Genomic DNA, 55656 nt, shown 5'->3' on the forward strand with positions numbered 1-55656 from the left:
GCCGGGACGCCCTCTACGACCGGTGGGAGCAGCGGCACGTGGACCTCACCGACATCCACCGCCCCTCCGCGGCCTGACCCCGCACCACCCGGGCGCGTCCTGACCCCGCGATTTCTCGCGAAATCGCCTTCCCACCCCCTCGGACCCGGCAATTTCTCGCGAAATCGCGCCCCAGACCGCTCGGCTGCGGGTGATTTCTCGCGAAATCGCGGTCGTGCCCGCTCGGCTGTGGCGATTTCTCGCGAAATCGCGGTCGTCGGGACCGATCCGCCCAGCGGTGCCGGTGGCTACGCTCGCGGCATGGGTGAGGACGGTGCGGCGGAGTGGAACTCGCCGGGTGAGGTGGCCGCGGCGCTGGACGGGGTGGGCTACCTGCCCGACGAGGGCATCGCGACCGCCGCGTTCCTCGCGCTGCGGATGGGGCGCCCGCTGCTGTGCGAGGGGGAGCCGGGGACCGGCAAGACCGCGCTGGCGCAGTCCCTCGCCGCCGCGATGGGCGTGGAGCTGATCCGCTTGCAGTGCCACGAGGGCATCGACGCCGCCCAGGCGCTCTACGACTGGGACTTCCCGCGCCAGCTGCTGCACCTGCGCACCCTGGAGGCGGCCGCGGACGGCGCGCTGGACGCCGAGGCCGCCGAGGCTTCGCTCTACACCGACCGGTTCCTGCTGGCCCGACCCCTGCTGCGGGCGCTGCGGGAGGCGCCGTGCGTGCTGCTGGTCGACGAGATCGACCGCGCCGACGACGAGTTCGAGGCCTTCCTGCTGGAGGTCCTGTCCGAGCACGCCGTGAGCATTCCCGAGCTCGGCGAGGTCCGGGCGCCCGCGCCGCCGGTGGTCGTGCTGACCTCCAACCGCACCCGCGAGCTGCACGACGCGCTCAAGCGCCGCTGCCTGTACCACTGGCTCGACCACCCCGGTCGGGAGCGCGAGGTGGCGATCCTGCGCCGCGGGCTGCCCGGTGTGGACGAGCGGCTCGCCGAGCAGGTGGCCACCACCGTGCGCCGGATGCGGGAACTGGAGCTGGTGAAGCCGCCGGGTGTGGCGGAGTCGCTGGACTGGGCGCGGGCGCTGCTGGAGCTGGGCGGCCAGCTCCAGCCAGGAACGGCGGCCGCCAGCCTGGGCGCGGTGCTGAAGTACCGGGAGGACCTGGACCGGGTGCGCGGCTCCGGGCTGCTCGACGAGCTCGGCGCCGCCCCGACGTGATCAACGGCTGGTGCGGCGCGCGGGCAGAATGAGGGCATGGACGCCGTCGCCGGCCTGGTCGACTTCGCCCGCGCGCTGCGGCATTCCGGGATGTCGTGCGGGCCGGACCGGGTGCGGGCCTTCCTCGCCGCCACCGGGCACACCGGCCTCGCTGAACGGTCGGCGGTGTACTGGGCGGGCCGGGTGACCCTCTGCTCGGGCCCCGAGGACCTGGACCGCTACGACGCCGCGTTCGCTGCTTGGTTCGGCGGGGATGCGCCTGCCGCGCTGGTGCTCCCGGCCGAGCCGCGCCGGGCGCGGATCGCGGCGCTGGACCCCGGGACCGAGAGTGCGGAGCACGAGCACGCTCCGCTGCGCGCGGCCGCGAGCGGCGCTGAGGTGCTGCGCCACCGGGACCTCGCCGAGCTCGGCGAGGCGGAGCGCCAGCACCTGCGCGAGCTGCTCTCGAGGCTGCGCCCCGAGCCGCCGACCCGGCCTGCCGCGCGCTGGCGGCGGTCCCGGCGCGGCCAGCTGGCCACGCGCCCGACGCTGCGCGCCGCGCTGCGCACCGGCGGCGAACCGCTGCGGCAGCTGCGGCACCGCAGGACTCGTCGACCGCGCCGGGTGGTGCTGCTGGTCGACGTCTCGGGCTCGATGAGCCGCTACGCCGACGCACTGCTGCGCTTCGCCCACGTGGTGACCCGCCGCGCGCCCGCGAGCACCGAGGTGTTCACGCTGGGGACCCGGCTCACGCGGGTGACCCGGCCGCTGCGGCTGCGCGATCCGGAGGAGGCGCTGCGCGCCGCGTCCCGGGCGGTGCCGGACTACTCCGGCGGTACCCGGCTCGGCGAGACGTTGCGGGCGTTCCTGGACCGGTGGGGTCAGCGCGGCACGGCGCGAGGCGCGGTGGTCGTGGTGTTCTCCGACGGCTGGGAGCGCGGCGACGCGAGCCTGCTCGGCGAGCAGTTGGCCAGGTTGCGGCGGTTCGCGCGGGCCGTGCTCTGGGCGAACCCGCACGTCGGCCGGGTCGGCTACCGGCCGGTGCAGGCCGGGATCGTCGCCGCGCTACCACACCTCGACTCGTTCGTCACGGGACACAGCCTGGACTCGTTGCGCCGAGTCTGGGCCGAGGTGGAGCGCTTCGGTGGGAATGCGACCGGGCGACCCGGTGCTGAGATGTCCATGAAGTGGGAAGCAGGCGCAACGGAGGTGGACCGTGCGTGACGTCCTCGACGAGGTGGCCGAGCGGTGGGAGGCCGGTGAGTCCGTGGGCCTCGGCACCGTGGTGGCGACCTTCCGGTCCGCACCGCGCCCGCCCGGCGCCGCGATGCTGGTGACGAGTGGCGGTGAAGCCGTCGGCAGCGTCTCCGGCGGTTGCGTCGAAGGCGCGGTGTACGAGCGGGCGACGGCGGCGCTGGACGGTGAGCCCGCGGCGCTGCAGCGCTACGGCGTGAGCGACGACGACGCCTTCGCCGTCGGGCTGACCTGCGGCGGCATCCTCGACGTCTTCGTGGAGCGGGTGGACCAGGAATCGTTCCCGGACTTCGACGCGCTGGTCAAGTCCGTGCGGAAGGAAGAGCCGGTGGCGGTGGCGACCGTGGTCGACCACCCCGATCCGGCGCGGGTCGGTGCTCACCTGCTGGTGTGGCCGGAGCGAACCCGGGGTGGCCTGGGCGAATCCCGGGTGGACGACGCCGTGGCCGACGACGCGCGCGGGATGCTCGCCGCCGGGCGCAGCGGGGTGCTGGAGTACGGCCCGCAGGGCCAGCGGCGCGGCGAGGGCATGAGGGTGTTCGTGAACGCCTTCGAGCCGCCGCCGAGGATGCTCGTGTTCGGCGCGATCGACTTCGCCGCCGCGATGGCCCGGATAGGTGGATTCCTCGGCTACCGGGTGACGGTGTGCGACGCGCGGCCGGTCTTCGCGACCCGCAGCCGGTTCCCCGGGGTGGACGACGTCGTCGTGGACTGGCCGCACCGGTACCTGGAGTCGGAGGCCGAGGCCGGGCGGCTGGACGCGCGGACCGCGGTGATGGTGCTGACGCACGACCCGAAGTTCGACGTGCCGGTGCTGGAGCTCGCGCTGCGCCAGCGGGTCGGCTACGTGGGCGCCATGGGGTCGCGGCGCACCCACGACGACCGGATTCGGCGGCTGCGCGAGAACGGGATGACCGAGGCGGAACTGGACCGGCTCTCCTCGCCGATCGGGTTGGACCTGGGGGCTCGCACCCCGGAGGAGACGGCGGTGTCCATCGCGGCCGAGCTCATCGCGCTGCGGTGGGGCGGCCGGGGAAACCGCCTCACCGAAACAGAGGGCCCCATCCACCGCTGAGGCCCGCCGCGGGCGGCGACCTCCCCACCCCGCGATTTCCCACGAAATCACCCCCCCGCCCCACCGCGATTTCTCGCGAAATCGGCCGCCCCGCGCGCTCGGTGGAGCGATTTCTCGAGAAGTTGCCGGTCCGGTGCCCTCGGGGAGGCGTGATCTCTCGAGAAATCGCGGGGCGCAGGGGCTCGTGGGTGGGGTGGCACCGCGGTGCGGGCCGGGTACGGCCGTCGGCTTCGGCGCCACCTCGGCCAGCATGACCGGCCGGATGACCGAGGACGGTGCCGATGAGCCCTACCCGCGTGGTCACGGCGCGGACCTCCAGGTCGGCACGTTCAGCGGACCGGCGAGGGCGTGCTCTTCCGCTCCGGCCCGCCCGCGCGGTGCGCCACCGGGGTCCGCACCGGGCGGGCGGTGGTGGCGGCCACCGGGGTGTAGGAAGGGTCGGTGCGCCGACGGGCGTACCGACCTCCCTGGTGCGTGGCCGCGTGCGCGGGGAGACTGGCGCGAAGCGGACGGTGTCGCTCGTCACGCGCCCGCCGGTGCCACGGTCGCCGATCTACCAGGAGGACTCGTCCCGTGCAGATGCAGCACCACTTCACCGTTCCGGTCCCGGTCGCCGTCGCGTGGCCGGCGCTCATCGATCCCGAGCGGGTCGCTCCGTGCATGCCAGGTGCCACGCTCGGCTCCGCCGAGGGCGCCGAGTTCACCGGTGCGGTGAAGGTGAAGCTGGGGCCGATCTCCCTGCTCTACAAGGGGACGGGTTCGTTCCAGGAGACCGATGAGGTGGCGCGGCGGATCGTGATCGACGCCGCGGGGAAGGACTCGCGGGGCAACGGCACGGCCTCGGCCACGGTCGTGGTCACGTTGCGCGCCGAGGGCTCCGGCACGGCGGCGCAGGTGGATACGGACCTGAAGGTGACGGGCAAGCCCGCGCAGCTCGGGCGCGGGTTGATGTCCGAAGTGGGCGGGAAGATCCTGAACCAGTTCGCGGAGAACCTGGCCCGGAGCCTCCGCGGCGAGGCGGCGTCCGAGGTCGCGAAGTCGGCCGGACCGGTGGAGTCCGCTCCGGAGCGGGAGTCCGGCCGGGCGGAGGAGCCTTCCGGTGGCGGTGAGCCCGATGCGAACGAGGAGCGCGCCCGTTCCGCCGCGCGGCACCCGTCCAACGTCGACCGCCCCTTCGACGAAACGGGGGCGGCCGCCGAGGACCTGGGCGCGCGCGTCGGCCGCTCTCCCGCCTGGCGGGTCACTTCCCCGGCCTCGGAGCGGACCGCGACGGTGGTTCCCGCCGAGGCGCCGGTCCCGCGACGGCCTCAGCCGGCTGCGACTCCGATGCCCGAGACCGAGGCCATCGACCTCCTCGGGACGGCCGGAGCTCCCGTCCTCAAGCGCGCGCTGCCCGCTCTCGCGGTGGTGGTGCTCGCCATCATGATCATCCGTCGGCTCCGCCGATGACTCCCTCGGTCGCGATCTCCTGACCAGCCGACCGCCGAGCCGACGGCGTTCCAGCGTTCCGCTCCGCCGCGAGCCCCGCGATTTCTCGCGAAATCGCGGGATGCCCCGCCGCGGGCCCGCGATTTCTCGCGAAGTTGCGGGGCGGGCGGTGCGAGGAACGCGATTTCGCGAGAAATCGCGACTGCGCGACGGGCCCCGGGGAGGTCGGTGGATCGGTGCCAGGCGGCCCGGTGAGCGGGTTCGGGGTGCGGCCGGTGGTGGTGCGCCCCTGGACGCGGCGCGGCGGGGCGTGCCCGCCGTTCGCGCGCCTCCGGCCGTGCGCCCCTGCGCAGCGACCGCCGGGAAACGCGCGTCGCGTCGGGCCGGCACCCTCCTGCGGTGGGTGAGATGCGGGCTGCCGGCCTCAGCGCCGGGGCCGGGTTCCGCCGCTGACCACTTCGGCGAGGGGTGTCCATCCGAGCGCGGTGTAGAGCTGCCGCCCCTGCCTGCTGGCGACGAGCAGCCCGGTGCGGGCGCCGCGGCGACGCGCCTCGCGCACGAGTTCGCCCATCACCGCTCCGCCAAGACCCCGCCTGCGGTGCGCCCGGTAGGTGGCGATGTTGTGCGCCACCGCGAACTCCTGGTGCACGACCGCCAGCCCGTGCGCGGCGGGCTCCCCGCGCTCGTCGGTGATCCGGACGTCGAGCAGCGGGCCGTCCCGCTCCAGCACCACCTGGTACGGGAGCTCGGCGGGCCGATCGGGGTGCTCGGCGAGGGAGATCGCCATGAAGTGCTCCTGCGCGGTGCAGAGCCGGACGCCCTCCTCGGACAGCGCGTCGGCGACCTGCCGGGGCGAGGTGGTCGGCACCGTCAGCCAGTCCGGGTCCGGGGAACCGGCGACCTGCGCGGCGAGCGCCCGGAGCGCCGCGGGGTCGCCGTCGGCGTCGAGCACGATGCTCTCCAGGTTCCGGCCCGGCTTGCCGGACAGCACGTGCAGCGCCCCGTCCGCTTCGTCCGCGGGCGCGAGTCCGCAGGCCACACCCCAGCCGTGCTGCCAGCGGCGGATCAGGTCGGGGAGCGGGGGCACCATCCCCCCAGCCAACCACCGCCTCCCCGCACCGCCCCGCCGAGGCCACCGGTGGCGACGCGATTTCCCGCGAAATCGCCCCACCACCCCCTGCGCGGAGGCGATTTCTCGCGAAATCGCGCCATCCGGGGGCCGGGGAGGGAGATTTCTCGCGAAATCGTGCGGGGGCGGGGCGAGGGCGGGCCGCGATTTCGTGAGAAATCGCGGTCGGGCGGTCGGGCGGTCGGACGGTGGGGCCGGGGGTCAGCGGGTGAGGAGGGTGTGGACCCGGACCAGGCGGTCGAGCCAGCGGCGCTGGTCCTCGGCGGAAGGGGTGGCGGCGGCGACGAGCGCCGGGTCCGGGTGCGGCGGCTGGAGCGGGACGGGGAGCCAGCCGCCCCGGGGGATCAGCGAGTCCTCCACGACGTCGCCGTCCAGCAGCGAGGTCGTGCCGAGCCCGCAGGCGAACGGCAGCTCCGGCAGCGCCCCGGCCAGCGCGAGCTGCGCGGCGAGGCCGACGCTGGTCTCCACCGCCGAGGAGACCACGCAGGGCAGCCCGCAGGCCTCCGCGACCCGCAGCGCCCGCCGCACCCCGCCGAGCGGGGTCGCCTTGAGCACCGCGACGTCGGCGGCCTCGGCCACCGCGACCCGCAGCGGGTCCTCGGCGCGGCGGATCGACTCGTCGGCGGCGATGCGCACCGACACCCTGCGGCGCACGGCGGCGAGCTCCTCGATGGACGGGCTGGGCTGCTCCACGTACTCCAGGCCGCCCGCCGCCCGGTCCAGCTCGCCGATCCGGGCCACGGCGGTGTCCACGTCCCAGGCGGCGTTCGCGTCGACCCGGATCGCTCCGGATCGCCCCAGCGCGTCGCGCACGGCTTCGACCCGTTCCAGGTCGGCGCGGGGGTCCTGGCCGGGCTCGGCGACCTTGACCTTCGCGGTGGTGCAGCCGGAGGCGGCGACGATCGCGCGCGCCCGTTCGGCGTCCACGGCGGGCACGGTGCAGTTCACCGGGACGCGGTCGCGCACGGGTTCGGGCCAGCTCCCGGCGCAGGCCTCCAGGGCCGCGGCCAGCCAGGGCACCGAGGCGTCGTCGTCGTAGTCCTCGAACGGGCAGAACTCCCCCCACCCGGCGGGCCCGCCCAGCAGCACTCCCTGCCTGCGGGTGATGCCGCGGAAGCGGGTGCGCATCGGCAGGCCGTAGACGCGCACCGCCTCCAGCTCGGCCAGGCTGATGGTCGACCCGTTCGCGGTCATTCGGCGTTCCTCCCGGCTCTCGTCCGCCACTCCTGGTCGCGACGCGCGGTGCGGCGGGGCCGCACCGCGCGCGGCGCGAAGCACCGGCCCTGCCCGGAGGCGGCCGGTGCGGTGGGTCCGCGCGCGTCAGGCGACGCTGGGGCGGCCGAGATCGAACACATCGACCTCGAACCGCGCCCACTGCTGGCGCAGCGCGGTGACTCCGTTGTCGAGGATGTAGTTCAGCTCGCCCAGGGTTACCGGCAGCAGGGTGTAGACCTGCAACTGCTCGACGCCCTCCGGGTCGGTGAAGCGGGTGAACTCCGGCGGGAACAGCGGGTGCCCGCTGGCCAGCACCCCGTAGAACTCGGTGCCCGGCAGCAGCGGGCTCTCGTTCGGCACGATCTGGTCCGGGACCAGGTGCGTGCCGCTCTGCACCAGCAGCTCGGAGGTCACGTCCACCAGGTGCCGGGCGGCCTCGGCCTGCTCCTTGTAGACCGTGCACGCCAGCTCCTGCGCCGGATCGGCCCCCAGCGGCTGAAACCGCAGTCCCGAGCTGATCACGGTGCTCAGGTGGTACTGCTCCAGGTGGAAGAACACCAGACCGTAGCCGCGGTTCTCACCGCGCACGTTGGGTGGTTCCGCGGCGGTCGGGGTGCCCGCGTGCCGCTCGAGGTTCTCCGCCAGCCCGATGAACCGGTGCGCACCACCCATCGCGGTGTTGTGCTTCTCGGTGGTCATCCGATCTCCAGTGCTGCGTGTGCTCTCGCAACGGTAACGGGTGCCGACATGGGTCCGGGCGGTTTCGCCGACTACCACGAAAATACGACCTCGCTCCGGAGGCGCGGCGGCGGGTACCGCAACCTATCGGTGGTCTCGCGGAACGAGATCAGGGGTCCCTCACTCACCGGGCGGCGCGGCGTCGGGCAGCGCCGGTCCGAGCAGGTCGTCGGCGTCGACGATGCGGTAGGCGTAGCCCTGCTCGGCCAGGAACCGCTGCCGGTGCGCGGCGTAGTCGGTGTCCAGGGTGTCGCGGGAGACCACCGAGTAGAAGTGCGCCTGCTTGCGCTCGGCCTTGGGCCGCAGCAACCGGCCGAGCCGCTGCGCTTCCTCCTGCCGGGAGCCGAAGGTGCCCGAGACCTGCACCGCGACCGAGGCCTCCGGCAGGTCGATGGAGAAGTTCGCGACCTTCGACACCACGAGCCGGGAGATCTCGCCGCGGCGGAACGCGTCGAACAGCTCCTCGCGTTCCTTGTTCTTCGTGGAGCCCTCGACGATCGGGGCGTCCAGCGCCTCGCCGAGCTCGTGCAGCTGCTCCAGGTAGGCGCCGATGACCAGCGCGGGTTCCCCCGGGTGCTGGTCGAGGACCGCGCGGACCACGGGGATCTTGGTGCGGGCGGTCGAGCAGAGCTTGTAGCGCTCCTCGGCCTCCGCGGTCGCGTACTGGATCCGCTCGTTCTCGGTGAGCGTCACCCGCACCTCGACGCAGTCGGCGGGCGCGATCCAGCCCTGCGATTCGATGTCCTTCCACGGCGCGTCGTAGCGCTTCGGCCCGATCAGCGAGAACACGTCGCCCTCCCGGCCGTCCTCGCGCACCAGCGTGGCGGTGAGCCCGAGTCGGCGGCGGGACTGCAGGTCGGCGGTCATCCGGAACACCGGCGCGGGCAGCAGGTGCACCTCGTCGTAGACGACCAGCCCCCAGTCCCGGGAGTCGAACAGCTCGAGGTGCTTGTACTCACCCTTCGACTTGCGGGTGATCACCTGGTAAGTGGCGATGGTGACGGGGCGGATCTCCTTCTTCTCCCCGGAGTACTCGCCGATCTCCTCCTCGGTCAGCGAGGTGCGCTCGATCAGCTCCCGCTTCCACTGCCTGCCCGCGACCGTGTTGGTGACGAGGATCAGCGTGGTGGCCCCCGCCTCGGCCATCGCGGCGGCGCCGACGAGGGTCTTGCCCGCGCCGCAGGGCAGCACCACGACGCCGGAGCCGCCCGCCCAGAACGACTGCACGGCTTGGCGCTGGTAGTCGCGCAGCGCCCAGCCGTCCTGCGCCAGCTCGATGGGGTGCGCCTCGCCGTCCACGTAGCCCGCGAGGTCCTCGGCGGGCCAGCCGATCTTGAGCAGCAGCTGCTTGAGCCTGCCGCGCTCGCTGGGGTGCACCGCGACGGTGTCGTCGTCGATGCGGGCGCCGAGCATCGGCTGCACCTTCTTGTTGCGCAGCACCTCCTCCAGCACCGCGCGGTCCAGGGAGATCAGCACCAGCCCGTGCGCCGGGTCCTGCGCGAGCTGGAGCCGCCCGAATCGGCCCATCGTCTCGACGATGTCCACCAGCAGCGCCTGCGGGACGGGGTACCGGGAGAACCGGACCAGCCCGTCGACGACCTGCTCTGCGTCGTGTCCCGCGGCGCGCGCGTTCCACAGCGCCAGGGGGGTGATCCGGTAGGTGTGCACGTGCTCGGGGGCGCGCTCCAGCTCGGCGAACGGGGCGATCCCGGAGCGGGCGTCGTCCGCCTGCGCGTGGTCGACCTCGAGCAGCAGGGTCTTGTCGGACTGGACGATGAGCGGTCCGTCGGTCACGGGGGCGGCTCCTCGGGTGGCTTGGGACACCGGGTGGCGGGGTCCTCGGACGGCGGGCCTCGCGCGGGCGTCGAGGCCTTTGCGCAGGTGATCGGGGTCGGGGGGACAACGGCGGGACCGGCCACCAGTATTCCACCGCCCACCCGGGCGTCGGGCCGAGCGGGCGGGCGGGCGCCTTTTCCGGGTTTCGCGCTCGCCCGGCACGGGCGTCGGCTAGGTTTCCCGCTCGGTCCTAGATCATTTGAGGAGAAGTCGTGAGCGGTCCCCTCCCCCCGGGATGTCCCCAGCAGCCGGTCTCCCCGCGACCGGTCGTGCCGCCGGGTCACCCGCAGGCCCCGCACGTGCACCCGTGGTTCACCCAGCAGGATTCCTCCTGGGAGGGGAACGCGCGGTACGCGCTCCCGGATGCCGGGACGCGGACGCCGTCCCTGCCGGGCCCGGCGCCGAAGCGGAGCGGGCGGATGCTCGCGGGTGTTTTCGGCTGCGGTGGCCTGCTGCTGCTCGGCATCGGGATCACCGCGGGCACCGCGCTGCTCCCGGCGGGCGTCGGCGCCGCGGAGGCGGGGCAGTGCGTGGCCGTCACCGACGACTCCCCGGAGAACTTCACGTTCGAGACGACCACCTGCGGGACCGCGGACTCCGACCACGAGGTGATCGAGGTGAAGCGGGACTTCGAGCCCTGCGACAGCGAGTCCTCCGAGATCACCAAGGGCAGCACCACGCTGTGCCTGATGCCCGACGTGGTCGCGGGCGACTGCCAGAAGGTCCCCGGCGGCGGGCTGAGTCCGCTGGGCATCGACACCAAGGTGCCCTGCGGCAGCCGGCAGGCGAACGTCGAGGTGCTCGCCGCGATCGACACCGAGGTGGGCGAGCCCGGCTGTCCCGAGGGAACGGAGAACTACGCGGTCCACCACGACCCGCCGAAGACGTTCTGCTTCCGCTCGAAGTGATCGGTGGACCGGAGCATCCCGGTGTGCTGGGGTGATGGCGGACGGGAACGTCGAGCGGGAGGTCGCCGATGGACGCGGGGACGGTCCGGGAGGTCACGCGGGCGCTGCTGCGGGAACTGGGCCTGACCACGGTGTTCGGCAACCCCGGCACCACCGAGGTCCCCTTCCTCACCGGCTGGCCGGACGACTTCCGCTACGTCCTGGGCCTGCAGGAGTCGGTGGTGGTGGCGATGGCCGACGGCTACGCGCAGGCGCGCCGCGAGCCGGTGCTGGTGAACCTGCACTCGGCGGGCGGGCTCGGGCACGCGCTGGGCTCGGTGTTCACCGCGCACCGCAACCGCACCCCGATGATCATCACGGCCGGGCAGCAGGTGCGGGCGCTGCTGCCGGACGAGCCGTTCCTGAGCGCCACCGACGCGGCCGCCTTCCCACGCCCGCACGTCAAGTCCTCGCTGGAGCCCGCGACGGCCGGCGACGTGCCCGCCGCGCTGGCTCGCGCGCACCGGATCGCGACGACCGCGCCGCAGGGCCCGGTGTTCGTCTCGGTGCCCGCCGACGACTGGGACCGGCCCGCCGAGCCCGTGCCCGCGCGCCCGGCGACCTCGGCGGCGGCGCCGGACCCAGCGGCGCTGTCCGAGCTGGTGACCGCGCTGGACGGTGCCGCGCGGCCCGCGTTCGTCGTCGGGCCCGCCGTCGATCACGACGGCGCGGTCCCCGGGCTGGTGGAACTCGCCGAGCGCACCCGGGCGGCGGTGTGGGTGAGCCCGCTGTCGGCTCGCTGCTCCTTCCCCGAGGACCACCCGTGCTTCGCCGGTTTCCTGCACCCCGAGCGGAAGCTGCTCGCCGCGGAGCTCGCCGCGCACGACCTGGTCGTGGTCTGGGGCGCGCCCGCGTTCACCTACCACGTCGACCGGGGCGAGGCCGAGCACGAGCTGCCCGAGCTGTTCCTGGTGCACGACGACCCGGAGGCGTTGGCCCGCGCCCGCCGCGGCCGGGGGGTGCTGGGCGGGGTGGGGGCCGCGGTCCGCCGCGTCGCCGAGCTCGCCCGGCCCGGCGCGGACCGCCCCGCGCCCGTCGCGCGCCCCGGACCGCCGCGCCCGGAGCCGGGCCCGCCGCTCACCGCGGCCCGCGCGCTGGCCGAGCTGCGCGCGGGCTGGGACCGGGACCGGGTCGTGGTGGAGGAGGCCCCGAGCCACCGCAACGACCTGCACGAGCACTTCCCGATCACCTCCCGCGACGGCGGCTTCCTCACCACGGCGTCGGGAACGCTGGGCTACGGCATCGGCGCGGCGGTGGGTGCGGCGATCGCGCGGCCGGAGCGGCCGGTGCTGGCGCTGCTCGGCGACGGCGCCAGCATGTACGGCTTCCAGGCGGTGTGGACGGCGGTGCGGGAGGAGGCGCCGGTGACCTTCGCGGTGCTGGACAACGCCCGATACGCGGCGGTGGCGGTGCTCGGCGATCGGGGCGGGGGCCGCGAGCTGCCCGGGGTGGAGCTCGGCGGCATCGACTTCGCCGCCCTCGCCCGCGCCCTCGGCTGCCCGGCGAGCACGATCCGAACCGCCGGGCAGCTCGCCACCGCGCTCGCCGAGCCCACCACCGGGCCCCGCCTGCTGCACGTGCACGTGGATCCCCGGCCGCGCGCCCTCTACTGATCGCCCGGCGTCGAACCGGCCCGCGCTGGGCGCCGGGACCTCAGCGAGCGGTGAAGAACCCGCCTTCGGCCGTGGCCAGGGCGGCGAAGCGCTCCCCGATGCGCTGGTGCGCGGCGGCGTCCGGGTGCAGCGCGTCGGGCAGCGGCAGCTCGGCGTGGTCCTCGGGCCCGTAGAGCTCTTCGCCGTCCAGGTAGCGCAGGTTCGGGTCGGTCTGGGCCCGCTCCCGCACCACGCGGGCGAGCTCCTCCCGGATCACCCGCAGCGTGAGCCGCCCCTGCGCCACCTCGGCCGGGTCCCCGGTGGCCCGGAACGACAGCCGTCCCGAGCTGAAGTCGGGGGCGCCCGGGCCCGGGGTGTCCTCGTGGATCGGGCAGTGGATCGGCGAGATGACCAGCAGCGGCGTCTCCGGATGTCCTTCGCGGACGGTGTCCAGGAAGCCGTGCACCGCCGGGACGAACGTGCGCACCCGCATCGAGTCCGAGTTCACCAGGTTGATCCCGATCTTGACGCTGATCAGGTCGGCCGGGGTGTCGCGCATCGCGCGGGCGGTGAACGGGTCGAGCAGCGCGCTGCCGCCGAAGCCCAGGTTGACCAGCTCCACCCCGCCGCCGAGCGCGGCGACCGCGGGCCAGATCCCGGTGGGCGCGGTGGCGTTGGAGCCGTGGCTGATGGAGCTGCCGTGGTGCAGCCACACCGGCCGCCCCCGGTCCGGGAGGGGTTCGACGGGCGCGTCGGCGCGCAGCGCGACGAGCTCGGTGACCTCGTTGTGCGGCAACCAGATCTCGACGTCCTTGAGTCGATCCGGCAGGCCGGTGAAGCGCGCGGTCCCCGGGTCGCCGGGCAGCAGTTCCGAGCCGCCGGTGGTCGCGTCGAGCACCAGCCGGTTGCCGCCGGGCACGGTGGTCCGCGCTGCGAGCTCGCCGTCGACGAGGAGGTCGTAACCGCCGTCCGGCAGCGGCGGGATGCCCGCGAAACCGCGCTTGGTGGGCAGCGCGTCGAGCTCGACGGTGGTGGCGCGGGTGCGCAGCGCCAGCCGCACGCCCGAGGACTGCGGCTCCACCATGGACAGCTGGAGATCGCTGAACTGGGCGCGGGCCCAGGCGGGCAGCCTTCGGGTCAGCAGCCCGTGCTCGGTGCGCTCCAGTTCCAGGGCGCCGCGGACCAGCTCGGCGGTGATCGGGATGGTGGTCAGCTCGGTGTTCATCGTCAGTGCCGTTCGTCGGTGTCGGGTCGGCCGGGGCCGGATGATCGGGGCAGCCCGCGCAGCAGGGCGTCCAGGGAGTCCAGCGCGAATTCCCAGCTCTGCTGCGAGTCCGGGGCGCTGTGGCTGAAGCCGCCGCTGAGTTCCAGGCTCACGTAGCCGTGGAAGACGCTGCCCATCAGCCGGACCGCGTGGGTCTGCTCCGGTTCGGCCAGGTCGTAGCCGCGCAGGATCGCTCGCATCAGTTGCGCGTGCCTGCCGCCCGCGCTGGCCGCGGCGGCCTCCGGGGAGAGCTCGACGCGGGTGGCGGCGTAGCGGCCTGGGTGTTCGCGGGCGTAGTCGCGGAAGACGTCGCCGAAGGCGATCAGGGCGTCCTTGCCCGAGCGCCCCGCCAGGGCCTCGGCGGCCCGGTCGGCGAGCTCGGCCAGGGCGAGCAGCGCGATATCGGTCTTCAGCTGGTGGGAGCTCTTCAGGTGCGAGTACAGGCTGGCGACCTTCACGTCGAACCGCCGGGCCAGCGCCGAGACCGTGACCTGGTCGAACCCGGCCTCGTCGGCCAGCTCCGCACCGGCCAGGACGAGCCGTTCCGCGGTCAGCCCCGCACGCGCCACCATCGCCTCCTCATCGTTCAAGCCCATTGCCTAAAGTCTATAGGCAAAATGAGGATAGCACTACTGAGGTGGCGAGCATCGGTTCGGAAGCGCGGCGTCCGGCCGCCGCCGCGCGCGGCGCTCAGGCGCGGGAACGAGAACAGGAGCGTCCGGGTGCCCCGGCGATGCGCGCCACCGGCCGCACCGGCGGCGCGGAGGGGAGGCGAAGACGTCGGCCCGAGATCGGCGGGCGCGCGGGACGCCGCGGCGGAGCGGGTCGTGCGCACGGCCCGAGGCCGGGGGTGATGCGCGGCTCGGCCGGGTCGCGTTCAGCGGCGGGGCGGCGGGCGACCGCTGAGGCCGGCGGATCGCGGTGGGGGCGGGGTCGTGCACCGGTCGCGCGAGCGATCGGCGGGCGCGGCCGGGCCCCGCGTCGAAGCGGAGGCCGGGCCGGAGCGGAGTTCGCCGGCGACCCGCCCCCGGTCGCCGGCGAACCCGCTGGATCTGGCTGGTGCCGCGCTCTCAGGCGCCGCCGGTCGAATCCTGCTCCAGAGGCGGCGGTTCGACGAGCATCGTGGAGACGTCGATCGGCTCGCTGATCTGGTTGAACCGCAGCATCAGGTCGGCGACCCGCTGCAACCGGGCGGCGTCCATCGAGGTCGGGATCTTGCCCAGCTCCACGATCGGCGCCAGCTCCGGGCTGATCTTCGCGAAGTTCGGCAGCAGCGGCGTGACCTCGGCCCGGTTCTGCCCGGTCACCTGCGCCTTCTGCACCGCGCGCTGGAAGGCGCGCAGCGTCTTCGGGTTGTCCTCGGCGAACTTCGCGGTCGTCATCGCGCCCGCCACCGGGAAGTCCGCGGTCCCGCCGGAGAAGGCGTCCATGATGGACACCGCGCCCGCCTTCTTGGCGGCCTGGGTGATGAACGGCTCGGTCATCACCGCGGCGTCGATCTGCCCGTTCTGCAGCGCGGGCAGCATGTCCGGGAAGCCGAAGCGCACGAACTGGTCGTCGTTGACGTTGATGCCCCGGTCCTGCAGGGCCGCCTTGGTCCCGATGTCGGTGATCGCGCCCGGTGCGCTGTAGGCGATCTTGGCGTCGGCCAGGTCCTCCGGCTTCTTGATCCTGGAGCCGGGCAGCACCATGATGTTCATGGTGTTCGGAACCGAGATCATCATCTCGCTGATGATCTTGAGGTCCGCCGCGCCCGTCGCCTGCGCCTTGATCGGCGCGGTGTAGCTGCCGAGGCTCATGTCGTTCTGCCCGGAGATCAGCGCCGTCAGCGCCGCCGGGCCGTCGGAGACCGGCTGCACCTTGACGGTCAGCCCCTCCTCGGCGAAGTAGCCCTTCGCCTGGGCCACGGCCACCGGCGCCTGGGACAGCGCGGGCAGCGAGCCCACGACGATCGTGTCCTTCTCCAGCCCGCCGCTGGAGCCCTCGCTCGCCCCGTCCGAACCGCTGAGCAGACCGCAGCCGCTCAGGGCGAACGTCGTGATGCCGATCGTGGCAAGGGAGAGCAGCGCGCGGGTGGCGCGCCGCCGGGTTCCGCGCGGGGCGGTTCCGGTCGGTCTGCTCGGCATACGGGGGTGCCTCCTCGGGGGCGAGCGGGGTGGAACGGTGGCGAACGAAGCTAGCCGAGCGGGGTGGCGCCGGAAGCCCACGTCTGGCCTGCTTAACAGGCTGCAATAGGATTGGAATCGCAGTTGCCCGAGCGTGTCAAGGTGATCTAGTCCCCGGTGACCAAACGTAATTGCATTGGGTCCCGGCGTAGTCCTGTGCGCGTTCGGTGGCACTTTTTCTCCCATTGAGGGAAATGTGGGAAAGCGACCCCGGCTGAGGAGAATGCTGATGAACGCTCCGGATGCGCCCACCGTGCGCGATATCACTCGCGGCCTCATGCGCGATCTCGGTCTCACGACCGTCTTCGGCAACCCGGGCACCACGGAGGTCCCGTTCCTGGATCAGTGGCCGGACGACTTCCGGTACGTGCTCGGCCTCCAGGAGTCCGTGGTGACCTCGATGGCCGACGGCTACGCGCAGCAGACCGGCAACGCCGTGCTGGTCAACCTGCACTCCGCGGGCGGGCTCGGGCACGCGCTCGGCGCCGTGTTCGGCGCCTACCGCAACCGGACCCCGATGATCGTGCTCGCCGGTCAGCAGGTCCGCAGGCTGCTGCCGGACGACCCGTTCCTGGGCTCCACCGAGGCCGCCCAGTTCCCCAAGCCCTACGTGAAGTGGTCGCTGGAGCCCGCCCGCGCGGCCGACGTGCCGCTGGCGCTGATCAGGGCGTACCAGATGGCCATGCAGACCCCGCGCGGTCCGGTGTTCCTGTCCGTGCCCGCCGACGACTGGGACGAGCCCGGCGAGCCGGTGAGCGCCCCGGCCTCGATCGCCCCGCCCGCCGCCGATCCGGCGGTGGTAGACGAGCTGGCCGCGGCGCTGCGCGACTGCGAGCGCCCCGCCCTCGTGGCCGGGCCCGCCGTGGTCGAGGCGGGCGCGGTGGCCGAGCTGGTGGAGCTGGCCGAGCGCACCGGCGCGGCGGTGTGGATCCCGCCGATGGTCTCGCGCTCCTCGTTCCCGGAGACCCACCCGCAGTTCGCCGGGTTCCTGCAGCCCTCCGAGCCGGCGGTCGCCGCCGCGCTGGCCGAGCACGACCTGGTCGTGGTGCTCGGCGCGCCCGCGTTCACCTACCACGTCCACCGGGGCGGAGCGGAGGAGCACCCGCGCCCGCGCGGCTTCCTGATCAGCGACGATCCGGACGTCCTGGCCCGCTCCCGGCACCTGCGCGGGGTGCACGCGGGGCTGGCCACCGCGCTGCACCAGCTGCTGCCGCTGGTGGAGCGCTCCGGCCGGGCGGCGGCCGCGGGATGGGTGCGGCCGGGCCTCCCCGAGCTGACCTCCCCACCCGCCGCGGAGCACGTGATCAGCCTGGTGCACGACCTGCTCCCCGCGGACGCCGTGGTGGTCACCGAGGCGCCCACGCACAAGCAGGCCATCCAGCGCCACCTGCCGTTCCGCTCTCCGGACCAGGACTTCCACGCCGGGGCGAGCGGTTCGCTGGGCTACGGCATCTCCGCGCTGGTCGGTACCGCGCTCGCGGCCCCGTCCCGGCCGGTGCTGGGGATCATCGGCGACGGCGCCAGCATGTACGGCATCCAGGCGCTGTGGACCGCGGCCCAGGAGCACGCCTCGCTGACGATGCTGGTGCTGGACAACGAGGAGTACGCGGCCGTGCGGGTCCTGGGCGAGGTCGGCTCCGACGGCAAGATGCCCGGCACCGCGCTCGGCGGCATCGACTTCGTCGCGGTCGCCCGGGGGCTGGGTTGCGCGGCGCACCGGGTGGAGGACCTGGCGGAGCTGGAGCAGCGGCTGCGGGAGTCGCTGGCGGAGCCCGGGCCGACCGTGCTGCACGTCCCGGTGGCGGCCAGCTCCCGGAAGCTCTACTGATCGTTCGGCGAATTCCAGGGATATCCCTTACGAGGATTGTTCGTCCGCCGGGAAGCATCGGGAAAAGCGGGGTTTCCCCAGAGTTGCCAAGATTCTTCCGGAGCGCCGAATTCGGAGAGTGATCATTACTCCCGGGTAAGGCGCGAATCCGCTCGCGATCAATCGCCGAATGCGCGCGGGGTGAATCAAAGGCGCGATCACTGAGCGCGATCGCGAACAGGAGTGCGATCGGGGAAAGCGGTGCGGGCGGGGAGCGGCTGCCTCCGCCGCTCCCCGCGCGATCAGCTCCCGGCCGCGACCGGGGCGTCGGGGGAGTGCAGCAGCCGGGCCACGTGGCTGCGCAGCCGCACGAACTCCGCGGAGGCCCGGGTGCCGATCTGATCCCGCTGATCGCCCAGCGGCACGTCCAGTTCGGACACCACGGTCGCGGGGGACTTCGAGAGCACCAGCACCCGGTCGCCGAGGTAGATGCTCTCGTCGATGTCGTGCGTGACCAGGAGGATCGTGCTGCCGTACTCCCGGCGCACCGACAGCAGCAGGTCCTCCAGCTCGAACCGCGTCTGGGCGTCCACCGAGGCGAACGGCTCGTCCATCAGCAGCAGCGCGGGCCGGGTGGCCAGCGCGCGGGCGATCGCCACCCGCTGCTGCATCCCGCCGGAGAGCTGCCACGGGTACTTCTTCGCCGCATCGGAGAGCCCCACCCAGGCCAGCGCCTCCTCGGCGCGCTCCCGGCGGTTCACCGAGCGCGTGCGCAACGGGAACTCCACGTTGCCGCGCACCGTCATCCACGGGAACAGCGAGCGGCTGTAGTCCTGGAACACCACGGCCAGGTCCTCGGGGACCCCGTCGATCTCGGTGCCGTGCAGCTCCACCCGGCCCGCGGTGGGCTTCTGCAGACCGGCGACCAGTCGCAGCAGCGTGGACTTGCCGCAGCCCGAGGGGCCGACGATGCAGGTCAGCTCACCGGAGCGGACGGTGAAGCCCAGCTCGTCGATGGCGACGTGCCGCTGCTTGCCGGGGTAGGTGTGCCCGAGCCCGGTGACTTCCAGCATGGTGCTCACGGGTCATCCTTTCGCTTGAGCGGGCTGGTCGGAGCGTTGTTGCCAGCTCAGCGCGCGCCGCTGCACCGCGAGCAGGCCGGTGTTGAGCAGGTAGCCCAGCAGGGCCAGCAGCACGATCCCGGCCCACAGGTCGGGGAACTCGAACTGCTGCTGCGCGTAGACGAGCTGGAAGCCGAGGCCGCTGCTGGCGCCCACCATCTCGGAGACCACCATCAGGATCAGCGCCTGCGAGAGGCTGACCCGGAGCCCGGCGAAGATCTTCGGCGCGGCCGCGGGCAGCACGATCCGCGTCCACCAGTCCAGCCGCCCGATCCCGAACGCCCGCGCGGTCTGCTCCTTGACCGCGTCCACCGAGGCCGCGCCGTCGGCGGTGTTGAGCACGACGGTGAACACCGTGCCGAAGACGATCGTGGCCAGCTGCATCGGCGTGCCCAGGCTGAACAGCACCAGGAACAGCGGCACCAGCGCCGGGGTGGGCAGCGAGCGGAAGAAGTCCAGCAGCGGCCCCACGTACTCGGTGGCCTTGCGGGAGCGCCCGAGCGCGAGACCGAGGGCCACCCCGATCACGCCCGAGATCAGCCAGCCGCCGAACAGCCGCCCGAGGCTGGGCAGCACGTCGGCGAACACCGCGTCGGTCAACCACAACCGCGCGGGCGGACCGGTCAGCCAGATCTCCCAGGCGTGCGCGGCGATCCGCGTCGGCGGGAGGAAGTACACGCTGCCCGCCAGCCGGGTGGCCAGCTCCCAGAGCGCCACCACGACGAGCAGCAGGCCCCAGCGGCCCAGGAAGTTGCGGAGCAGCGTCACAGTTCCTCCCGGCTCTCGGTCCAGCCGAACAGCCTGCGCTGAAGCTGCTGCAGCCCGGAGTTGATCAGGTAGCCGATGACGCCGACGACGACCGTGCCCGCGAGCACCAGGTCCATCTGCCCGCCGCCGCTGCTGGCCTCCAGGATGAAGGTGCCGACGCCGCGGGCACCGCCCGCGATCAGCTCCACCACCACGACGACGACCAGCGCGATCGAGGCGGAGATCCGGATGCCGGTGGCGATGAACGGCGCTGCGTGCGGCAGCGCGACGGTGAACATGGTGCGCACCTTGCTGAAGCCGAAGGACCGCGCGATGTCGGTGTAGAGCGGGTCCATCTCGTCCAGCGCGTACATCGTGTTGAACAGGATCGGCCACAGCGCGGCGTAGGTGGCCAGCGTGATCTTGGTTTCCGGGCCGGACCCGAGCAGCAGCATCAGCAGCGGGAGCAGCGCCACCGCCGGCAGCGGGCGCAGGAACTCCACCACGGTCAGGCCCGCGACCCTGGCCGGCCGGACGCTGCCCAGCAGCAGTCCCAGCGGGATCGCGATCAGCGCGGCGAGGGCCAGGGCGATGAGGAAGGTCAGGACGGTCGCGGTGGTGTCGAGCGCGAACTCCGAGTCGGTGCCGAGCAGCTCGACGACGCGCGGTCCGACCGCCGAGGGCGGCGGGACGAAGCGGGCGTCGAGCAGCCCGATCGCGCAGCAGAGCTCCCAGATCACCAGCAGGCCGGCCAGCCCGGCCAGTCCTCGAGCGAGGCGGGCCACCGTCAGCTCCCTTCCGCTGGCGCGCCGGGTGCGCGCGGCGAGTCGGGGTCGCGGCCGGAGGTGTTGCGCATCCTGACTGTCTCCTCCTCTGGCGGAGCGGTTTCCCGGGCTTTCGGAGGCCGGTCGGCAGGTGGTCGCACCGAGTGCTGCGAACGGCCCACACCGCTGCCGACGTCGCAGTTCAGCGGGATGATGATCACCCAGGCGACGGGGGCGGCGAGCTCGGCTCTAAGGTGCTTCCAGTACTTGTCGGACGGTTGCTCGAAGTGGTCGTCATCGACCCGGGGCTCGCGAAGCCGCGAAGCCGGTCGTGAGCCTAGGCGATAGCCCGAACGGGTAGCAGGTCGGGCGTTTCGGCTAGCGGAACGCAAGACGACCACGGGGAGTGATGGGCTAAGCCAGTGCTGTCGATCCTCCTCTTTGGAGTGACAGCGGCGGTCGATACGTTACCTTCCGTGGCCTTACCCACTTCCCCGTCGACGGTCGTCGCAAGTACCCTGTGCTGCGCTGGAACGCGCAGCGTCCCGGTACCGTCGCGATAGGTGCCGGTGCATCGTCCGCGTCGAGCTTCGGTCCGCTGAGCTGCGGGTTCGGACCCGGACGCGGTGCAAGTGTAGATTTTTCGTGAGCGGTGCGAGCCTCCGCTGCTGTCGAAAGAGGAAGCCTGGAGTGGCCCGAGGAGACACAGGTCGCGAGCGCCTGAGCAGCACGGAACAGGCGGACGCCGGTATCCACCACATGGGCGAGGCGCTCGGCACCGAAGGTCAGACGCTCGGCACCGATGGTCGCGGCGCCTCGCTGGGTTCAGCGCAGGCGCGGAACACCGAGGACCGCGGTCCCGGCGACTGGCGGCTGAGCAACTGGCGACTGCGCACCAAGCTGCTGGCGGTCCTGCTGATCCCGCTCGTGAGCGCCATCGTGTTCGGTGGCCTGCACGTCTACGACGGGTTCCGCGACGCCAGCCTGCTCGACCAGACCCATCAGCAGGTCCACCTGGAGAAGTCGGCCGACGACCTGACCCACGCGCTGCAGCGCGAGCGCGACCTGGCGGTCTCGTACGTCGCGTCCGGCCGTTCCGGCAACCGGGACCAGCTGGACGACGCCCGCGGGATCGTCGACACCGAGCTGAACGACTTCGGCAGGCTGATCCGCGAGAACGACCCGGAGATCGCCTCCCAGTACCGCATCGAAGCGGACAACCTGCGCAACCGGCTGGTCAGCCTCCGCGACTCGGTGGACAACACCCAGTACCCGCCGGAAGGCGTGCTGCGGACCTACAGCCAGAGCATCGACGCGCTGCTCGACCTCGGGCAGCAGGGGGTCAGCAACATCGGGGACTCGACCCTGCTGCGCCTGACGCTGGCGACCAACGCCGTCGCCGACGCGCAGGAGGCCGCCTCGCTGCGCGCCGCGCTGCTCAACGACGCGATCCGCGCCGGGTCGTTCCGCACCGACCAGAACCGCGAGCTGCTCGCGGCCGAGGCGCGGATCCAGACCGCGGTGAGCGACTTCAACGCCGTCGCCACCGAGCGGCAGCAGCAGCTCTACCGGGACACCGTCACCGGCCCCGACGTCGACCGCGCGAACAGCATGTCGCAGAGCGCGCTGGCCTTCGACAGCGCCGAGCAGTCGCTGTCCGGGCTGAACCCGCAGGAGTGGGACGAGGTCTCGAACAAGAGCGTCGACCTGATCGACCAGGTCGGCGGCCAGCTGCACGCCGGGCTGGAGACGGCGGCCAGCGACGCGGCTTCGAGCGCGCAGCAGCGCACCATCGCGATCAGCGTCGCCACCCTGCTGGCCCTGGTCGTCGCGCTGGCGGTCGCGCTGATCGTCGCCCGCTCGCTGCTGGGCTCGCTGCGCACCCTGCGCCGCTCCGCCCTGGAGGTCGCCGACCGCGGCCTGCCGGACGCGGTCCGCGCGATCCTGAACGACTCCGGTCCGGGCGCGGGTTCGCTCGCCCACGTCGAGCCGATCCCGGTCCACAGCCGGGAGGAGATCGGCAAGGTCGCCCGCTCGTTCGACGCGGTGCACTCCCAGGCGTTGCGCTTGGCCTCCGAGCAGGCGCTGCTGCGGAACAACGTCAACGACCTCTTCGTCAACCTGGCCCGCCGCAGTCAGACCCTGGTGCAGCGGCAGCTGTCGCTGATCGACCGGCTGGAGCAGGACGAGCAGGACCCGGACCAGCTCTCCAGCCTGTTCGAGCTGGACCACCTGGCGACCCGCATGCGCCGGAACAACGAGAACCTGCTGATCCTCGGCGGCACCGACCTCACCCGCCGGATGATGCAGCCCGTGGCGCTGACCGAGGTCGTCGGCGCCGCCGTGTCCGAGGTGGAGCAGTACACCCGGGTCTCGGTCGCCGACTCCCCGGAGCTGGGCATCCAGGGCCGCGTGGTCAACGACTTCGTGCACCTGGTCGCCGAGCTGCTGGAGAACGCGACCGTGTTCTCCAACCCGGACACCGAGGTCACGGTCCGCACCGCCTACCGCAGGCAGGAACTGGTGCTGGAGATCCGGGACCGCGGCGTGGGCATCGACGCGGCCGAGCTCGGCGAGATCAACGAGCGGCTCACCCGGCCGCCGGAGATCGACGTCGCGGTCTCCCGCCGGATGGGCCTCTACGTGGTCGGGCAGCTGGCCCGCCGCCACGACATCCGGGTCGACCTGCGCAACAACGGTGACCTGGAAGGCGGGGTGACCGCCAGCGTCCGGCTCTCCGGCGAACTCGTCGTGCAGCTGACGCCGGACGGCCCGCGCCCGATGCCCGACGTGCAGCGGGTCTCCGCGGACGACCGCGAATCCTCCGACACCGGCACCCACCTCGGCCTGGCCGCGGCCTTCGGCGGTTCCGCCGCGAGCGGCCGCCCGACGGACTCGTCCACCCAGCTCACCCCGATCGAACCGGCGCCGGAACCCAGCGCGACGGGATCTCAGGTGCCGGTGAGCACCAACGGGCACGGCGGCATCGAGAAGACCCACGTCTCGCCGCTGTGGATCACCGAGGACGACGAGCCGGCCTTCGAGATCCCCGCACCGGCAGCGGCCGAGCAGCCGGAGCCGGAACCGGCTCCCGCCGCCGCCCAGCACCCGGAGGTCGAGCAGCAGCACGTCGAGTGGCAGGACACCGCCTCCGACGAGCTGGACGACGACCTCCCCGCGGACTACTCGTTCCGCGTGGCCGAGGGCAATTCCTTCGGCGTGACCGACGTGCCGCGCTGGCACACCGCGGAGCAGGCCGCCATCCGGGCGGACGCCGAACCACCGACCGCGCGTCCCGCCGCCCCCGAGCAGCCCGCCGAGGTGTGGCCGGAGGAACCCGAGCAGGACTCGGGCTTCGAGGGCCAGTGCGCCACCCCGCCCGGCTGGGATGAGCCGCAGCTCGGCGAGGACGTGACCACCAGCTTCGGCCGGGTCGGCGGCGCGCCGCAGGACCTGTTCCACAGCCCGTACGAGGCGGAGAAGACCCAGCAGTTCACCCCGCCGTCCGCCGGCTTCGACTGGGAGGCCGGCAACGGGGAGGCCGGGAACGACGGCGGGAGCGACAGCGGCGGGTCCGACCTGGACACCACCGCGGTGCAGCCCGCCAGCACCCCGCCGCCGCTGGGCTACGCCCACCAGAACCGCCGCGAGGGCGACGACGCCCCGACCGAGCGGCTGCCGATCTACGAGGCGGTGCTCTCGCAGTGGTTCCGGGAGGGCAGCGACCAGCCCACGCCGGAGGCCACCGCGCCCAGCGCAGGCTCGCTCAAGCTGGATTCCCCCGAGGCCGAGCCGGAGGCCCCCTCCGGACGCCGGGCCCTGCGGGAACCGGACGCGGGTTCCGGTTCCGGCGAACCGACCAGCGCGCTGCCAGCCGTCCCGGCCGAGGAACCGGACCGCCCGAACGACGGGGGGCACATCCTGGCCGGTCCGCCGCCGGATCCGGGCTGGGGTTCCGCGGACGTGGGTTGGCAGGCCGCCGAAGCACTCGTGGCACAAACCCGCCAAACCCAGGAGACCACCGCGGCGGGGCTGCCCAAGCGGGTTCCGAAGTCGAACCTGGTCCCGGGCTCCGCCGCCCCGCGGGCGCAGACCCCGATGCCGGTGAAACCCGCCACGCCGCGGTCGGCCGATGCCGTCCGCGGGCGGATGTCGAACTTCCAGAGCGGCGTCCGGCGTGGTAGGCACGCAAAGGCAGAACCAGTCTCGACCGAACCGCCCCGCTCGATCCAGAGCCGTCCCGAGGAGCAGGAGTGACCGGGTCCGTCCAGCAACCCATGAGCCAGAACAGCTTCAGTTGGCTGATCACCGATTTCGTGCGCCGGGTCCCCGGCGTCGCGCACTCCGTCGTGGTCTCCGCGGACGGCCTGCTGCTGGCCGGTTCGCAGGGGCTGCCGCGGGACCGCGCCGAACAGCTGTCCGCGGTCGCGTCCGGCCTCGTCAGCCTCACGCAGGGCGCAGCGCGCTGCTTCGAGGCCGGCGACGTCACGCAGACCGTGGTCGAGATGGAGCAGGGCTACCTGTTCCTGATGTCCATCAGCGACGGGTCCTGCCTGGCGGTGTTGGCGGCTCCGAACGCCGACATCGGCCTGGTGGCCTACGAGATGACCCTGCTCGTGGAGCGGGTCGGCAAGCAGCTCACGCCGGAACTGCGCGCGCAGCTGCAGGGCATGGTCCGGCGATGACGTTCGCCGTGCCGTTCGAGTCGGCGACGTGTGAGGGGGATTCGTCATGAACTCCGGTCCCGATCCGAACTGGGACGGTGACCTGTTCCGGACGTACAACCGCCGCGGCGGTGCCGACTCGTGGCAGGACGACTTCGTGGACGAGCCGCGCGGAGGGCAGCCGGACCCGTGGTCCGGTTCGGGCTCCTCCGACTACAGCCGCGCGCTCTTCGGCGGGCCGGGGGCCGACCTGTTCGGCTCCGGGATGTCGTCGTCCTCGATGCCCTCGGTGTCGTCCGGCTCCGTGCCGGGCACGCCCGACCAGGGCTCGCCGCTCGACCTGCCCTACGGCCACAGCTCGCCCGGTGCGAGCGGTCAGGGCAGGCAGTCCTCCGGCTGGGATTCCCAGAGCGGCGGTTCCCGCGGGCAGGGGCGCTCGGACGGCGGACCGCCGTCCGGCTCGATGCCGTCCCTGTCCCAGTCGATGCCGCCCGTGTCGCAGTCGCTGCCGTCGATCTCCGGATCGATGCCCGCGATCCCCGGTGGTGCACGTGATCACGGGGAGATGCAGGACACGGGCTCGTTGGTGCGACCCTATGCCCGAACGAGGGGCCGCACGCGGACCGATTATGATCTTGCTATCGAGACGCTGGTCTCCACCAGCGAGCGTGGCCGGGGGCAACGCAACCCGGCGACGCCGGAGCACCGCTCGATTTGCGGGCTCTGCGTGGAGGCCCGGTCGGTCGCCGAGGTCGCGGCCCACCTGCGGCTGCCCCTGGGTGTGGTGCGGGTGTTGATCGGTGACATGGCCGGACTCGGCTTGGTCCTCATCCACGAGAACGGAATGGTCGTGGGAGACGGACCGTCGATGGAATTCTTGGAGAGGGTGCTCAGTGGCCTCCGGAAGCTCTGATCCCCGGACGATCATGAACAATCAAAGCAGCGGCAAGACCTCGACCAAGATCGTCGTCGCCGGCGGTTTCGGGGTCGGCAAGACGACCTTCGTCGGCTCGGTCTCCGAGATCATGCCGCTCACGACCGAAGCCGTGATGACCGAGGCGAGCGTGGGGGTCGACGACCTCTCCGCGACGCCGGGGAAGGTCACCACCACGGTCGCGATGGACTTCGGCCGGGTGTCGCTGGATTCGGACCTGATCCTGTACCTGTTCGGCACGCCCGGGCAGCACCGGTTCTGGTTCATGTGGGACGACCTCGTGCGCGGCGCCATCGGCGCCATCGTGCTGGTCGACACCCGGCGGCTGGCGGACGCCTTCGCGTCCATCGACTTCTTCGACGACCGGCAGCTGCCGTACGTGGTCGCGGTCAACACCTTCGACGGCATGCTCCACCACAACATGGAGGACGTGCGCGAGGCGCTGACCATCGACAAGTCGGTGCCGATGATCTCCTGCGACGCCCGCAACCGGCAGTCGACCAAGCAGGCGCTCATCACGCTCGTCGAGCACGCGATGCGCCAGCGGCTCGCCATGCCGGCCCCGAAGACCCAGGCCAAGGGCTGACCGGAGCGCGGAACGCGGTCCCCACCGGGTGACCGCGTTCTCCGCGCACCGACCCCGCGATCTCGCGCGAAATCGCCACGCCCCGCGCCCGTCCCGGAGCCTGGCGCTCCCGTCCGAAGCCCGGGGCTCCCGCTCCGGCGCTCCCGGTCCGGCGCTCCCGGTCCGGGGCCCGGACATCCGGCGCTCCTGCTCCCAGGCGGCCGGTGCGCCCGCACCTCCGCCCGCACCCGGCGCCCCGGCCCGCGATTTCGCGCGAAATCTCCCCGCCCGCACCGGCGCCCCCGCGCGCCGTGATTTCGCGCGAAATCTCCCCTCGCACCCGTGCCGCGGTCCTCGCGCGTCGCGATTTCTCGCGAAATCGCGGTCCGTCCGCGCCGCGGGCCTCGCCCGTCGCCTGCCCGCCCACCGCGCACGGCTCCCGACGCCTCCCACGGTCACGCGCCCCGGGCGCGAGCCCGGGAGATTTCTCGCGAAATCGCGTCCAGGGGGGCCGGGGCGGGGAGATTTCTCGCGAAATCGCGGGGTGTGGTGGGGAGCGGGTGGAGATTTCGCGGGAAATCGGGCGTCAGTCCTCGACGACGGCGACCGAGGTGATGCGGTGGAGGGGGTAGCGGCCTGGTTCACCGCTGCCGTGGTCGATGCCCTGCAGGACGCCGCCGCCGACGCTGATCGGCTGCACGACGACCTGGCTGGCGATGCCGTTGGAGTTGACGAACCCGAGCCACACGCGGCGCTCCTCGTTCGCGGCGTTGCGCAGCAGCTGGAGCGTCGCCTCCGCGCTGGGACGGCCCCGCTCGGGCCGCATCGCGCTGCCCCGCCGCGCCGAGCCCGCCCGGTCGCCGGAGCGCAGCTGCGACACGAGCTCCGCGAGCTGCTGGTCCCCGGGCGGAGCGGGCAGCGCCACCTGCTGCGCGGACCGGGCCCGGCCGCGCACCCGGTGCCCCTGGGAGCGCAGGTCGAGCACCTGCCCGTCGGGTCCCTCGGCCGCGGGCGCGAATCCCGCCCCGCGCAGCGCGTCGAGCACGTCGACCAGCGGCAGCGGGCTGACGAGCACGGTCGGCGCGATCCGCCGCAGTTGCAGCTCGGCGGCCCCGGGACTGGCCAGCACCTCCGCCAGCAGCACCGGATCGTCGCAGCGGAGGAAGGCCGAGGCGGTTCCGGCGCGGAGCCGGCCGTGCCGCCGGGCCACGTCGTCGATCAGGTACGTGAGGCCCTGGGGCACCGGAGTGCGGGAGCGGTCCCGGAACAGGGCGTGCAGCTCGTCGGCGTCTCGCCCCGCGTCGAGCGCGCGGCGCACGCTGCCCTCGCTGATCCGGTAGACGGTGGCGCTGCCCGCGGATTCGACGTCGGCGACGAGGTTCATGTCGGCGGCGAGGTCCGGTTCCAGCCTGCCGGGGGCGATCACGGTGAGGTCGGCCTGCACGAGCACGTGATCCAGCGGTTCCGGCAGCGCCGACGCGAGCACCTGCGCGGCCGCGGCAGCCTCGTCGAACAGCACCGCCCGGCCCGCGCCGGAGAGCGCGCCGAGCGCGACGATGCCGAGGGCCGTGGCCTCGCGCAGCGTCCAGCGCACCAGGTCGTCGCGCAGCCGTCCGCCGCGCCGGGGCGCTCGCCAGGCCAGCACCGCGGCCACGTCCTCGGCGCCGCGCACCCCGTGCCCGGCGGGGAGCTCGTCGAGCAGGCCGAGGACGCGCAGCCGGTCGCGCGGCGCCAGCGGACGGCGCAGTTCCTCGGAGAGCGGTCCGAGCAGCCGCTCCTTCTCGTCCCGCGCCCCGATGAGCCCGATCAGCCGGGGCAGCTCCAGCCAGCCCTTCGCCAGCGGGGCCCAGCGCTGCTCGGGCCCGGTGGCCAGCCAGGTGTCGGCGGCGTAGGTGAGGCTCCAGCGCGGTTCCTCGCCCTCGGTCGCCGCGATGAGGTTCGCGGCCACGGCGAGCTCCACGAGCAGCCCGATCCGGGTCTCGTCGACCTCCAGCTCCTTGGCGGCGCGGCGCACGTCGCGCACCCCGATGCCGCCGGAGCGCAGCACGTCCGGCGGGTCCTCGCTCCACAGGTGCAGCAGGGATTCCAGGTGGCGCAGCAGTTCGAGCACCTCGCCCGCCGCGGTCGAGTCCACGGTGGACTGGTCGTGCTCGACGAGGTCGAGCAGCGGTTCCTCCGGACGGACCGGGCCCATCGGGTGCTCGCCGCGCAGGGCGAGCGCGAGCTGCCGCGGCAGCTCGACGGTTTCGGCGTCGCGGCGCAGCAGCAGGCCCCTCGCGAGCAGCCGCTGCACCGGGGTGGCGGCCTCCTCGGCGGTGATCCCGCGCCCGGCGTCCTTGGTGCGGCCGATGGGTTTGCCCCCGGCGAGCTTGCCGACGAGCTCGCGCTCCTGCTCGTCGAGCCCGGCGAGCGCGGTGCGCGCCGCGTCGTCGGTGAGGTCCTCGGCGGGGCGGCCGAGCCCGGCGGGGAATGCGGGCAGCGCGTCCCGCGCGGTGGGCACGACGGCCAGTTCCTCGTCCTCGCCCCAGACCAGCGCCCGGCGGCGCAGTTCCTCGACGGTGCGCCGGACGCGCTGCGGGGTGACCTCGGTGCCGAGCATCGCGGCCACGTCGGCGAGTCCCACGGGCGCGGCGTCGGCGTCGAGCAGCACCAGCGCCTCCAACGTGGACAGGGCGAAGGCGTCGAGGTCCTCGCAGGCCCTGGCCACCGAGGAGCGGACTCCCGCCCTGGTCGCCAGCACGGAGGTGTCCGCGGGCGGGGGAGTGGCCAGATCGGGTCGCGCGCGCAGCAGGGACACCAGGTCCTCGTCGCCGCGTGCGCGCAGGGAGTCCGCGAGTGAAGCCATCCCGGCCACGATACCGAGTGCGGCCCGCGCACCTGCGCGGATCGTGCGCGATCCGGTACCGGGCGCGGTCGGCGCGGCCGCTGCCGGGGATTTCGGCAGGGCGGGGTTCGATCGGGTGCTCCGATCGGGCAAACTGGTGGTCGTACGCCCACGACGACTTTCCGGAGGATGACCGTGGCCGCTGGCAAGGCGAACAAGGACCGCATCGACCCGACGTGGCCGCACGTGGGCGACGGCGAGCACCCGGTCAGCGAGCTCGTCGCGGACAAGCAGGGCGCGCTCTCGCCGTTCGGCAACGTCACCTTCCCCTTCGACGAGGGCACCTTCCCGTACGAGCACCCCGTCACCAAGATCAACAAGTGAGCGCGGGCGAGTCCGCTCGCCACGCCGCCCGGCCCCGGAGTCCGCTCGGACCCGGGGCCGTTCTCGTTCCGGCCCGGGGCGCGTTGTCAAGGCCGACTCGTCGGTAGCGGTGCCGGATATCGATCACATCGGCGAAAGTTCTACGCTTTTTCCACACCGGGTGAAGTTCAACTGGCTTTGGCGGGCGCTGGATCTTGCTCAGCGCCGAGTCCTGTGATCAAGACCCGGCGCTCAAGTGGAAACTTCGCGTGTGACAGGGGTGCGACCAATGCCGGTTCCAGGTCCGGGTTACTCGATCACGGTCCGAGTGGAGGCGCCGCCGTCGGCCAGCGCCGCGGGCGATCTCGCCAGCGCGATCGGCAGCGCGGGGGGCGTGACCACGGCTTTCGACGTCGTGGAGTCCCACTCCGACCGGATCGTCGTGGACATCACCTGCAACGCCCGCTCGGCCGATCACGCCTCCGACATCACCGATCGCCTCGGTGAGCTGCCCGGGGTGAAGGTCCGCAAGATCTCGGACCGAACCTTCCTGGTCCACCTCGGCGGCAAGATCGAGGTCAGCTCCCGGGTGGCGCTGGCCAACCGCGACGACCTCTCCCGCGCCTACACCCCGGGCGTGGCCCGGGTGTGCACCGCGATCGCGGAGAACCCCGAGGACGCGCGGCGGCTGACCATCAAGCGCAACTCGGTCGCCGTGGTCACCGACGGTTCCGCGGTCCTCGGCCTCGGCAACATCGGTCCGGCCGGGGCGCTGCCGGTGATGGAGGGCAAGGCGGCGCTGTTCAAGAAGTTCGCGGGCGTCAACGCCTGGCCGGTCTGCCTGGACACCCAGGACACCGAGGAGATCATCCGGACGGTCGAGCTGATCGCCCCCGTGTACGGCGGCATCAACCTGGAGGACATCGCCGCGCCGCGCTGCTTCGAGATCGAGGCCCGGTTGCGGGAGAAGCTGGACATCCCGGTGTTCCACGACGATCAGCACGGCACCGCCATCGTGGTGCTCGGCGCGCTGCGCAACGCGCTGCGGGTGGTCGGCAAGGACATCGAGAACTGCCGCATCGTGGTCTGCGGCGTGGGCGCGGCCGGCTCGGCGATCATCCGGCTGCTGCAGCACAAGTCCCCCGCGGACATCATCGCCGTGGACATCGACGGCATCGTGCACAGCGGGCGCGGGGACGAGGACCCGAACCTGCGCTCCATCGCCGCGGGCACCAACGCGGACGGCCGCACCGGCAGCCTCTCCGACGCGGTCGCGGGCGCCGACGTGTTCATCGGCGTCTCGGCGCCGAACCTGCTCAGCGCCGACGACGTGGCCACCATGAACGAGGACGCGATCGTGTTCGCGCTGGCCAACCCGGACCCGGAGATCGACCCGCTGGAGGCCCAGCAGCACGCGAAGGTCGTCGCCACCGGGCGCAGCGACTACCCGAACCAGATCAACAACGTGCTCGCGTTCCCCGGCTTCTTCCGCGGTCTGCTCGACGCGCACGCGCACGAGATCACCGACGAGATGATGATCGCGGCTTCCAACGCGATCGCCGACGTGGTCGACGGCGAGGAGCGGGTGAACCCGTCGTTCATCGTGCCCAGCGTCTTCGACACCAGCGTGGCTCCGGCCGTCGCGGAGGCCGTCCGCAAGGCGGTCGTCGCCAGCCGCACCGAGGAGCCCGCGGCGGGCGGCTCCTCGATGCCGTGGTCCATGGCCGAAGACTTCGACTGCTGAGCCCCGCCCGGGACCTGCCCCGTCCCGGCGGGGTGGTCCCGGGCTCTAAGGTCTGCGGGTATGGCGCAGGACGAGCTCACGCACGTGGACGAGTCGGGGGCGGCTCGCATGGTCGACGTCTCCGAGAAGCAGGTCAGCGCGCGCACCGCGGTGGCCACCGGTGTCGTGCGCACGACACCGGAGGTCCTCGCGCTGGTGCGCCGGGACGGGCTTCCCAAGGGCGACGCGCTGGCCACCGCGCGGATCGCGGGGATCATGGCGGCGAAGCGGACCCCGGACCTCGTCCCGCTGTGCCACCCGATCGCGCTGTCCGGGGTGAAGGTGCAGCTGGACCTCGGCGAGTCCGAGGTGCGGATCACCGCGACCGTGCGCACCACCGACCGCACCGGCGTCGAGATGGAGGCGCTCACCGCCGTCACCGGCGCCGGGCTCGCGCTGCACGACATGATCAAGGCCGTGGATCCGGCGGCGGTGCTCGACGCGGTGCGCGTGGAGCGCAAGGAGGGCGGCAAGACCGGCACCTGGGTCCGCGAGGACTGATCGGCGGGGCGGGCGCGTCGGCTCGTACGCTGGAGCCCAGCGCGGTGGCGCGCCCAGCCGCGGCCCCCGCTGGATGGCCGGTTCCGGCCGCGTCCCGTCCCGATCGCAAGGAGCTCCGCCCATGTCCCGCACCGCTCGCGTCGTGGCCGCGTCGAACCGCGCCGCCGCAGGCGTGTACGCCGACCGCACCGGACCGGCCATCGTCGAGTGGCTGCGCGAACGCGGGTTCGAGGTGGGCGACCCGCTGGTGGTGCCGGACGGTGAGCCCGTCGCCCGCGCGCTGCGGGACGCGGTGGCCGCCGAGGTCGCGGTGGTGATCACCACCGGCGGCACCGGGATCAACCCCACCGACCGCACCCCCGAGGCGACCGCCGAGGTGCTGGACCACGAGATCCCCGGGCTGGCCGACGCGGTGCGCGCGGCGGGGCTGCCGGAGGTGCCCACGGCGGTGCTCTCCCGGGGGCGCGCCGGGGTGAGCGGCCAGACCTTGATCGTCAATCTGCCGGGCTCGCGCGGCGGGGTCGCCGACGGGCTCGGCGTCCTGGACGGGGTGCTCGACCACGCCCTCGACCAGTTGCGCGGCGGGGACCACGCGCCGGGCGGCGGGGTGGCCCCGGCAGCCGGGAGCGCCTCGGCCGCCGCGCCGGTGCTGCTGGCCGAGGTCGTGGACCGGCCGCTGGTGGTCGAGGAGCTGGCCTCCCTCGTGGAGCACCGGGCCGCCGGCGCGGTGGTCACCTTCGGCGGCGTGGTCCGCGATCACGACGGCGGGCGCGGCGTGGTGGAGCTGGAGTACGTCGGCCATCCCAGCGCCGACGCGGTGATCCGCGAGGTCGCGGACGAGCTGGCCGGGCGTTTCGAGGGCGTGCGGGCGCTCGCGGTGGTGCACCGGGTGGGCCTGCTCGGCATCGGCGACGTGGCGCTGGCCTGCGCGGTCGCCGCCGAGCACCGCAAGGAGGCGTTCGCGGTGTGCTCGGAGCTCGTCGACGAGGTGAAGCGCCGGTTGCCGATCTGGAAGCGCCAGGTGTTCTCGGACGCCACCGAGGAATGGGTCAACTGCCCCTGAGATGGTCTCTGCGGGCGTGGCTCCCCCTGATCGCCCTCCACCGCCCGGACGCCCTTCGATCTTGCTGCTGACCCGACGCGGCCCGGAACGCACGAGACCCCTGCCGCTGGGGGAGGCGGCAGGGGTCCGGAGTGGGGAGTCGCACCGGCCCGCACGGGGGAACGGGCCGGGCGTCGACTCCGCGCCAGGTCCGGGGACCTGGCCAGGTGATCACTTGATGTCGAGCTGCTGACCCGGGAAGATCATGTTCGGGTCGCTGAGCACGTCGGTGTTGCGCTCGAAGATGTCCTGGTAGTTCACGCCGTACTGGTCGGCGATCTTGCCCAGGGTGTCCCCGGCCTGCACGGTGTAGTCCGCGCCGTTCGACTTCACGGTGGACTTCTTCGTGGTGGTCTTCGAGGTCGAGGACTTCTTCGAGGAGGACGAGCTCTCGTCGGAGGAGCTGCTCGAGCCGCCGCTGGTGCTGCCGCTGGTCCAGCCGGTCTTCGCGCTGCACGCGGGCCAGGCGCCGGGGCCCTGCGAGGCGAGGACCTTCTCGGCGACCGCGATCTGCTCCTCGCGGCTGGCGTCCTTGGCGTTCGACGCGTACTGCGTGCCGCCGTAGGCCGCCCAGGTGGACGGGGTGAACTGGAGACCGCCGGAGAAGCCGTTGCCGGTGTTGGCGCTCCAGTTGCCGCTGCTCTCGCACTGCGCGAGCTCGTCCCAGTCGGCCGCGTTGGCGGGCGCTGCGATCGCGATCGGGGCGGCGACCACGGCGCCGGCGATGGCCAGCCGGGCGGCGTTGCGAGCGATGCCTGCGGTGGAAGGTTTGCGGTGCTTGCCTTCGTAGCGAGTCATGTCCCTCTCTCCTGCCGCGCTTGCGAGGTGAGCTGTCGGGTTCGGGCTGAGAGGCAGCCCGGCCGGCTCGGGAGCCGGCTTCACCCCTAGGGCGTTCGGGGCGCCCAGTGGTGGTTCCCCCGCCCCTGTCCGGTGTGTTCGTTCGGGGGTGGGAAGCCCGCCGGACAGGGTTCGGCGCTGCGGGCTTCCGTGGTCCTTGCTGATCGGTTCGGGGCCGACCGGAGAGCGACACTACGTAACCGATCGCCGAAGCGGAAATCTGAGCACATGTGACGCTAGTCACAGTAACGAGCGCCGAGGGGTGTTCGATCTCGATCGTTTTCGCTGATCAGAGCGTCGTTATCAAGTCGTTTCCGGGCTGAGATCGATCACCGTGGGTGAGGCGTGGCTCACCCCTTCAGGGGCCCGAAAACCGGGATCTCGGCTTCTCGCAACTCGCCGGAAACCCTGAATCGAGTCCGCTCCGAGCGTGGATCGGCGGGATTCGGCGATCACTCGCCGAGCAAAGGGTATGACGCCGAGTAGTTGTTGTTCTCGGTCAGGTGAGGCTGTCGGGGAGGCCGCGTCAATGCCGCCGGACGGGTCGAGATCGTCCCGCCGGGCGGCCCCGGAGGACGAAGCGGAGTCACTCGATCTCACGCCGGAACGTCACCCGGGGGAGCGTGTCAGACACGCCGGGGAGTGTTGTATTCGCGCACGCGCGCCTGCGCGGGCGGAGTAATGCGGACAGGACTCGATCGCCGGAGCGGTTCAGCCGCCCGCGAACGGCGGCAGCACGTCCAGCTCGTCGCCGTCGCCGACCGCGGCGGACCGGTCGCGCACCGCGAGCCCGTTCAGCAAGAAGCTGCAGGCGGGAACCACCTCGGCGAGCCGCTCGCCGTGCGCCGCCAGCACCGCGTCGATCACATCGGAGGCCCGCACCGGGCCCGGCGCGGCCGGGGCGACGGAGAGGACCTCCTCGCTCACGCCGGCCGCGGCCCGCGCCCCGGCGAAGTACCGCACCCGCACCGCCAGCGCGGCGGGAGCGCCCTCGGATCGCGCGGTCATGGCGTCAGCCCCCGATCGCGCTCATCGGCCGGGACGGCTGGGCGAAGCCCGCGTCGTCCACCCCGTGACCCGCCTTCTTGGCCCACATCGTCTCCTGCCACAGCCGCGCCAGTTCGGCGTCCCCGGCGCCGTCGCGCAGCGGTCCGCGCAGATCCGTCTCGGTCGTGGAGAACAGGCAGGAGCGCAGCTGGCCGTCCGCCGTGAGCCTGGTCCGGTCGCAGGCCGCGCAGAACGGTCGCGTCACCGAGCCGATCACGCCGACCGTGCCCGGGCCGCCGTCCACCAGCCACCGCTCGGCGGGTGCCGAACCACGCTCGGCGTCGTGCGGGGTGAGGGTGAACTCGGCGCTGAGCCGATCGAGGATCTCATCCGCGGTGATCATCTTCTCGCGGTCCCACCCGTGCTGCGGGTCGAGCGGCATCTGCTCGATGAACCGCAGCTGGTAGCCGTGCTCCAGGCAGTACCGCAGCAGGTCGCCCGCCTCGTCGTCGTTCACGCCGCGCAGCAGGACCGCGTTCACCTTCACCGGCTCCAGCCCGGTCTCCTTGGCCGCTTCGAGCCCGTCCAGGACGTCGGCGAAGCGGTCCCGGCGGGTCAGCTCGTGGAAAGTCTCGGCGCGCAGGGTGTCCAGCGAGACGTTGACCCGGTCCAGTCCGGCTTCGACCAGCGGCCCCGCGTAGCGGCGCAGGTTGATCCCGTTGGTGGTCAACGAGGTCTTCGGGTGGCCGGGCAGCGCGGAGGTGGCGGCGATGATGTCCACCAGGTCCTGCCGCAGCAGCGGTTCACCGCCGGTGAACCGCACCGCGGTCACCCCGAGCTCCTCCACCGCGATCCGGATGAGCCGGTTCATCTCGCCGGTGTCGAGCATCTCCTGCCGCTTCAGCCACGGCAGGCCCTCGGCGGGCATGCAGTAGGTGCAGCGCAGGTTGCACTTGTCGATCAAGGAGACGCGAAGGTCGGTCGCCACCCGGCCGAACCGGTCGATCAGGGCCGGAGTGTCCGGACGCGTCGAGGTGTCGGCCGTGGGGCGCACGGCCGGGATGCCCAGGTCCACTGCGGTCACCGTTCGAGCCTAACCCCGTCCGGAGGGGGATTTCGATCGCCCCGGGAGGCTTTCTCGCGCCCGCCGAGGTCCGCAGTGGACGTTGAACGAGTCGCGGATGCGCCCGCTTCGGGACTGTCTCAACCGCGCCTGCGGCAGTAATCTCGTCAACTGTGCCGCACTACCGGATTTCTGAAGCAGCCGGGCTGCTGGGTGTCAGCGACGACACCGTGCGCCGCTGGGCAGACGGCGGTCAGCTCCCCACCGGCCGGGACGGCTCCGGTCGGCTCGTGGTGGACGGGGCCGACCTCGCCGCGTTCGCCCGCGAGCAGGCGCGCGCGGTGCCCGACCCCTCGGGCGTCGGGCGCTCCGCCCGCAACCGGCTGGTCGGACTGGTCACCGAGGTCGTCTCCGACCAGGTGATGTCGCAGGTCGAGTTGCAGTGCGGTCCGCACCGGGTGGTCTCGCTGATGAGCACCGAGGCGGTGCGGGAGCTGGGCCTGGAGCCGGGAGTGCTGGCGGTGGCGGTGGTCAAGTCGACCAACGTCGTGGTGGAGACGCCGGGAGGCTGACGTGCGCAAGACCGGAGTGGTCGCGGCCCTGATCGGGTCCGCGCTGGTGCTGGCGGGGTGCTCGGGAGGGGGCGCGGAGGAGCCGCGGCGGACCGTCACGGTCCTGGCGGCGGCCTCGCTGACCGAATCCTTCGACGAGCTCGCCGGCCGCTTCGAGGCCGAGAACCCGGGGGTGGACGTGCGCCTGGACTACGCGGGCTCGTCCACGCTCGTCGAACAGCTGATCCAGGGCCGCGGCGCCGACGTGTTCGCCTCGGCGAACACCGCGAACATGGACAAGGCCGCGGAGGCGGGGGTCACCGCCGGCGAGCCGCGGGTCTTCGCCACCAACGAGCTCACCATCGCCGTGCCGAAGGGCAACCCGGACCGCATCGGCTCCCTCGCCGACCTCGCAGCCCCCGGCAGGCTGGTCGTGCGGTGCGCCCCGGAGGTGCCGTGCGGCGCGGCCGCCCGGACCGTGGAGCAGGCCGCCGGGGTGCACCCGCGGGTCGTCAGCGAGGAGAACGACGTCAAGTCGGTGCTGCGCAAGGTGGCCGCCGGTGAGGCCGATGCGGGCCTGGTCTACGTGACCGACGTGCGCTCCGCGAAGGACCAGGTGCAGGCGGTGGACTTCCCGGAGGCGCGGCGGGCGGTCAACGACTACCCGATCGTTCAGCTGAAGGACGCGCCCGAGCCCGAGCTGGCGACGCGCTTCCTGGACTACGTGCACGGCCCGGCCGGAGCGGACGTGCTGGCCGCGCACGGCTTCGGCGCGGGATGAGGCCGGCCGGACCGGTCGGCGTGCCCCGTGCGCTGTGGGTTCCGGCCCTGGTGGCGCTCGCGCTGATCGTGCTGCCGGTGCTGGGGCTGCTCACCAGGGTGCAGCCCGGGCGGTTGCCCGCCCTGCTGAGCAGTCCGGCCGCGCTGGACGCGCTGGACCTCTCGGTGCGCACCTCGCTGCTGGCGACGGTGCTCTCCCTCGGGTTCGGGGGGCCGCTGGCCGTGGTGCTGGCGCGTGCGCGCCTGCGCGGGCTGCGAGTGCTGCGCGCGGTGGTGCTGCTGCCCCTGGTGCTGCCTCCGGTGGTCGGCGGGCTCGCGCTGCTGTACCTGCTGGGCCGCACCGGGCCGCTGGGCGGTCCGCTCGCCGACGCCGGGCTCCGGCTGCCCTACACGACGGCGGCGGTGGTGCTGGCGCAGACCTTCGTGGCGATGCCGTTCCTGGTGGTCGGGCTGGAGGGCGCGCTGCGCTCGGCCGACGAGCGCTACGAGCGGGTCGCCGCGACGCTCGGCGCGGGGCCGTGGCTGACGTTCCGCCGGGTGACGGTGCCGATGCTGCTGCCCGCGCTCGGTTCCAGCGTGGTGCTCACCTTCGCCCGCGCGCTGGGTGAGTTCGGCGCGACCATCACCTTCGCGGGCAGCCTGCAGGGGACCACCCGGACCCTGCCGCTGGCCATCTACACCACCGCGCAGTCCGACGTGGACGCCGCGGTGGCGATGTCGCTGCTGCTGGTGGTGCTGGCGCTGCTGGTGATCGGGTTGGCCGGGACGAGGGCCGTGGAGGGACACGCGTGACCGGTCTGCACGCCCGCATCGAGTTCGACCGCCCCAAGTTCGCGCTGAGCGCCGAGCTGGACGTGGCCCCGGGGGAGGTGCTGGCGGTGCTCGGGCCGAACGGCGCGGGCAAGTCGACGCTGCTGTCGGTGCTGTCCGGCCTGCTCGTCCCGCACCGCGGCCGGGTCGTCCTCGGCGAGGAGGTCTGGTGCGACGCGGCCACCGGTCGGTCGGTGCCGACGCACCGGCGGGGTGTCGGCCTGCTGGCGCAGAACGCGCTGCTGTTCCCCCGGATGTCGGTGCTGGAGAACGTCGCCTTCGGCCCTCGCGCGGCCGGGAGGCGCCGGGCCGAGGCGCGCGAGACCGCCCGCCGCTGGCTGGCCGAGGTGGACGCCGCCGAGTTCGCCGACCGCCGTCCGGCCCAGCTCTCCGGCGGGCAGGCGCAGCGGGTCGCGCTGGCCCGCGCGCTGGCGGCCGCCCCGGACCTGCTGCTGCTGGACGAGCCGCTGGCCGCCCTGGACGTGGACTCCGCGCCCGCGATCCGCAGCCTGCTGCACCGGGTGCTGCGCGAGCAGCGGCAGCCCGCGGTGCTGGTCACCCACGACGTGCTCGACGCCGTGGTGCTGGCCGACCGGGTCGCGGTGCTGGTGGACGGCCGGATCATCGAGCAGGGCCCGACGCGCCGGGTGCTGACCCGCCCGGAGGCCGCCTTCACCGCGCGCCTGGCCGGGTTGAACCTGCTGGTCGGCACCGCCGTCGAGGACGGCGTGGACTTCGGTGGCGGCGTGGTCGCCGGGCGGGCGGCCGAGGAGCTGCGAGCCGGTCAGCGCGCCGCGGCGGTGTTCTCGCCCGCGGCGGTCGCCGTGCACCGGGACCGGCCGCGCGGCAGCCCGCGCACCGCGGTGCCGGTGCGGATCGGCTCGCTGGAGCCGCGCGGCGACGTGGTGCGGTTGCGGGCCGAGACGCGGACCGCCGAGCCGGTGCCGCTGGCCGCGGACGTCACCCCCGCCGCGGTCGCTGACCTGGGGTTGAGCGGTGACGACGAGGTGTTCTTCGTGGTGAAGGCGACCGAAGTGGCCATGCACCCGGTCTCGGGAGGATCATTCGGGTCGTGACTGAGCAAGCGCCCTGGACGTATCTGATGGACATGGACGGCGTGCTGGTGCACGAGGAGCACATGGTGCCCGGAGCCGATCGGTTCCTGGCCGAGCTCCGCGAGCACGGCCTGCCGTTCATGGTGTTCACCAACAACTCGATCTACACCCCGCGGGACCTGCGGGCCCGCCTGCACCGGACCGGGCTCGACATCCCGGAATCGGCGATCTGGACCTCCGCGCTGGCCACGGCCCAGTTCCTCGAGAAGCAGCGGCCGGGGGGCAGCGCGCACGTCGTCGGCGAGTCCGGCCTGACCACCGCGCTGCACAACATCGGCTACGTGCTCACCGACCGGGACCCCGACTACGTGATCCTGGGCGAGACCCGCACCTACAGCTTCGAGGCGATCACCAAGGCGATCCGCCTGGTGGAGAACGGGGCCCGGTTCATCGCGACCAACCCCGACGAGAAGGGGCCGAGCCGGGAGGGCACCCTGCCCGCTACCGGCGCGGTGGCCGCGCTGATCGAGCGGGTGACCGGCCGGGCGCCGTACTACGTCGGCAAGCCGAACCCGCTGATGATGCGCTCGGCGCTGCGGGCGCTGGGCTCGCACTCGGAGAACACGCTGATGATCGGCGACCGGATGGACACCGACGTGCGCTCCGGCCTGGAGTCGGGGATGCAGACGATCCTGGTGCTCACCGGGATCTCGGACGTGAACACGGCGGAGCTGTTCCCGTACCGCCCGACCCAGGTGATCAACTCGGTGGCGGACCTGGTCGGCCACACCCACGACCCCTTCGGGATCTGATCGGCGGTCGAGGTGAACGGCCCGTTCGCCCGACCGGACCGGGCGAACGGGCCGTCCGCTCAACCCCGGGTGGGCAGCCTGTCGTCGGAGTCGACGATCCGCTTGCCCAGCGGGAACAGCGAGACGGGGATCAGCTTGAAGTTCGCGATCCCCAGCGGGATCCCGATGATCGTGACGCACTGCGCGATGCCGGTGAGGATGTGCCCCAGCGCCAGCCACCACCCGGCCAGCAGCAGCCACAGCACGTTCCCGATCGCGGAGAACGCGCCGGAGCCGGGCTCGTCGACGAGTCGGCGGCCGAACGGCCACAGCGCGTAGTTGGCCATCCGGAACGAGGCGATGGCGAACGGGATCCCGATGACGGTGATGGCGAGCACCACGCCGGCCACCGCGTAACCCAGGGCCAGCCACAGCCCACCGAAGATCAACCAGATCACGTTCAGCAGCAATTGCATGGGCTCAGCCTGCCATGATCACCCACGCCGTCACCCGGGTGGTGACCCCGAGATCTCCCCGAGGGCGGCCCCGGGATCAGACGCGGAGCTCCCCGGCGAGCACCGTCACCGCCCGCCCGCGCAGCGCGACGCGCTCACCGCGCGGTTCGGCCCGGACGAACCCGCCGCGCGCCGAGACCTGCTCGCCGACGAGCTCCCCGCCCCGGCCCAGCTCAGCGGCCCAGTAGGGCGCGAGCTGGCAGTGCGCCGAGCCGGTGACCGGGTCCTCCGGGATGCCGGCGGCGGGCGCGAAGAACCTGCTCACGAAGTCCACCCCCTCCCGGTCGCCGCGCGCCGTGACGACCGCGCCCCGGTAGGGCCAGGCGGCGATCCGCGCCAGGTCGGGGACGAGGGCCCGCACCTGCTCGGGTCCGGCGGCCCGGACGAGCAGCCGCTGCGGGCTCGCGAGCACCTCCCGCACCTCGATCCCGGGCAGCGCCGCCGCCAGGTCGGCGGGGGCGTCGACCGGGCTCGGGGGGCTGGCCGGGAAGTCCATCCCGATCCAGCCGTCCCCGGCGTCGGTGCAGACGAGCTCGCCGCTGCGGGTGCCGAACCGCTGCTCACCGCCGAGCACGTGGGCGGTGGCGAGGGTGGCGTGCCCGCACAGGTCGACCTCGGTGGTGGGGGTGAACCAGCGCAGCGGCTTGGGCTCGGTGCCGTCGAGCACGACGAAGGCCGTCTCGGCGTGCTTGAGCTCGGCGGCCACCGACCGCATCCACTCCTCGGGAGCGGGCGAGTCGAGCAGCACCACCCCGGCCGGGTTGCCGCTGAAGGGGGTCTCGGTGAAGGAGTCCACGACGTAGAGGCGCACGCCCTGGAGCTTATGAGGACGGGCGCGCTCCGACCGGCCACGCGCGGCGGGGGAGGGGAGGGCCGAGCCGAACCCGGACGTCACCCAGCGGGTCGGGGCCGCCCGTCGCCCCGAGCCGGGCGCCGCATCCGGGTGATCTCGGTGCCGGACTCCGAGCGGGCCGGGAATCAGCGCCCCGGCGAGCGAGCCGTTCCTCCTATCCTGGGCAGCGGAGCGATCACGCCTCAGGTGTGAACGACCGCGGGGTTCAGCCGAACGTCCGCGCATCCGCGCGGCCGACGAGGGGGATCAGATGTCCGATCCGGCAGCGGCCCTGCGAGCGGTCGCCCACAACGTCCGCGCGGCCCGGCTCCGAGCCGGCCTCTCCCCGGACGAGCTGGGACGACGTGCCCAGGTCGGCAAGGGTGCGCTGGTGGCGCTGGAGAAGGCGCAGGGCAATCCCGACCTGGCCACCCTGCTGCGGCTCGCCGAAGCCCTCGGCATCTCCGCCTCGGCCCTGATGCAGGGCTCGCCCGCGGGCCGGGTGCGCGTGGTGGCCTCCGACGAGGTCGTGCCGCTGTGGACCGGGGAGCGCGGCAGCGAGGCCAGGCTGGTGCTCACCACCTCCGCCGCGACCCCGGTGGAGATCTGGCGCTGGCGGCTCGCCCCCGGCGTGGAGTACCCGAGCCACCCGCACCAGGCGGGCGTCGTGGAGACGGTGAGCGTCACCTCGGGCCGGATGGTCCTGATCATCGACGGCGTCGAGCACGAGGTCGGCGAGGGGCAGACCGCCACCTTCGACGGCGACACCCCGCACGCCTACCGGGGCGCGGGCGGAGCCACCTGCGACCTGGTCATGACCGTTCAGCTGCCCCCGGGGCCCGCGCCCGGGGCGTGAGCCGCGTCCCGGGTGACGGTGGACGCATGGCGATCACTCGAACTCGCGTTCTACGCTCCTGGGGCGCTCGGGGAGGGGAGTCCTCGCACGCGCACGAACGCCCCGCGCCCGGTTCCGGGCCCGGGGCGTTCGTCTCTCCCGAGTTCGCCCTCGACTTCGACCGGCACCGGGGGCAATCATGAGTGCGCCTCGTCACACCGGCGTCGGGAGGGCACTGTGGACACCGTCTGCTCGCGCGAACCCAGCTACGACTCCGGGACCTCCGCGGTCCCGCTGCTCGGCGACACCATCGGCGCCAACCTGGACCGCACCGCCACCCGCGTTCCTGACCGCGACGCGCTCGTCGAGCACAGCGGCGGCCGGCGCTGGACCTACCGGGAATTCGTGGCCGACGTGGACGCCCTCGCGCTCGGGCTGCTCGACGCCGGCATCACCCGGGGTGACCGGGTCGGGGTGTGGGCGCCGAACCGGGCGGAGTGGACGCTCACCCAGTACGCCACCGCCAAGATCGGCGCGGTGCTGGTCAACATCAACCCGTCCTACCGCCGGCACGAGCTGGAGTTCGTTCTCGACCAGGCAGGCGTGCGGATGCTGATCGCCGCGCCGCGGTTCAGGAGCTCCGACTACGCCTCGATGATCGAGCAGGTTCGCCCGGGTCGTTCCGCGCTGGAGCAGGTCGTGCTGCTCGACGATCCCGGCTGGGACGCGCTGCTGGAACGGGGGCGGGCAGCCGATCCGGAACGACTCGCGGCGGCGGGGGCGGAGCTCGGTCCGGACGACCCGATCAACATCCAGTACACCTCGGGCACCACCGGTTTTCCGAAGGGCGCGACCCTGTCGCACCACAACATCCTCAACAACGGCTTCTTCGTCGGGGAGCTCTGCGGCTACACCGAGCTCGACCGGGTCGCCATCGTGCCGCCCTTCTACCACTGCTTCGGGATGGTGATGGGCAACCTCGCCTGCACCAGCCACGGCGCGGCGATGATCATCCCCTCCGAGGGGTTCGACGCGGGCACCGCGCTGGCGGCGGTCGCGGCGGAGCGCTGCACCTCGCTCTACGGGGTGCCGACGATGTTCATCGCCGAGCTCGACCACCCGGACTTCGAGGACGTCGACCTGAGCTCGCTTCGCACCGGCATCATGGCGGGCTCGCCGTGCCCTGCCGAGGTGATGAAGCAGGTCATCGAGCGGATGGGCATGACCGAGGTGGCGATCTGCTACGGCATGACCGAAACGAGTCCGGTCTCCACCCAGACCCGCGCCGACGACTCGCTGGAGCGCCGCGTCAGCACCGTCGGCCGGGTCGGACCGCACCTGGAGATCAAGATCGTCGACCCGGTCACCGGCCGCACCGCGTCCCGCGGCGAGCCGGGCGAGCTGTGCACCCGCGGCTACTCGGTGATGCTCGGCTACTGGGAGCAGCCGGACAAGACCGCCGAGGTCATCGACGCCGCCCGCTGGATGCACACCGGCGACCTCGCGGTGATGGACCCGGCCGGGTACGTGAGCATCACCGGGCGGATCAAGGACATGGTCATCCGCGGTGGCGAGAACGTGTACCCGCGCGAGGTCGAGGAGTTCCTGCACACCCATCCCGACGTGCTGGACGTCCAGGTCATCGGGGTTCCGGACGAGCGCTACGGCGAAGAGCTGATGGCCTGGATCCGGCTCCGCGAGGGCGCCCCGGAGCTCACCGCCGAAGCGCTGCGGGAGTTCTGCGCGGGGCGGCTCGCGCACTTCAAGATTCCCCGGTACGTGCACGTGGTGGACGAGTTCCCGATGACCGTCACCGGCAAGATCCGCAAGGTCGAGATGCGCGAGCAGGCGAAGACCCTCCTGGACCAGCGCTGACTCACCACCCGGCGACCACCCGTCCCGCCCACCGCGATTTCCCGCGAAATCCCCTGCCCCAGCCGCCCCGGATGCGCGATTTCTCGCGAAATCGGTCCTGGCAGGGCGAGCGGGTGCGCGATTTCTCGCGAAATCGCGGTGGCCCGCCAGCCGCGCGGCCTCGCGAAGTCCCCCGGCTCCGGCCGGCCTGGGTGCGCGATTTCTCGCGAAATTGCTCTTGGTGGGGCGGGGTGGGGTGGAACTTCTCGGGAAATCGCGGGTGGTGGTGCTCGGCCGGGGTGGGGAGCGGAGGCCGGACGGGGCGGCGTCCCGCCCGGTCCCCGGGAGGGCCCCGTCCCGGTCAGGTTTCGGCGAGTTCCGCCGCGTCCTCCTCGCCGAACTGGTCCTCCAGCCGCTCCGGTGAGGCGTCCACGTCGATCTGCGCCAGCGGCATCCCGCGCGCGGAGGCGATCGCGCCGAGCCTGCGGGCGGCCCGGTCGGTGGCGTAGGCGGCGAGCTCCTCGGTCTCGAGCTGGAACGGCCGCGTCGCGGGGGCATCGGCGGGCACCCACTCGATCAGCGCCATCGCGTGCGGCAACAGCTCCTGCATCATCTCGTCGACGTGGTCCCAGTTCTTCTCGTCGGCGGCGACGTGGCGACGGCACGTGAAGGTGCCCCAGGCCATGTGCCTGCGCTCGTCGTCCCCGATGTGGCCGATGAGCCGCTGCATCCCGGGGAACAGCCCTCGGCTGCGGCAGATCTTGTTCCAGGCGTAGTAGCCGGTCAGCGCCAGCGAGCCCTCGACGACGTGGTTGTAGGTGACGGAGGCGCGGATCTGGTTGCGCGGGCCCGGGTCGGCGTCGAGCGCGTGCAGCACCGTCGGCAGCGCCTCGTAGAAGATCGCCCGGTAGCCGGGGTTGTCCTCGACGAATTCGGTGAGGTCCTCGGTCAGTCCCACCGCGTCCATCCACAACCGGAACGCCTGGGTGTGCTTGGCCTCCTCGAAGGTGAACTGGGTGAGGTACATCTCGTCGCCGAACCGGCCCTCGGCGGCCATCGCGGCGAGGAAGGGGCGCAGGTCCTGGGTGACCGCTTCCTCTCCGGCGATGAACTCGGCGCAGAGCGCGGCGACGCTGCGCCGCTCGTCGTCGGTCAGCCCGGCCATGTCCCGGGCGTCCTGCTGGAAGTCCAGGTCGGCCGGATTCCAGAACTTCGCGTTGCCCTTGGCGAACAAGCGCAGCGGGAGGGAGTCCCAGTGGAGACCGCCGGGGCGCAGGGAGTGGAAGTCGTCGCGGTGCTTGCTGCTGTGCGTGGTGGTCATGGACAGCTCCAGCTCGCCCGGGGGTGTGAGTGGCGTTACATTCTCCGATTTTCGATACTCGGTAGTTCCGCGTCAAGGTCCGAGCGGGGGAGGTGAGCTCGAACGAGCGGTCCGGCGCGGCGGTTAGCCTGCACGGCGTGACCGCGACCGTCGGATTCGACCTCGACCTCACCCTCATCGACCCCAGGCCAGGCATGATCGCGGTGTTCGAGCGGCTCAGCGAGGAGTTCGGCCTGCCGCTCGACGGCGAGCACTTCGCGGCCAACCTCGGCCCGCCGCTGCCCGACGTGCTGCGCACCTACGGCTTCGACGAGCTGGTGGTGCACCGGCTGGTCGCGCGCTTCCGGGAGCTCTACCCCGAGCTCGTCGTCCCGATCACCCGGCCGATGCCCGGTGCGGGCGAGGCGCTCGCCGCGGTGCGCGAGCGGAGCGGGCGAGCGCTCGTGGTCACCGGGAAGTTCGAGCACAACGCCGCCCTGCACCTCACCGAGCTCGGCTGGGAGGTCGACCGGCTCGCCGGGGACGTGTTCGCCGCCGCCAAGGGCGACGTGCTGCTCGCCGAGCGCGCGGACGTCTACGTCGGTGATCATCTCGGCGACGTCGTCGGGGCCAAGTCCGCCGGGGCCACCGCGGTCGGAGTCGCGACCGGGCCCTATCCGGCCGAGGAGCTGCTGGCGGCCGGTGCGGACGTCGTCCTCGGCGACCTCACCGAGTTCCCCGCCTGGCTCGCCGCGCGCTGATCAGTCGCGGCGGGTGCGCAGCACCGAGCCGACCACGCCGACCACCAACCCGAGCGGGGCCAGCAGCGTCGCCAGGTTCAACCACACCGGCAGGTCGGTGCGGCCCGTCGCGTAGAGCGCGAACACGGCGAGCACCGCCATGACGCCTGCGGCGAACAGGGACAACGCCAGCGGGAGCAGGACGGGGCGGGAGGGCGCTGCGCTCATGCCGCTCAGCCTAGGACGCCGCTGCCGGGACGGGGACCCGCGGCCGGGCAGGACCGCGCGGGCTCACCGCTCTGCCGCAGGTCAGCGGCGGACGCGCCGTGCTCGGTCCGTTCGGGGCAGCGAGGGTCGGCGGTGTCCGTTTCGGGGCGGGTACTCTTAAACTGATGCGTCCTGGGAGCGCTCGACAGCGTGGCGTTCCGGGGCGTTTTTGTTGTGCTGGGGCCGATCGCGGCCCTGGTGCGGACGACGATGACGACTAGAGGGACCCGCTCGCTTCCGTTTTCGCGCCCAGTCCGGGCCCTGAGAGCGCGGCGCGCGGGCTGGGCATCGACAGGGAACGGTGAGGACAGTGCCGACCGGCAGGGTCAAGTGGTACGACGCGGACAAGGGCTTCGGCTTCGTGACCCAGGACGGTGGGGAGGACGTGTACGTGCGCTCCTCCGCGCTGCCCTCGGGCGTCGATTCGCTCAAGACCGGCCAGCGCGTCGACTTCGACATGGCCCAGGGGCGCCGGGGTCCGCAGGCGCTGCGCGTGCAGCTGCTCGACCCGCCGCCCTCGGTCGTCGAGGCCCGCCGCCGTCCCGCCGACGAGCTGCACGGCATGGTCGACGACATGATCAAGTTGCTGGAGCTGAAGGTGCAGCCCGACCTGCGTCGAGGTCGCTACCCCGACCGCAAGGTCTCCAAGCGCATCGGCGAGGTCGTCCGGGCCGTGGCCCGCGAGCTCGACCCCGGCGCCTGACCCCGGCCGACACCGCCTGACCTGACCCGGAGCCACTGGTGGCGGCCGGAGCCGACTTTTCGCGAGAAATCGCCCTGCCCGCGTCAGCCGGGTTCGCGATTTCTCGCGAAATCGCGCGCTCGCGACGTCGCCACCTGCCCCGGTAGAGGGCGACATTTCGTGGGAAATCGCCGTACCGCGCCCCGGTGGAGGGCGACATTTCGTGGGAAATCGCCGTGCCGTGCCCCGGTGGAGGCGACATTTCGTGGGAAATCGCGTTGCCGGGTGGGGGTGGGGTGCGATTTCTCGAGAAATCGCGGTGGGGCTTCGGGGAGTTGCGGGGGCTGGTCAGCGGGGGTCCAGGACCCAGGTGCCGGAGATGCCGAAGTCCACGCCGCCGTCGGCGTCGGCGGTGAGCACGGCCGAGTACTGCTGGACCTCGACGTGCTCCAGGCGGGTGCCGTCGGCGGGCACGCGGAGGGTGTAGGTGCGCCGCTCGTCGGGGCGGAAGACGGGAGTGCGCCCGTCGATCTCCCGGCCGTCGGCGTCCCGGTAGATGTAGGCGACCTGCCACGGGGTCGCGGAGACCTCGCCGGGCACCGAGATCTGCAGCGGAGACCGCTCCGGGACGTGCAGCTCGCCGACCGGGTCCGCGGGCGGGGGCGAGCACTGCTCCCCACCCGGGTCGCAGAACCGCGCGGGCGCGACCTCGACGGCCTCGCCGTGCGAGTAGAAGGTGACTTGCGGGTCCGCCGGTGCCGAGCATCCGGCCATTGCGGCGACACCCAGCGGAGCCGCGAGCAGCAGCGACTTCAGTCCACGATGCACGCCGCGAGCCTACGACCCGGCCGGAACCCGCTCGGTGCCCGGTGGGGAGGCCCGCCGCCGTCCCCGCCGCGAGAAGAGCCCGCCACCTCCTCGGACCAGGAGCGTCTGGGCGAGCGCGAGGGCCAGCAGCGCGGCGGTCGTGGCGAAGCCGATCCACCACACCGGCGGCAGCAGCACCCCGAGCGCCCCGCCGAACACCCAGCTCAGCTGAAGGATCGTTTCCGAGCGGCCGAAGGCCGAGGCGCGGGAGCGCTCGGCGACGTCCCGCTGCACCACGGCGTCCAGGCACACCTTGGCCAGCGCGCTCGCCGTCGCGCCGACGAGGGCGACCACGACGGCGAGCGGCACCCCGGCGAGCAGCGCCGCGACCGCGGTGGCCGCGAGGGCCGAGCCGAGGCAGCTCACGATCAGCCGGTCCGGGGCGCCGAACCGCATCCGCGAGCCGGCCGCGTTGCCGAGGAAGCTGCCCACCCCGGCCGCGCCGCCCACCGCGCCCAGCAGCACCAGTTGCCGGACCGGATCGCCCCCGGTTCCTTCCTTGATCACGAAGGCCGCGAAGAGGGTGAGGAAGCCGGTCAGCACCCGGATGCCGCCGTTGCCCCACAGCGCGACCAGCACGTGCGGGCTCAGCCGGGTTCGCCGCTCGCCGCCCGCGACGACCTCGCGGGCCTCTCCGGCGGAGCTCTCCACGCGCGAGGAGACCCGCAGGCACAGCCAGATCCCGGCCCCCGCGAGCGCGGCCATGAACCACAGCGCGCCCGGTGAGCCCAGCAGCCAGGCGCAGCCGGAGGCGATCGCGCCGAACACGCCGCCCGCGGCGAGGCCGAACGTGGTGAGCCGGGAGTTGGCGGTGGTGAGGTCGACCGCCGGGGGCAGCACGCGGGGCGTCATCGCGGCCTTGAGCACGCCGAAGGACTTCGACAGCACCATGCAGCCCAGCGCCGCCGGGTACAGCGCCCACCCGTCGAAGTTCAGCGCCATCACGATCGCCAGCAGCGCGCGCAGCCCGAAGGACACCGCCAGCGCCGCGCGCCTGCCCCGGCGCAGCCGGTCCAGGGCGGGGCCGATCACCGGGGCGATCACGGCGAAGGGGGCGACGGTGATCAGCAGGTAGAGCGCGACCATGTCCCGGCTCTCGCCGGTGGCGGCCGAGAAGAACAGGGTGTTCGCCAGCGCCACGGCCATCGCGGCGTCCACGGCGTAGTTGAGCATCACCGCGTAGGTGAAGCGGGCGAGCCCGGATTCGGCGGCGCCGTCGGCGTGCGCGGCGGACAGGAACAGCCCCATCGCGCGCCGGGTCAGCTCGCGGCCGCGCCAGGCAGCGACCCGGGTGACGGTGAGCTTGCGCGGGGGAGCGGTGCCGCCGCGTCGGCGGGAGTCCTGACCGGAGCCGGTCGCGGCGTCCTCGGCTGCCGGGCGCTCGGCGCCGGGGGCGGTGCCCGGATCGGCCCTCTGCCCGGGCCCGGGATCCCGGGCGGTCGCCGAAGCGCCGTCCGGGGCTGGCGCGCTCCCGGGAGTCGCCGCCGGCTCGCCGGGGCCCGGCGGGATCCGGCCGCGTCGACCGCGCCGCCCGGCTCCCCAGCCCGGGTGCCCGTCCCGTTCGCGTCGCAGCCCCATGCGCTCATCCTGCCCCAGCGCACGGCGCGATCGCGTCCCCGAGAGGGGTCTCCGCGGCTGTCCCGCCGCTCCTGGGGACGGGTCTTCCCCACCCGATCGAGGATGGGGATGAACGTGTTCCCGTCCTGTGGACGGATCACTCCGGCACGAAGCGAACGCGGTAGACGTGCGGCCAGAGCTTCCCGGTGAGCAGGAACTCGTCGGTCCCGGGCACCGCCGCGATCCCGTTGAGCACGTCGGTACCGGCCCGTTCCGAGCGCGGCAGCAGCCCGGAGGCGTCGACGACGGCCGTCACCTGGCCGGAGCCGGGGTCGATCCGCACGATCCGCTCGCTGCCCCACACGTTCGCCCACACCTGGCCACCGGCGCACTCCAGCTCGTTGAGCTCGGCCACCGGCCTGCCCTCCAGCACCACCGGAACCGAGCCGGTGACCGCGAAGCTCGCCGGGTCCCGGAAGGTGAGCGCGGAGCCGCCGTCGCTCATGACCAGCCGCGCCCCGTCGTGGCAGAGGCCCCAGCCCTCGCCGTCGTACTCCACCCGGCGCAGCTCGCGCAGGCTGTCGCGGTCCCGTTCCAGCGCGACCCCTTCCCGCCACGTGATCTGCCAGATACGGTTCCCGACGACGGTGATGCCCTCGCCGAAGAGCGCCGGGGGGAGGTCTCGCTCCCCGAGCACGCGGCCGGTGTCCGGGTCCAGCGCCCGCACCACCGATTCCCCGTACCGGCCGGTGCCCTCGTAGAGGGTCCCGCCGAGCAGTTCGAGGCCCTGGGTGAACGAGGAGCGGTCGTGCGGGAGCACGCGGGTCACCATCGCTCGAAGGTGTGGCACGCTGCGCGCGTGCTCAATGCTCTGATCGGTGTGCTCGCGCTCGCTCTGGCCGTTCTCCTGGGCTGGTACGTGCGCCGCGCACGCAGTCAAACCCAGAACGCCCAGCAGGCTCGCGACGATCACACCTCCGCGCAGGTGGCCGGCCAGCACGGCTCGGCGCGGGAGATCTCCGGTTCGCACCCCGAAAGCCTGACACGGGCGGCGACCGCACCGACCGCGTACGGCACAATCGAGCACGTGACGCCTATGCCTGCTCCGACCACCGACCCGGACGCTCCGCTCGGAGTTGCTGGGGAGCCGAGCGGCGAGTCCACGGGGACCCAGCCGGAACCGGCGCTCGACCCGACGTTGGCCGCGGCCGTCGAGGCGGCCCGCGCCGCGGCGGAGGCCGAGGCCGGCCCCGCCGCCGAGCCGATCGGTTCGCCGGTGCTCACGGTGGCTTCCGACGACGCTCCGGTGGGCGCGCACGTCGGCGTCGAAGCGGAGGGCCCGGACGCGGCCACGCACTACTTCGAGTCGAACTACCCGGGTTACGTCGGCTGGCGCTGGGCGGTGACGGTCGCCATCGCGGGACCGGAGGAGCCGGTCACCGTCAGCGAGGTCGTGCTGCTGCCCGGCAACGGTGCGCTCACCGCGCCCGCCTGGGTGCCGTACAACGAGCGAGTGCGGCCGGGTGACCTGGGCGCGGGCGACCTGCTGCCGAGCACCCCCGACGACCCGAGGCTGGCCGAGGGCTTCCTCTCCGGGGCCGATCAGGCGACCGAGGACCTGGCCCACGAGGTCGGCCTGGGCCGCAAGCGGGTGCTGAGCTTCGAGGGCAGGCTCGCGGCGGCCGAGCGCTGGCACGGCGGCGAGTTCGGTCCCGGCAGCGACATCGCCAAGCTCGCCCCGGGCGCCTGCGGCACCTGCGGCTTCTTCCTCCCGCTGGCGGGCTCGATGCAGGCCGCCTTCGGCGTGTGCGGCAACGAGATCGCTCCGGCGGACGGCCGCGTGGTGCACGTGGAGTTCGGGTGCGGTGCGCACTCGGAGGCCGAGGTGGACACCTCCTCGACGGTCCCGATCGCCGAGGTCGTCTACGACGACACCACGCTGGACTTCGAGTCGCGCGGGTGACCGCGCACGACGTCTTCGGGACGGCCGAGCTGCGGCGGGCCGTGCTGGAGTCCTGGGACGCCTCGCCGACGAGGTTCCGGGAGGACGCGAACGCCGAGGAGGACCTGCGCTTCGGCGGCTACCGCGACCGCCTGCTGGTGGAGCTGGCGCAGAACGCCGCCGACGCCGCCGGGGCGGACGGCGTGCTGCGGATCCGCTTCGAGGACGGCGAGCTGCGGCTGGCGAACACCGGCGCCCCGCTGACCGCGGACGGTGTCGCGGCGCTGGCGTCGCTGCGCGCCTCGGCGAAGCGCGACGGCGGGACGGTCGGCCGCTTCGGCGTGGGTTTCGCGGCCGTGCTCGCGGTGACCGACGCCCCGCGCGTGGTGTCGAGCACCGGCGCCGTGGAGTTCTCCGCCGAGCGCACCCGGTCCGAGGCGTCCGCGCTGCCGGGCCCGGCCAAGGAGATCGAGTCCCGCGAGGGCGGCGTGCCGGTGCTGCGGCTGGCCTGGCCCACCGGGGAAACGCCGCCGGAGGGCTTCAGCACCGAGGTCCGGCTCCCCGTCCGGTCCGATGTGGACGGCGATGGGCTGCTGGCCGGTTTCGCCGAGCACGCTTCCGACCTGCTGCTGGCGCTGCCCGCGCTCCGCGAGATCCACGTGGGTTCGCGGTCCTGGCGCCGCGAGGACCAGGGTGCCTCGCGCGCGGTCGTGCACGGACCGCAGCGCAGCGACCGCTGGCTGCTGCACCGGGTCTCCGGCCGGCTGGGCGAGTTCGCCGCGGAGGGCTTGGGCTCCGAGCAGCGCGGCCCGGTCGAGTGGTGGGCGTGCTGGGCGGTGCCGCTGGACCCCGACGACGTGCCGATCCCGCTCGCCGAGGACATCCTGCACGCCCCGACTCCCACCGAGGAGCGGTTGTCGCTGCCCGCTCGCCTGCTGGCGGGCCTGCCGGTGGAGGCGGACCGCCGACGGGTGACGTCCTCCCCGGTGGTGGACTCGGTGTTGGCGTTCGCCGCCAAGAGCTACCCCGATCTGGTCGCGAAGGTGTCGCCGTCGCACCGCACCGCGCTGGTCCCGCTGCCCGGCTTCCCGCTGTCCGATGTGGACGGGAAGCTGCGGCAGGGCGTGCTGGACCGGTTGCGCGTCACCGGCTGGCTGCCGGGCGGAGCGGGCGGGGTCGTCGCCCCGCACCAGGCCGCGGTGCTCGAGTACTACTCGCCGGAGCTGGTCTCGCAGCTGGCGGACGTGGTCCCGGGGCTGCTCGCGGCGGAGCTCTCCGACGCCCGGCAGCGTCGCGCGCTGAGCACCCTGGAAGTGCGCCGGCTCGGCGCGGCCGAGATCGTCGAGGCGGTCGGCGGCCTGGACCGCCCCGCCGCCTGGTGGTACCGGTTCTACGACGCGCTGGCCCCGATCCAGCGCACCGACCTGCGGGCGCGCGAGGAGTTCGCCGCGCTGCCGGTCCCGCTGGCCGACGGCCGCACCGTCACCGGTGCCCGGGACGTGCTGCTCGCCGACGGCGAGGGGGACACCGGCCCGGCGGCAGTGCTGGCCACCCTGGACATCTCCGGCCTGCGCATCGCGCACCCCGACGCCGCGCACCCGCTGCTCGAACAGCTGGGCGCGCACCGCGCCGGGCCGGCCGAGCTGCTGGACGCCCCGCCGCTGGCGGAGGCCGTGCGCGGCAGCGTCGCCGAGGCGCGGGTCGGGGCGGACGTGCTGCCGCTGACGGAGTCGGTGCTCGGCCTGGTCAGCGAGTCGCACGTCCACGACTGGCTCGCCGCGCTCGCGATGCCCGACCGCGACGGGGAGATCCGCCGCGCCGACGAGCTGCTGCTGCCGGACGCCGAGCTGCTGGCCGTGCTCGACCCGGAGGAGGTCGGCCCGGAGGGCGCGCTCGGGGTGCTGGACGGAGCGTTCGCCGCCCGCTGGCCACGGCGGCTGTTGCGCGCGGTCGGCGTGCTCGACGGATTCGCCCTGCACGTCGAGGAAGATCCGATCGACCCCGACGAGCGCTTCGCCGACAGCGTCCAGTGGTGGCACGAGCAGGAACGGCTGGCCGGGGGAGCGTGGCCGCCCGCTCGTTTCGTCGCCGTCCGCGACCTGGACCTGGTCGCCGACGAGTCGTGGCCGGAGGCGATCCGGCTGCTCACCGGTTCCGCCGAGATCGCGCGCGTCCTGGAGGACCCGCGGAGCCACCCGGCCTGGTGGCTGTCCCGCTTCGCCGTGCTCGCGGGCAGGCCGCCGAGGTTCTGGCGGCTCCCCGAGGCGGAGGAGATCGCGGGCATCTACGACCCGGTGCCCGAGGTCGGCCTCGACCGGCGTCGGCTGCGCCTCGCCGGGGTGCGCGGGGAGCTGCGCGTCGACGATCCCGAGGAGGCCGCGGATCTCGTGGCCCGCTTGGGAGATCCGGACCGCGGCGTCCGCGCGGGCACCGCGCTGCGCGCGCACCGCGAACTCGCGAACGCCGTGGTCGACGGCGTCGTCCCGCCCGGGGTCGCCGGGCCGCCGGAGTCGGTGCGGTCGATCTCCGGGGCCGTGGTGAGCGCGGAGCGGGCCGTGGTGCTGGACGAGCCCTGGATGCTCGGGGTGCTCGAAGCGCCCCTGGTCGTCGCGGGCGGCGGGCCGGATCAGTTCGACGCGGAGGCCCTGGCCGAGCTGCTGGACCTCCCGCTGGCCTCGGAGGAGGGCACCATGCGGGTGCTCGCGGAGGGGCGGGCGCAGAGCTGGGCCGAGGTCGGCCGCGTCGCCGGGACCTGCGAGCTCCTGGGGATCGCCGTCCCGTCCGGGGAGGTCGTGCTGCACGACGGTCTCCGGGTGAGCACGCGCGGCGGCGAGCAGCGGGTGCACTGGTGGGTCGACGGTTCGGGAGCGGTGCACGCCGAGCGCACCCCGGACGGCCTCGCCCGCGCCCTCGCCTGGGCGGCCGGGGCGTGGGAGTCCCGATTCGCCCTCGCCGCCCTGCTGGCCGATCCCGAGGCGGTCACCCTGCTCCGCTGAGCGCGGGCAGGGCGACCGGCCGGGTCAGCCCCGCAACGAGCGGAGGAAGCGGTTCCAGGCCCTCGGCCCGAAGACCAGCGTTCCGCCGTCGCGGTCCTTCGTGTCCCGGACGGCGACGACACCCGGTGCTGAGCCGACCTCGACGCAGTTCTGAGCTCCGCCGTGGCTCCTGCTGGACTTCCGCCAAGTCATCTCTGACACCGTGCTTACTCCTCGCCCAGTTCCCGGATCTGTCGGTCGATCAAGCGCAGTGACTCTCGATCGCTCAGCGCAGCGACGCGCAGCCGATCGAAAACCAGGCTATAAGCGCGCACGTGCTGGGAGCCAGAGAAGTAGTCGGCACTCGTGAGATTCTCGATGTAGGCGATGGTCGCGTCAGCGGCGTCGATGTGCAGCAAGGTGAACATGAGCCCCATGCCAGGATGCGTCCCCATGGAGGTGGGGATCAGCTGAATCGTGACGTTGTCGAGGTCAGCGAGCTGGCGGATGTGCTCCAGTTGTCCGCGATGGATCTCCGGGTTGCCGACCCGGCGTTGGATTGCTTCCTCGCCCATCACAGCCCACACCTGAGGTGGATCTGAGTCGAACAGCTTGCCCGAGCGCCTTTCCCGTGCCGAGGCGATCTCGTCGACCTCGACGGACGGCACCATGACGGACGCGCTCAGGCATTCATGTGCGTAGGCCGAGGTGTGCAGAAGTCCCGGTATCACATCCGGGAAGAACATCTTGATCTCTGACGCGCTCTCCTCCAGGCTCACGTACTTCTTCGCCCAGTCGGTCACCCGAGCGGCCGGAAGCTTGCGCCTGGCCTCAACTGCCAGGCGGTGCACCTTGTCCCCTGCTCGTTCGTGAGCGCCGTACAGCGTCAGCAGGACTTCGATGTCCTTGTCGGACAGCTTCCCCTCACCGGTCTCGATCTTGCTCACCTTGCTGCGGTACCAACCGAGGTGGCTCGCCACGTCGTCGGACGTCAATCCGGCTGCTTCGCGCAGGTCTCTCAGCTCCGCGCCGAGCACGAGCCGTTGAACGAGCGGACCAGGATCTTTGGCCATGGGTGCCAGTCTGCCTTCCCCCCATTCAGCGAAGATCCTGGGACTCGCTGGTATCTCCACTAGGAATCCTAGTAACGTTCCGTATTGGATCAAGTGCTAAGAGGGAGGGGCGAGCATGTTGGCCGATGGGGCGAAGGTGGGGCGGTGGCAGCCGGTGAGCAGCGGTCGGCACGCCTTCGACCTGGCCGCGCGCTCGTCCGAACCGGGGGAGCTGGTGCGGGCGCTGTGCGGGATCCCGGTCTCCAGCGACGAGTTGCAGCGCGTCGCCGACGAGCTGGCCTGGATCGGCAAGGCGACCTGCATGGACTGCTGGCGCGTGCTCGCGAAGCGCACGCGCTGATCC

The 55656-nt window shown here is 73.0% G+C and carries 51 protein-coding genes, 1 pseudogene and 1 riboswitch (1 of these 53 cut by a window edge); of the genes and pseudogenes, 29 read left to right on the forward strand and 23 right to left on the reverse strand.

Translation table 11 applies throughout. The features are described from left to right. The 5 genes from ACL03H_RS05025 to ACL03H_RS05045 all read left to right on the forward strand — a co-directional run. Positions 1-77, forward strand: partial view of a suppressor of fused domain protein gene (locus tag ACL03H_RS05025; RefSeq protein ID WP_412809892.1) — the final stretch only. The gene continues 481 nt to the left of window position 1, outside the view; the window shows 77 of its 558 coding nt (coding positions 482-558); the start codon falls outside the window, past its left edge; its stop codon occupies positions 75-77. Between the two features lie 223 nt (positions 78-300). After that, the gene (locus tag ACL03H_RS05030; RefSeq protein WP_412809893.1) at positions 301-1203 is read left to right on the forward strand and encodes an AAA family ATPase; all 903 of its coding nucleotides are present in this window, start codon (positions 301-303) and stop codon (positions 1201-1203) included. A 36-nt stretch (positions 1204-1239) separates the two neighbouring features. After that, a complete protein-coding gene (locus ACL03H_RS05035) occupies positions 1240-2406 on the forward strand; it encodes a vWA domain-containing protein (RefSeq protein WP_412809894.1) in 1167 nt (388 codons plus the stop codon). After that, positions 2399-3511: an XdhC family protein gene (locus ACL03H_RS05040; RefSeq protein WP_412809895.1), complete on the forward strand. Its 1113-nt coding sequence runs from the start codon at positions 2399-2401 to the stop codon at positions 3509-3511. The genes ACL03H_RS05035 and ACL03H_RS05040 overlap by 8 nt, the downstream gene beginning before the upstream one ends. 579 nt (positions 3512-4090) lie before the next feature. Then, the gene (locus ACL03H_RS05045; protein ID WP_412810013.1) at positions 4091-4960 is read left to right on the forward strand and encodes an SRPBCC family protein; all 870 of its coding nucleotides are present in this window, start codon (positions 4091-4093) and stop codon (positions 4958-4960) included. Between the two features lie 403 nt (positions 4961-5363). Here ACL03H_RS05045 and ACL03H_RS05050 read toward each other — a convergent pair whose 3' ends face one another. The 4 genes from ACL03H_RS05050 to ACL03H_RS05065 form a co-directional block, all read right to left on the reverse strand. After that, positions 5364-6041, reverse strand: coding sequence for a GNAT family N-acetyltransferase (locus ACL03H_RS05050; RefSeq protein ID WP_412809896.1), 678 nt, complete (start codon positions 6039-6041; stop codon positions 5364-5366). A gap of 228 nt (positions 6042-6269) precedes the next feature. After that, positions 6270-7262: an o-succinylbenzoate synthase gene (locus ACL03H_RS05055; RefSeq protein WP_412809897.1), complete on the reverse strand. Its 993-nt coding sequence runs from the start codon at positions 7260-7262 to the stop codon at positions 6270-6272. Between the two features lie 126 nt (positions 7263-7388). Next, positions 7389-7982: a suppressor of fused domain protein gene (locus ACL03H_RS05060; protein WP_412809898.1), complete on the reverse strand. Its 594-nt coding sequence runs from the start codon at positions 7980-7982 to the stop codon at positions 7389-7391. 159 nt (positions 7983-8141) lie between these two features. Continuing rightward, positions 8142-9815, reverse strand: a complete 1674-nt coding sequence (locus tag ACL03H_RS05065; protein WP_412809899.1) for a DNA repair helicase XPB — start codon at positions 9813-9815, stop codon at positions 8142-8144. A 254-nt stretch (positions 9816-10069) separates the two neighbouring features. Here ACL03H_RS05065 and ACL03H_RS05070 point away from each other — a divergent pair, with 254 nt between their 5' ends. Both ACL03H_RS05070 and mdlC (ACL03H_RS05075) read left to right on the forward strand, forming a co-directional pair. Further along, complete coding sequence (locus ACL03H_RS05070) at positions 10070-10765, forward strand: hypothetical protein (protein WP_412809900.1); 696 nt, start codon at positions 10070-10072, stop codon at positions 10763-10765. Between the two features lie 68 nt (positions 10766-10833). Further along, complete coding sequence (gene mdlC / locus ACL03H_RS05075; protein WP_412809901.1) at positions 10834-12417, forward strand: benzoylformate decarboxylase; 1584 nt, start codon at positions 10834-10836, stop codon at positions 12415-12417. A 40-nt stretch (positions 12418-12457) separates the two neighbouring features. Here the strand turns inward: mdlC (ACL03H_RS05075) and ACL03H_RS05080 are convergent, their stop codons facing one another. The 3 genes from ACL03H_RS05080 to ACL03H_RS05090 all read right to left on the reverse strand — a co-directional run bounded on the left by ACL03H_RS05080 (position 12458) and on the right by ACL03H_RS05090 (position 15786). Next, on the reverse strand, positions 12458-13621 hold the full coding sequence (locus tag ACL03H_RS05080) for a GDSL-type esterase/lipase family protein (protein ID WP_412809902.1): 1164 nt from the start codon (positions 13619-13621) through the stop codon (positions 12458-12460). A 2-nt stretch (positions 13622-13623) separates the two neighbouring features. Then, positions 13624-14256 carry a TetR/AcrR family transcriptional regulator gene (locus ACL03H_RS05085; protein ID WP_412809903.1) on the reverse strand — a complete coding sequence of 211 codons (633 nt, stop codon included), beginning with the start codon at positions 14254-14256 and terminating at the stop codon, positions 13624-13626. A gap of 474 nt (positions 14257-14730) precedes the next feature. Next, positions 14731-15786 (reverse strand): ABC transporter substrate-binding protein, encoded by a 1056-nt coding sequence (locus ACL03H_RS05090; protein WP_412809904.1) that lies wholly within the window; start codon positions 15784-15786, stop codon positions 14731-14733. Between the two features lie 268 nt (positions 15787-16054). Here ACL03H_RS05090 and mdlC (ACL03H_RS05095) point away from each other — a divergent pair, with 268 nt between their 5' ends. Next, positions 16055-17653 carry a benzoylformate decarboxylase gene (mdlC, locus tag ACL03H_RS05095; RefSeq protein ID WP_412809905.1) on the forward strand — a complete coding sequence of 533 codons (1599 nt, stop codon included), beginning with the start codon at positions 16055-16057 and terminating at the stop codon, positions 17651-17653. A gap of 281 nt (positions 17654-17934) precedes the next feature. Here the strand turns inward: mdlC (ACL03H_RS05095) and ACL03H_RS05100 are convergent, their stop codons facing one another. From ACL03H_RS05100 to ACL03H_RS05110, 3 genes are read right to left on the reverse strand one after another with little or no spacing between them, the layout of a single operon-like run. Then, positions 17935-18714: an ABC transporter ATP-binding protein gene (locus tag ACL03H_RS05100; protein WP_412809906.1), complete on the reverse strand. Its 780-nt coding sequence runs from the start codon at positions 18712-18714 to the stop codon at positions 17935-17937. A 3-nt stretch (positions 18715-18717) separates the two neighbouring features. Continuing rightward, a complete protein-coding gene (locus ACL03H_RS05105; protein ID WP_412809907.1) occupies positions 18718-19521 on the reverse strand; it encodes an ABC transporter permease in 804 nt (267 codons plus the stop codon). Further along, positions 19518-20285: an ABC transporter permease gene (locus ACL03H_RS05110; RefSeq protein ID WP_412809908.1), complete on the reverse strand. Its 768-nt coding sequence runs from the start codon at positions 20283-20285 to the stop codon at positions 19518-19520. Before ACL03H_RS05110 ends, ACL03H_RS05105 begins: the two co-directional genes overlap by 4 nt. 669 nt (positions 20286-20954) lie before the next feature. Between ACL03H_RS05110 and ACL03H_RS05115 the strand changes: the two genes are divergently transcribed. From ACL03H_RS05115 to ACL03H_RS05130, 4 genes are read left to right on the forward strand one after another with little or no spacing between them, the layout of a single operon-like run. Then, positions 20955-24521, forward strand: a complete 3567-nt coding sequence (locus ACL03H_RS05115; protein WP_412809909.1) for a sensor histidine kinase — start codon at positions 20955-20957, stop codon at positions 24519-24521. A gap of 20 nt (positions 24522-24541) precedes the next feature. Further along, a complete protein-coding gene (locus tag ACL03H_RS05120; protein ID WP_184485825.1) occupies positions 24542-24949 on the forward strand; it encodes a roadblock/LC7 domain-containing protein in 408 nt (135 codons plus the stop codon). Positions 24950-24995: 46 nt separating this feature from the next. Beyond that, the gene (locus ACL03H_RS05125; protein ID WP_412809910.1) at positions 24996-25841 is read left to right on the forward strand and encodes a DUF742 domain-containing protein; all 846 of its coding nucleotides are present in this window, start codon (positions 24996-24998) and stop codon (positions 25839-25841) included. A gap of 13 nt (positions 25842-25854) precedes the next feature. After that, entirely contained in the window at positions 25855-26448 is a 594-nt protein-coding gene (locus ACL03H_RS05130) for a GTP-binding protein (protein WP_412809911.1), read from the forward strand. A gap of 565 nt (positions 26449-27013) precedes the next feature. Here ACL03H_RS05130 and ACL03H_RS05135 read toward each other — a convergent pair. Further along, on the reverse strand, positions 27014-29272 hold the full coding sequence (locus ACL03H_RS05135) for a helicase-associated domain-containing protein (protein ID WP_412809912.1): 2259 nt from the start codon (positions 29270-29272) through the stop codon (positions 27014-27016). A gap of 168 nt (positions 29273-29440) precedes the next feature. On the opposite strand from ACL03H_RS05135, the gene ACL03H_RS05140 reads away from it, so the two are divergent. From ACL03H_RS05140 to ACL03H_RS05155, 4 genes are all read left to right on the forward strand, one after another. Beyond that, complete coding sequence (locus ACL03H_RS05140) at positions 29441-29635, forward strand: hypothetical protein (RefSeq protein ID WP_412809913.1); 195 nt, start codon at positions 29441-29443, stop codon at positions 29633-29635. Between the two features lie 268 nt (positions 29636-29903). Then, on the forward strand, positions 29904-31358 hold the full coding sequence (locus ACL03H_RS05145) for an NAD-dependent malic enzyme (RefSeq protein WP_412809914.1): 1455 nt from the start codon (positions 29904-29906) through the stop codon (positions 31356-31358). A 60-nt stretch (positions 31359-31418) separates the two neighbouring features. Then, positions 31419-31898, forward strand: a complete 480-nt coding sequence (gene moaC, locus ACL03H_RS05150; protein ID WP_412809915.1) for a cyclic pyranopterin monophosphate synthase MoaC — start codon at positions 31419-31421, stop codon at positions 31896-31898. A 121-nt stretch (positions 31899-32019) separates the two neighbouring features. Then, complete coding sequence (locus ACL03H_RS05155; RefSeq protein ID WP_412809916.1) at positions 32020-32961, forward strand: molybdenum cofactor biosynthesis protein MoaE; 942 nt, start codon at positions 32020-32022, stop codon at positions 32959-32961. A gap of 210 nt (positions 32962-33171) precedes the next feature. Here ACL03H_RS05155 and ACL03H_RS05160 read toward each other — a convergent pair whose 3' ends face one another. The 3 genes from ACL03H_RS05160 to moaA form a co-directional block, all read right to left on the reverse strand. Beyond that, positions 33172-33798: a transglycosylase family protein gene (locus ACL03H_RS05160; protein ID WP_412809917.1), complete on the reverse strand. Its 627-nt coding sequence runs from the start codon at positions 33796-33798 to the stop codon at positions 33172-33174. A 21-nt stretch (positions 33799-33819) separates the two neighbouring features. Next, positions 33820-33934, reverse strand: a riboswitch (cyclic di-AMP (ydaO/yuaA leader). A 614-nt stretch (positions 33935-34548) separates the two neighbouring features. Continuing rightward, a complete protein-coding gene (locus ACL03H_RS05165; RefSeq protein WP_412809918.1) occupies positions 34549-34845 on the reverse strand; it encodes a MoaD/ThiS family protein in 297 nt (98 codons plus the stop codon). 4 nt (positions 34846-34849) lie between these two features. Then, the gene (gene moaA, locus ACL03H_RS05170; protein WP_412809919.1) at positions 34850-35908 is read right to left on the reverse strand and encodes a GTP 3',8-cyclase MoaA; all 1059 of its coding nucleotides are present in this window, start codon (positions 35906-35908) and stop codon (positions 34850-34852) included. Positions 35909-36060: 152 nt separating this feature from the next. Between moaA and ACL03H_RS05175 the strand changes: the two genes are divergently transcribed. The 6 genes and pseudogenes from ACL03H_RS05175 to ACL03H_RS05200 all read left to right on the forward strand — a co-directional run bounded on the left by ACL03H_RS05175 (position 36061) and on the right by ACL03H_RS05200 (position 39895). Next, entirely contained in the window at positions 36061-36459 is a 399-nt protein-coding gene (locus tag ACL03H_RS05175) for a TOBE domain-containing protein (RefSeq protein WP_412809920.1), read from the forward strand. A gap of 1 nt (position 36460) precedes the next feature. Continuing rightward, entirely contained in the window at positions 36461-37219 is a 759-nt protein-coding gene (gene modA / locus ACL03H_RS05180) for a molybdate ABC transporter substrate-binding protein (protein ID WP_412809921.1), read from the forward strand. Beyond that, positions 37216-38010, forward strand: a complete 795-nt coding sequence (locus ACL03H_RS05185) for an ABC transporter permease (RefSeq protein WP_412809922.1) — start codon at positions 37216-37218, stop codon at positions 38008-38010. The genes modA and ACL03H_RS05185 overlap by 4 nt, the downstream gene beginning before the upstream one ends. Positions 38011-38066: 56 nt before the next feature. Then, positions 38067-38489, forward strand: a pseudogene (locus tag ACL03H_RS05190) (ATP-binding cassette domain-containing protein); the annotation flags it as partial. Positions 38490-38852: 363 nt separating this feature from the next. Then, positions 38853-39104 carry a TOBE domain-containing protein gene (locus tag ACL03H_RS05195; RefSeq protein ID WP_412810014.1) on the forward strand — a complete coding sequence of 84 codons (252 nt, stop codon included), beginning with the start codon at positions 38853-38855 and terminating at the stop codon, positions 39102-39104. 26 nt (positions 39105-39130) lie between these two features. After that, on the forward strand, positions 39131-39895 hold the full coding sequence (locus ACL03H_RS05200; RefSeq protein WP_412810015.1) for an HAD-IIA family hydrolase: 765 nt from the start codon (positions 39131-39133) through the stop codon (positions 39893-39895). A gap of 59 nt (positions 39896-39954) precedes the next feature. Here the strand turns inward: ACL03H_RS05200 and ACL03H_RS05205 are convergent, their stop codons facing one another. Beyond that, positions 39955-40350 carry a YccF domain-containing protein gene (locus ACL03H_RS05205; protein WP_412809923.1) on the reverse strand — a complete coding sequence of 132 codons (396 nt, stop codon included), beginning with the start codon at positions 40348-40350 and terminating at the stop codon, positions 39955-39957. A 76-nt stretch (positions 40351-40426) separates the two neighbouring features. Beyond that, entirely contained in the window at positions 40427-41200 is a 774-nt protein-coding gene (locus ACL03H_RS05210; RefSeq protein ID WP_412809924.1) for a PhzF family phenazine biosynthesis protein, read from the reverse strand. A 292-nt stretch (positions 41201-41492) separates the two neighbouring features. Here ACL03H_RS05210 and ACL03H_RS05215 point away from each other — a divergent pair, with 292 nt between their 5' ends. After that, complete coding sequence (locus ACL03H_RS05215; RefSeq protein WP_412809925.1) at positions 41493-42077, forward strand: helix-turn-helix domain-containing protein; 585 nt, start codon at positions 41493-41495, stop codon at positions 42075-42077. Between the two features lie 216 nt (positions 42078-42293). Then, positions 42294-43931, forward strand: a complete 1638-nt coding sequence (locus ACL03H_RS05220; RefSeq protein WP_412809926.1) for an AMP-binding protein — start codon at positions 42294-42296, stop codon at positions 43929-43931. Between the two features lie 340 nt (positions 43932-44271). Here the strand turns inward: ACL03H_RS05220 and ACL03H_RS05225 are convergent, their stop codons facing one another. Beyond that, positions 44272-45231 (reverse strand): R2-like ligand-binding oxidase, encoded by a 960-nt coding sequence (locus tag ACL03H_RS05225; protein WP_412809927.1) that lies wholly within the window; start codon positions 45229-45231, stop codon positions 44272-44274. 137 nt (positions 45232-45368) lie between these two features. Between ACL03H_RS05225 and ACL03H_RS05230 the strand changes: the two genes are divergently transcribed. Then, positions 45369-45971, forward strand: coding sequence for an HAD family hydrolase (locus ACL03H_RS05230; protein WP_412809928.1), 603 nt, complete (start codon positions 45369-45371; stop codon positions 45969-45971). Here the strand turns inward: ACL03H_RS05230 and ACL03H_RS05235 are convergent, their stop codons facing one another. After that, positions 45972-46178: a hypothetical protein gene (locus ACL03H_RS05235; RefSeq protein ID WP_412809929.1), complete on the reverse strand. Its 207-nt coding sequence runs from the start codon at positions 46176-46178 to the stop codon at positions 45972-45974. A 349-nt stretch (positions 46179-46527) separates the two neighbouring features. On the opposite strand from ACL03H_RS05235, the gene ACL03H_RS05240 reads away from it, so the two are divergent. Next, positions 46528-46920, forward strand: a complete 393-nt coding sequence (locus ACL03H_RS05240) for a cold-shock protein (protein ID WP_412809930.1) — start codon at positions 46528-46530, stop codon at positions 46918-46920. 327 nt (positions 46921-47247) lie between these two features. Here ACL03H_RS05240 and ACL03H_RS05245 read toward each other — a convergent pair whose 3' ends face one another. The 3 genes from ACL03H_RS05245 to ACL03H_RS05255 all read right to left on the reverse strand — a co-directional run bounded on the left by ACL03H_RS05245 (position 47248) and on the right by ACL03H_RS05255 (position 50155). Then, positions 47248-47727: a DUF2771 family protein gene (locus ACL03H_RS05245; protein WP_412809931.1), complete on the reverse strand. Its 480-nt coding sequence runs from the start codon at positions 47725-47727 to the stop codon at positions 47248-47250. A gap of 9 nt (positions 47728-47736) precedes the next feature. After that, complete coding sequence (locus ACL03H_RS05250; protein WP_412809932.1) at positions 47737-49344, reverse strand: MFS transporter; 1608 nt, start codon at positions 49342-49344, stop codon at positions 47737-47739. A 136-nt stretch (positions 49345-49480) separates the two neighbouring features. Next, positions 49481-50155, reverse strand: coding sequence for a glutaminyl-peptide cyclotransferase (locus tag ACL03H_RS05255; protein ID WP_412809933.1), 675 nt, complete (start codon positions 50153-50155; stop codon positions 49481-49483). A 264-nt stretch (positions 50156-50419) separates the two neighbouring features. Between ACL03H_RS05255 and ACL03H_RS05260 the strand changes: the two genes are divergently transcribed. Both ACL03H_RS05260 and ACL03H_RS05265 read left to right on the forward strand, forming a co-directional pair. Beyond that, positions 50420-51286 (forward strand): DUF3027 domain-containing protein, encoded by an 867-nt coding sequence (locus ACL03H_RS05260; RefSeq protein WP_412809934.1) that lies wholly within the window; start codon positions 50420-50422, stop codon positions 51284-51286. Continuing rightward, positions 51283-54261, forward strand: coding sequence for a sacsin N-terminal ATP-binding-like domain-containing protein (locus tag ACL03H_RS05265; protein WP_412809935.1), 2979 nt, complete (start codon positions 51283-51285; stop codon positions 54259-54261). Before ACL03H_RS05260 ends, ACL03H_RS05265 begins: the two co-directional genes overlap by 4 nt. 24 nt (positions 54262-54285) lie before the next feature. Here the strand turns inward: ACL03H_RS05265 and ACL03H_RS05270 are convergent, their stop codons facing one another. Both ACL03H_RS05270 and ACL03H_RS05275 read right to left on the reverse strand, forming a co-directional pair. Further along, the gene (locus ACL03H_RS05270) at positions 54286-54453 is read right to left on the reverse strand and encodes a DUF397 domain-containing protein (protein ID WP_412810016.1); all 168 of its coding nucleotides are present in this window, start codon (positions 54451-54453) and stop codon (positions 54286-54288) included. Between the two features lie 14 nt (positions 54454-54467). Continuing rightward, positions 54468-55313 carry a helix-turn-helix domain-containing protein gene (locus ACL03H_RS05275; RefSeq protein ID WP_412809936.1) on the reverse strand — a complete coding sequence of 282 codons (846 nt, stop codon included), beginning with the start codon at positions 55311-55313 and terminating at the stop codon, positions 54468-54470. 115 nt (positions 55314-55428) lie between these two features. On the opposite strand from ACL03H_RS05275, the gene ACL03H_RS05280 reads away from it, so the two are divergent. Then, positions 55429-55653 (forward strand): zinc finger protein, encoded by a 225-nt coding sequence (locus ACL03H_RS05280; protein WP_412809937.1) that lies wholly within the window; start codon positions 55429-55431, stop codon positions 55651-55653. Positions 55654-55656 lie beyond the last annotated feature (3 nt).

The sequence above is a fragment of the Saccharopolyspora antibiotica genome, from assembly GCF_047200635.1.
Taxonomy (GTDB): Bacteria; Actinomycetota; Actinomycetes; order Mycobacteriales; family Pseudonocardiaceae; genus Saccharopolyspora_C.

What these genes read in the sequence shown, in the direction of transcription:
- ACL03H_RS05280 (WP_412809937.1), top strand. Translation starts at nt 55,429, where the DNA reads ATGTTGGCCGATGGGGCGAAGGTGGGGCGGTGGCAGCCGGTGAGCAGC.
- ACL03H_RS05120 (WP_184485825.1), top strand. Translation starts at nt 24,542, where the DNA reads ATGAGCCAGAACAGCTTCAGTTGGCTGATCACCGATTTCGTGCGCCGG.
- ACL03H_RS05140 (WP_412809913.1), top strand. Translation starts at nt 29,441, where the DNA reads ATGACCGTGGCCGCTGGCAAGGCGAACAAGGACCGCATCGACCCGACG.
- ACL03H_RS05055 (WP_412809897.1), bottom strand. Translation starts at nt 7,262, where the DNA reads ATGACCGCGAACGGGTCGACCATCAGCCTGGCCGAGCTGGAGGCGGTG.
- ACL03H_RS05165 (WP_412809918.1), bottom strand. Translation starts at nt 34,845, where the DNA reads ATGACCGCGCGATCCGAGGGCGCTCCCGCCGCGCTGGCGGTGCGGGTG.
- ACL03H_RS05270 (WP_412810016.1), bottom strand. Translation starts at nt 54,453, where the DNA reads ATGACTTGGCGGAAGTCCAGCAGGAGCCACGGCGGAGCTCAGAACTGC.
- ACL03H_RS05125 (WP_412809910.1), top strand. Translation starts at nt 24,996, where the DNA reads ATGAACTCCGGTCCCGATCCGAACTGGGACGGTGACCTGTTCCGGACG.
- ACL03H_RS05060 (WP_412809898.1), bottom strand. Translation starts at nt 7,982, where the DNA reads ATGACCACCGAGAAGCACAACACCGCGATGGGTGGTGCGCACCGGTTC.
- ACL03H_RS05200 (WP_412810015.1), top strand. Translation starts at nt 39,131, where the DNA reads ATGGACATGGACGGCGTGCTGGTGCACGAGGAGCACATGGTGCCCGGA.
- ACL03H_RS05080 (WP_412809902.1), bottom strand. Translation starts at nt 13,621, where the DNA reads ATGAACACCGAGCTGACCACCATCCCGATCACCGCCGAGCTGGTCCGC.
- ACL03H_RS05035 (WP_412809894.1), top strand. Translation starts at nt 1,240, where the DNA reads ATGGACGCCGTCGCCGGCCTGGTCGACTTCGCCCGCGCGCTGCGGCAT.
- mdlC (WP_412809901.1), top strand. Translation starts at nt 10,834, where the DNA reads ATGGACGCGGGGACGGTCCGGGAGGTCACGCGGGCGCTGCTGCGGGAA.
- ACL03H_RS05135 (WP_412809912.1), bottom strand. Translation starts at nt 29,272, where the DNA reads ATGGCTTCACTCGCGGACTCCCTGCGCGCACGCGGCGACGAGGACCTG.
- ACL03H_RS05255 (WP_412809933.1), bottom strand. Translation starts at nt 50,155, where the DNA reads ATGGTGACCCGCGTGCTCCCGCACGACCGCTCCTCGTTCACCCAGGGC.
- ACL03H_RS05145 (WP_412809914.1), top strand. Translation starts at nt 29,904, where the DNA reads ATGCCGGTTCCAGGTCCGGGTTACTCGATCACGGTCCGAGTGGAGGCG.
- ACL03H_RS05275 (WP_412809936.1), bottom strand. Translation starts at nt 55,313, where the DNA reads ATGGCCAAAGATCCTGGTCCGCTCGTTCAACGGCTCGTGCTCGGCGCG.
- ACL03H_RS05085 (WP_412809903.1), bottom strand. Translation starts at nt 14,256, where the DNA reads ATGGGCTTGAACGATGAGGAGGCGATGGTGGCGCGTGCGGGGCTGACC.
- ACL03H_RS05155 (WP_412809916.1), top strand. Translation starts at nt 32,020, where the DNA reads ATGTCCCGCACCGCTCGCGTCGTGGCCGCGTCGAACCGCGCCGCCGCA.
- ACL03H_RS05205 (WP_412809923.1), bottom strand. Translation starts at nt 40,350, where the DNA reads ATGCAATTGCTGCTGAACGTGATCTGGTTGATCTTCGGTGGGCTGTGG.
- ACL03H_RS05185 (WP_412809922.1), top strand. Translation starts at nt 37,216, where the DNA reads ATGAGGCCGGCCGGACCGGTCGGCGTGCCCCGTGCGCTGTGGGTTCCG.
- ACL03H_RS05030 (WP_412809893.1), top strand. Translation starts at nt 301, where the DNA reads ATGGGTGAGGACGGTGCGGCGGAGTGGAACTCGCCGGGTGAGGTGGCC.
- mdlC (WP_412809905.1), top strand. Translation starts at nt 16,055, where the DNA reads ATGAACGCTCCGGATGCGCCCACCGTGCGCGATATCACTCGCGGCCTC.
- moaC (WP_412809915.1), top strand. Translation starts at nt 31,419, where the DNA reads ATGGCGCAGGACGAGCTCACGCACGTGGACGAGTCGGGGGCGGCTCGC.
- ACL03H_RS05160 (WP_412809917.1), bottom strand. Translation starts at nt 33,798, where the DNA reads ATGACTCGCTACGAAGGCAAGCACCGCAAACCTTCCACCGCAGGCATC.
- ACL03H_RS05090 (WP_412809904.1), bottom strand. Translation starts at nt 15,786, where the DNA reads ATGCCGAGCAGACCGACCGGAACCGCCCCGCGCGGAACCCGGCGGCGC.
- ACL03H_RS05045 (WP_412810013.1), top strand. Translation starts at nt 4,091, where the DNA reads ATGCAGCACCACTTCACCGTTCCGGTCCCGGTCGCCGTCGCGTGGCCG.
- ACL03H_RS05215 (WP_412809925.1), top strand. Translation starts at nt 41,493, where the DNA reads ATGTCCGATCCGGCAGCGGCCCTGCGAGCGGTCGCCCACAACGTCCGC.
- ACL03H_RS05225 (WP_412809927.1), bottom strand. Translation starts at nt 45,231, where the DNA reads ATGACCACCACGCACAGCAGCAAGCACCGCGACGACTTCCACTCCCTG.
- ACL03H_RS05260 (WP_412809934.1), top strand. Translation starts at nt 50,420, where the DNA reads ATGCCTGCTCCGACCACCGACCCGGACGCTCCGCTCGGAGTTGCTGGG.
- ACL03H_RS05235 (WP_412809929.1), bottom strand. Translation starts at nt 46,178, where the DNA reads ATGAGCGCAGCGCCCTCCCGCCCCGTCCTGCTCCCGCTGGCGTTGTCC.
- ACL03H_RS05250 (WP_412809932.1), bottom strand. Translation starts at nt 49,344, where the DNA reads ATGGGGCTGCGACGCGAACGGGACGGGCACCCGGGCTGGGGAGCCGGG.
- ACL03H_RS05130 (WP_412809911.1), top strand. Translation starts at nt 25,855, where the DNA reads ATGAACAATCAAAGCAGCGGCAAGACCTCGACCAAGATCGTCGTCGCC.